This window comes from Arthrobacter sp. PsM3 (assembly GCF_030433895.1).
Classification (GTDB): Bacteria; Actinomycetota; Actinomycetes; order Actinomycetales; family Micrococcaceae; genus Arthrobacter.
Map to the genome: position 1 here is coordinate 1 of NZ_JARUXE010000034.1, position 49,386 is coordinate 49,386.

General features: G+C 65.6%; 39 protein-coding genes and 2 pseudogenes. 18 read left to right on the forward strand and 23 right to left on the reverse strand.

The features are described from left to right. Positions 1–77 precede the first annotated feature (77 nt). Positions 78–1,994, reverse strand: a complete 1,917-nt coding sequence (locus tag QCD75_RS16795; protein WP_301230461.1) for a primary-amine oxidase — start codon at positions 1,992–1,994, stop codon at positions 78–80. A 120-nt stretch (positions 1,995–2,114) separates the two neighbouring features. Here QCD75_RS16795 and QCD75_RS16800 point away from each other — a divergent pair, with 120 nt between their 5' ends. Both QCD75_RS16800 and QCD75_RS16805 read left to right on the forward strand, forming a co-directional pair. Continuing rightward, complete coding sequence (locus tag QCD75_RS16800) at positions 2,115–2,756, forward strand: TetR/AcrR family transcriptional regulator (protein ID WP_301230463.1); 642 nt, start codon at positions 2,115–2,117, stop codon at positions 2,754–2,756. Positions 2,757–2,868: 112 nt separating this feature from the next. After that, entirely contained in the window at positions 2,869–3,828 is a 960-nt protein-coding gene (locus QCD75_RS16805) for a helix-turn-helix domain-containing protein (RefSeq protein WP_301230465.1), read from the forward strand. Positions 3,829–3,942: 114 nt separating this feature from the next. Here QCD75_RS16805 and QCD75_RS16810 read toward each other — a convergent pair whose 3' ends face one another. Then, on the reverse strand, positions 3,943–5,424 hold the full coding sequence (locus QCD75_RS16810; RefSeq protein WP_301230467.1) for an APC family permease: 1,482 nt from the start codon (positions 5,422–5,424) through the stop codon (positions 3,943–3,945). A gap of 350 nt (positions 5,425–5,774) precedes the next feature. Between QCD75_RS16810 and QCD75_RS16815 the strand changes: the two genes are divergently transcribed. Further along, entirely contained in the window at positions 5,775–7,184 is a 1,410-nt protein-coding gene (locus tag QCD75_RS16815) for an aldehyde dehydrogenase family protein (protein WP_301230469.1), read from the forward strand. A 116-nt stretch (positions 7,185–7,300) separates the two neighbouring features. Further along, positions 7,301–7,579 carry a substrate-binding domain-containing protein gene (locus QCD75_RS16820; protein ID WP_301230533.1) on the forward strand — a complete coding sequence of 93 codons (279 nt, stop codon included), beginning with the start codon at positions 7,301–7,303 and terminating at the stop codon, positions 7,577–7,579. A 28-nt stretch (positions 7,580–7,607) separates the two neighbouring features. On the opposite strand, the gene QCD75_RS16825 is transcribed toward QCD75_RS16820, so the two are convergent. Beyond that, complete coding sequence (locus QCD75_RS16825) at positions 7,608–9,614, reverse strand: vWA domain-containing protein (protein WP_301230471.1); 2,007 nt, start codon at positions 9,612–9,614, stop codon at positions 7,608–7,610. Positions 9,615–9,656: 42 nt separating this feature from the next. Beyond that, a complete protein-coding gene (locus QCD75_RS16830) occupies positions 9,657–11,045 on the reverse strand; it encodes a sigma 54-interacting transcriptional regulator (protein WP_301230473.1) in 1,389 nt (462 codons plus the stop codon). Positions 11,046–11,137: 92 nt separating this feature from the next. Here QCD75_RS16830 and QCD75_RS16835 point away from each other — a divergent pair, with 92 nt between their 5' ends. The 4 genes from QCD75_RS16835 to QCD75_RS16850 all read left to right on the forward strand — a co-directional run bounded on the left by QCD75_RS16835 (position 11,138) and on the right by QCD75_RS16850 (position 16,101). Then, positions 11,138–11,809, forward strand: coding sequence for an MSMEG_4193 family putative phosphomutase (locus QCD75_RS16835; RefSeq protein WP_301230475.1), 672 nt, complete (start codon positions 11,138–11,140; stop codon positions 11,807–11,809). A 13-nt stretch (positions 11,810–11,822) separates the two neighbouring features. Beyond that, the gene (locus tag QCD75_RS16840; RefSeq protein WP_301230477.1) at positions 11,823–12,524 is read left to right on the forward strand and encodes an SCO1664 family protein; all 702 of its coding nucleotides are present in this window, start codon (positions 11,823–11,825) and stop codon (positions 12,522–12,524) included. A 137-nt stretch (positions 12,525–12,661) separates the two neighbouring features. After that, positions 12,662–13,084 carry an alternative ribosome rescue aminoacyl-tRNA hydrolase ArfB gene (gene arfB / locus QCD75_RS16845; protein WP_301230479.1) on the forward strand — a complete coding sequence of 141 codons (423 nt, stop codon included), beginning with the start codon at positions 12,662–12,664 and terminating at the stop codon, positions 13,082–13,084. Positions 13,085–13,287: 203 nt separating this feature from the next. Further along, positions 13,288–16,101, forward strand: a complete 2,814-nt coding sequence (locus QCD75_RS16850; RefSeq protein WP_301230481.1) for a LuxR C-terminal-related transcriptional regulator — start codon at positions 13,288–13,290, stop codon at positions 16,099–16,101. Between the two features lie 10 nt (positions 16,102–16,111). Here QCD75_RS16850 and QCD75_RS16855 read toward each other — a convergent pair whose 3' ends face one another. From QCD75_RS16855 to QCD75_RS16890, 8 genes are all read right to left on the reverse strand, one after another. Then, positions 16,112–16,933, reverse strand: a complete 822-nt coding sequence (locus tag QCD75_RS16855; RefSeq protein WP_301230483.1) for a hypothetical protein — start codon at positions 16,931–16,933, stop codon at positions 16,112–16,114. 123 nt (positions 16,934–17,056) lie between these two features. Then, a complete protein-coding gene (locus tag QCD75_RS16860) occupies positions 17,057–19,387 on the reverse strand; it encodes a hydantoinase B/oxoprolinase family protein (protein WP_301230485.1) in 2,331 nt (776 codons plus the stop codon). 62 nt (positions 19,388–19,449) lie between these two features. Next, positions 19,450–21,576, reverse strand: a complete 2,127-nt coding sequence (locus QCD75_RS16865) for a hydantoinase/oxoprolinase family protein (protein ID WP_301230487.1) — start codon at positions 21,574–21,576, stop codon at positions 19,450–19,452. A gap of 27 nt (positions 21,577–21,603) precedes the next feature. Then, positions 21,604–22,056 (reverse strand): acetone carboxylase subunit gamma, encoded by a 453-nt coding sequence (locus QCD75_RS16870; RefSeq protein WP_301230489.1) that lies wholly within the window; start codon positions 22,054–22,056, stop codon positions 21,604–21,606. A 38-nt stretch (positions 22,057–22,094) separates the two neighbouring features. Continuing rightward, positions 22,095–24,023, reverse strand: a complete 1,929-nt coding sequence (locus tag QCD75_RS16875) for a hydantoinase/oxoprolinase family protein (protein WP_301230491.1) — start codon at positions 24,021–24,023, stop codon at positions 22,095–22,097. A gap of 334 nt (positions 24,024–24,357) precedes the next feature. Then, the gene (locus QCD75_RS16880) at positions 24,358–25,878 is read right to left on the reverse strand and encodes an FAD-dependent oxidoreductase (RefSeq protein WP_301230493.1); all 1,521 of its coding nucleotides are present in this window, start codon (positions 25,876–25,878) and stop codon (positions 24,358–24,360) included. A 314-nt stretch (positions 25,879–26,192) separates the two neighbouring features. After that, on the reverse strand, positions 26,193–27,482 hold the full coding sequence (locus QCD75_RS16885; RefSeq protein ID WP_441005507.1) for an FAD-binding oxidoreductase: 1,290 nt from the start codon (positions 27,480–27,482) through the stop codon (positions 26,193–26,195). 193 nt (positions 27,483–27,675) lie between these two features. Further along, a complete protein-coding gene (locus tag QCD75_RS16890) occupies positions 27,676–29,361 on the reverse strand; it encodes an L-lactate permease (RefSeq protein WP_301230535.1) in 1,686 nt (561 codons plus the stop codon). Positions 29,362–29,706: 345 nt separating this feature from the next. On the opposite strand from QCD75_RS16890, the gene QCD75_RS16895 reads away from it, so the two are divergent. From QCD75_RS16895 to ligD, 3 genes are all read left to right on the forward strand, one after another. Next, positions 29,707–31,893, forward strand: a complete 2,187-nt coding sequence (locus tag QCD75_RS16895; RefSeq protein WP_301230496.1) for a malate synthase G — start codon at positions 29,707–29,709, stop codon at positions 31,891–31,893. Then, a complete protein-coding gene (locus QCD75_RS16900) occupies positions 31,890–32,318 on the forward strand; it encodes a GlcG/HbpS family heme-binding protein (RefSeq protein ID WP_301230498.1) in 429 nt (142 codons plus the stop codon). The genes QCD75_RS16895 and QCD75_RS16900 overlap by 4 nt, the downstream gene beginning before the upstream one ends. A 169-nt stretch (positions 32,319–32,487) precedes the next feature. Continuing rightward, positions 32,488–33,732 (forward strand): non-homologous end-joining DNA ligase, encoded by a 1,245-nt coding sequence (ligD, locus tag QCD75_RS16905; RefSeq protein WP_301230500.1) that lies wholly within the window; start codon positions 32,488–32,490, stop codon positions 33,730–33,732. 7 nt (positions 33,733–33,739) lie between these two features. On the opposite strand, the gene QCD75_RS16910 is transcribed toward ligD, so the two are convergent. Then, a complete protein-coding gene (locus QCD75_RS16910; protein ID WP_301230502.1) occupies positions 33,740–34,204 on the reverse strand; it encodes a phage tail protein in 465 nt (154 codons plus the stop codon). A 138-nt stretch (positions 34,205–34,342) separates the two neighbouring features. Between QCD75_RS16910 and QCD75_RS16915 the strand changes: the two genes are divergently transcribed. Continuing rightward, the gene (locus QCD75_RS16915; RefSeq protein ID WP_301230504.1) at positions 34,343–35,140 is read left to right on the forward strand and encodes an isocitrate lyase/PEP mutase family protein; all 798 of its coding nucleotides are present in this window, start codon (positions 34,343–34,345) and stop codon (positions 35,138–35,140) included. A gap of 135 nt (positions 35,141–35,275) precedes the next feature. Beyond that, positions 35,276–36,067 (forward strand): alpha/beta fold hydrolase, encoded by a 792-nt coding sequence (locus QCD75_RS16920; RefSeq protein WP_301230506.1) that lies wholly within the window; start codon positions 35,276–35,278, stop codon positions 36,065–36,067. A gap of 133 nt (positions 36,068–36,200) precedes the next feature. Here QCD75_RS16920 and QCD75_RS16925 read toward each other — a convergent pair whose 3' ends face one another. The 4 genes and pseudogenes from QCD75_RS16925 to QCD75_RS16940 form a co-directional block, all read right to left on the reverse strand. Then, complete coding sequence (locus QCD75_RS16925; RefSeq protein WP_301230508.1) at positions 36,201–36,824, reverse strand: SRPBCC family protein; 624 nt, start codon at positions 36,822–36,824, stop codon at positions 36,201–36,203. 197 nt (positions 36,825–37,021) lie between these two features. Continuing rightward, a complete protein-coding gene (locus tag QCD75_RS16930) occupies positions 37,022–37,636 on the reverse strand; it encodes a maleylpyruvate isomerase N-terminal domain-containing protein (RefSeq protein WP_301230510.1) in 615 nt (204 codons plus the stop codon). A 146-nt stretch (positions 37,637–37,782) separates the two neighbouring features. After that, positions 37,783–38,538, reverse strand: coding sequence for a polysaccharide deacetylase family protein (locus QCD75_RS16935; protein ID WP_301230512.1), 756 nt, complete (start codon positions 38,536–38,538; stop codon positions 37,783–37,785). Between the two features lie 741 nt (positions 38,539–39,279). Next, positions 39,280–39,495, reverse strand: a pseudogene (locus tag QCD75_RS16940) (Y-family DNA polymerase); the annotation flags it as partial. Here QCD75_RS16940 and QCD75_RS16945 point away from each other — a divergent pair. Next, on the forward strand, positions 39,494–40,021 hold the full coding sequence (locus tag QCD75_RS16945; protein ID WP_301230514.1) for a DUF427 domain-containing protein: 528 nt from the start codon (positions 39,494–39,496) through the stop codon (positions 40,019–40,021). The pseudogene QCD75_RS16940 and the gene QCD75_RS16945 overlap by 2 nt on opposite strands. Positions 40,022–40,119: 98 nt before the next feature. Here the strand turns inward: QCD75_RS16945 and QCD75_RS16950 are convergent, their stop codons facing one another. The 3 genes from QCD75_RS16950 to QCD75_RS16960 all read right to left on the reverse strand — a co-directional run bounded on the left by QCD75_RS16950 (position 40,120) and on the right by QCD75_RS16960 (position 42,386). Then, on the reverse strand, positions 40,120–40,533 hold the full coding sequence (locus tag QCD75_RS16950) for a DUF7144 family membrane protein (RefSeq protein ID WP_301230516.1): 414 nt from the start codon (positions 40,531–40,533) through the stop codon (positions 40,120–40,122). 233 nt (positions 40,534–40,766) lie between these two features. Beyond that, positions 40,767–41,951 (reverse strand): cation:proton antiporter, encoded by a 1,185-nt coding sequence (locus QCD75_RS16955; RefSeq protein ID WP_301230518.1) that lies wholly within the window; start codon positions 41,949–41,951, stop codon positions 40,767–40,769. A 39-nt stretch (positions 41,952–41,990) separates the two neighbouring features. Beyond that, positions 41,991–42,386, reverse strand: a complete 396-nt coding sequence (locus QCD75_RS16960; RefSeq protein WP_301230520.1) for a hypothetical protein — start codon at positions 42,384–42,386, stop codon at positions 41,991–41,993. Positions 42,387–43,006: 620 nt separating this feature from the next. Here QCD75_RS16960 and QCD75_RS16965 point away from each other — a divergent pair. Continuing rightward, on the forward strand, positions 43,007–43,381 hold the full coding sequence (locus QCD75_RS16965; RefSeq protein WP_301230522.1) for a hypothetical protein: 375 nt from the start codon (positions 43,007–43,009) through the stop codon (positions 43,379–43,381). 271 nt (positions 43,382–43,652) lie between these two features. Here QCD75_RS16965 and QCD75_RS16970 read toward each other — a convergent pair whose 3' ends face one another. Both QCD75_RS16970 and QCD75_RS16975 read right to left on the reverse strand, forming a co-directional pair. Next, complete coding sequence (locus QCD75_RS16970) at positions 43,653–43,853, reverse strand: hypothetical protein (RefSeq protein ID WP_301230524.1); 201 nt, start codon at positions 43,851–43,853, stop codon at positions 43,653–43,655. Between the two features lie 408 nt (positions 43,854–44,261). Beyond that, positions 44,262–46,379: an FG-GAP-like repeat-containing protein gene (locus QCD75_RS16975; protein WP_301230526.1), complete on the reverse strand. Its 2,118-nt coding sequence runs from the start codon at positions 46,377–46,379 to the stop codon at positions 44,262–44,264. 337 nt (positions 46,380–46,716) lie between these two features. On the opposite strand from QCD75_RS16975, the pseudogene QCD75_RS22385 reads away from it, so the two are divergent. After that, positions 46,717–46,910: pseudogene (locus QCD75_RS22385) on the forward strand (IS110 family transposase); the annotation flags it as partial. 620 nt (positions 46,911–47,530) lie between these two features. Here the strand turns inward: QCD75_RS22385 and QCD75_RS16980 are convergent. Continuing rightward, the gene (locus tag QCD75_RS16980; protein ID WP_301230527.1) at positions 47,531–47,722 is read right to left on the reverse strand and encodes a hypothetical protein; all 192 of its coding nucleotides are present in this window, start codon (positions 47,720–47,722) and stop codon (positions 47,531–47,533) included. 9 nt (positions 47,723–47,731) lie between these two features. Here QCD75_RS16980 and QCD75_RS16985 point away from each other — a divergent pair, with 9 nt between their 5' ends. Next, a complete protein-coding gene (locus tag QCD75_RS16985; protein ID WP_301230529.1) occupies positions 47,732–48,781 on the forward strand; it encodes a phospholipase D-like domain-containing protein in 1,050 nt (349 codons plus the stop codon). 363 nt (positions 48,782–49,144) lie between these two features. Beyond that, positions 49,145–49,321 (forward strand): CsbD family protein, encoded by a 177-nt coding sequence (locus tag QCD75_RS16990; RefSeq protein ID WP_301230531.1) that lies wholly within the window; start codon positions 49,145–49,147, stop codon positions 49,319–49,321. The last annotated feature ends 65 nt before the right edge of the window (positions 49,322–49,386 follow it).

Genomic DNA, 49,386 nt, shown 5'->3' on the forward strand with positions numbered 1-49,386 from the left:
CCCCCCCCCCCCCCCCCCCCCCCCCCCCCCCCCCCCCCCCCCCCCCCCCCCCCCGGATCCGCGCCATGCCTTAGCTGCTACGCATGGCAGTGGCCGCCGGCCGCCTGGGCGGAGGCGGGGACGTCCAGGACTGGGCTGCGGTCAAAGAAGCCGTCCGGACGAAGCTTGAACCCCACGGTGTCCACCGGCATGATGGGCCAGTCCTCGGTCCGGGGGAAATGGGTCAGCCCGAAAGTGTGCCAGAGAACGATGTCCTGGCCGTCGATGTCCCGGTCCTGTGCGATGTAGGCCGGCAGTCCCGCTCCCCCGGCATGCTGGTTCACGAAATCGCCGGTCGGGTACCGTTCGTCGTCGGCAAAGCGGGTCACCCAAAGGTCCTTGGTGGCGAACGCGGCCCGGCGGGCAATGGAGGATTCCGGATCCGCCAGCAAGGTGGGCTGGCCCTGGGCGTGGAGTTTGTAGCCCACAGCCTCGCCCAGCCGGTTCCGTGACTCAGGGTTCGAGATGACCCAGGTCCGTCCGCTGCGGGCGTCGGCCTCGCGCACGCCGTCCGATTCGCGGGTGAGGACGGTACGCTTCCGGGAGAAGGCATTGCCGCGTTCGTTGCCTTCGCCCATCACCTGCCGGACCACATCCTCTTCTTCGACCCGGTTGGTGAAGCCGTCGATGGCCATGTCCAGCCGGGCGCTGAAGAGATGCTGGTGGAACGGGGCGCCCAGCCCCGGCGCCAGCTGGGATATGTTGTCCGAGCCACCTTCGGGATAGGCACTGGTGAAGACGACGCCAGTGGCCTTGGCCTCGAACTCGATGGTGCCGTCGAGGTAGAGGTACCAGTAGAAGCCGTAGTCGTAGTTCCCGATGGTGGTGAAGAACGAGATCACCAGGCGGCGGTTGCGCCGGGTGTACGTAATGCCGGACCAGAGGTCGCTGTGCTTGGCCAGGATGCCCCAGTCCTCCTCGTGCATGCAAATGCCGTTGCGGATCTCGCGGGGATTCCCGAAGGCATCACTGATGACGGGGCTGAGGTAGGTGATCTCCCCCAGGCAGTCGCATCCGAGTTCCAGGGAGTTGGCGTACTGGCCCACCAGGTACTCGCCGGTATCGAAGTAATTCTGCCAGGAGCGGATCGGCGACGGGTCACCATAGGGCACCACCATCTCTGCGATGGAGGCACGGTTGATGATCGGGCGCAGCCGGCCGCCGTCCTGGAAGGCGATGTTGTGCAGTACGACGCCTTCCCGGACGTCGAAGCCGACGTCGACGCTCCACTTTTCCCATTCCACGTGGTTCCCGTCGGTCACGGTGAAGCTGGGACCCTCGGGCTGGGTGATGCTGATGGGTTTCTGCGTGGTCCGCAGCGGCCCGGTGAGCTCAGGATCGGTGTAGTTGCCGTGCTCCGCGGGAACCGGCACCGCGCCGGTGTCCAGCACCTGCGTGACTTCCTTGCTGACGACGTCGACATAGGCCACGAGTCCGTCCACAGGGTGCGCCCAGGCGCTGTCCTCGGGGAAATCCTGCACGAACGCCAACCCGCGCAGGATCCGGCGGCCCCTTTCCTCGGGGTATTCGAAGACACCGGCAGACAGCGGGGCGACCCTGACCTTGCCGACGTCCAGGCCCCGGTCGGCCAGCGCCTTGAGCCAGCGCGCGTCCGAGGCCAGCAGTTCCTCAACCACCGCGAACTCTTCCTCCAGGACCGGAAGTTCGCCCGCAACCGCGGTGTCCAGTTCGACGGCGGAAACCACCGCCTGTGTTGTCACGGAGACCGTGACGTCCGCCGGGCGGCCGCCGTCGACGTCGTGAATGAACACCCGGAAACGGCGGTCTTCACGGTCCCTGGGGGCGTCGCGGGCCGGATCCAGCAGGCCCAGGTAGGCAATGCGCTTCCCCGGCCCAAAAAGGCCGGCGGCGAGCAGAACGCTCCGGACCTCGGCGATTTCGGCGCCGGTCGCCAGACGGTACGGCGCGGCGGTGTCGGTAATTGAGGGCATCATGGCGGCCTTCTGTCCGGGACCTTTGCGGGTCGGATTTTTATTTTCTATAGGTGTAGAGAATACCGATCCGTAAGATGTGGCACAAGAGTCGACCACGAAATATTTCCGGGGAGCAGTTCCGTGCCAAAGATTGTTGATCATGATGAGCGCCGCCTGGAACTCGTCGATGCGACGTGGCGGATCATTGCCCGGCTGGGCATCGAAGGCGCCACGATGCGCGAAATCGCCATTGAGGCAGGGTTCGCCAATGGAGCCCTCAAGCCATACTTCCCCACCAAGGACACTCTGCTGGCCTTTGCCTTCAGCCACGTCTTCAACAGGACAAACGCGCGGGTGGCCACGGTCACCACCGGAAAATCAGGGCTGCCGGCATTGCGGGACTTTTGCCGCGAGGTACTCCCGCTGGACGAGGAACGCGTCAATGAGGCGCGGATCGTAATCCCTTTCTGGCAGAAGGCGGTCAATGACGAGGAGAAAGCCGCAATCCACCGCGCCTCGATGGACCAGTGGCTCCACCTGGTCCTCGGGTACCTCGGCCAGGCCCGGAAGGACGGCGACGTCACCACCCCGGTTCCGGATGACGCCCTCGCCGGCCAGCTGCTGAACATGCTGCTGGGCGCACAGATTACCGCCGCCCTTGCACCCCAGGCTCCGACGCCGGAGCAGCCCGTGGCCGAGAGCCCCGCCCCCGGGCCGCTGCTCAATACGGCCCTCCTGGCGCAGCTGGAGGGTTTTCTCGGCCTGCTTCGCCCGGCCGGCTGATCTTTTTTCGCCGACTGTCGAAAAAAGATGACAGCTGCCGTTCCCGGCGCTAACCTGAAATGACTGTGTCCCATGACACACCCCCAGGATTATGACGGCGTCAGGATCTCCAATGGCCCCAGCTACAACCCACGGCACCTCCCAGGACGTCCGCACCAGCGTGGCAACCTCCTTTGACCACTGGAGGCATCTGGTCGCGGAGTCTTTTGTTCCCCTCATGGCGCAGACGGGCGATCCGGACGCGTTCAGCGGCCGCATGCGGTCCAGGCTGCTGGACCGCGTGTGCATCGTCGAGGTCACAGCATCCAGCCACGAGGTCCACCGCACGCCCGCCCTGATTGCGCACTCCGGCCAGCGCTACTTCAAACTCAATCTGCAGCTCGAGGGCACGGGACTGCTCATCCAGGACAACCGCGAAGCCGTGCTGCGCCCGGGGGACCTTGCGATCTATGACACCGACCGGCCCTACACCCTGGCGTTCGAAGAGCAGGCCCGGATGATGGTGGTGATGTTTCCCTACGATGCCCTGTCCCTGCCGCCGGAATGCGTGGGGCAGCTCTCGGCAGTGCGGATGGCCGCCGGCGGCGGCCTGACCAGCATCGTCGGGCCGTTCATTTCCAGGCTCGCGGAAAACCTGGACGTCCTGAACGGCCCCAGCGGTTCCCGGCTGACCACCAACGCGCTCGACCTCGTCTCCACGATGCTGCACGCGGAGCTGTCCATGACTCCGGACACGATGAAGCCGCAGGCGCTCCTGGCCACCTCCGTCCGCGAATACATCGAGGCGAACCTCTCCGACCCTGCGCTCTCCCCCGCCACAATTGCCGCGGCCCATTTCATCTCCACCCGCCATCTGCACAACGTCTTTCACGAATCAGGGGCCACCGTTGCCGGCTGGATCCGGAGCCAGCGGCTGGAACGAACCCGGCGGGACCTGAGGGATCCGCTGCATGCGGGGGCCTCCGTGGGCACCGTGGCGGCCCGCTGGGGATTCCTGGATGCGGCGCATTTCAGCCGCACCTTCCGGGATGCCTTCGGCCAGTCCCCCACCGACTGGCGCCGCGGCGCCTGAGATTTCCCCTGCAAAGACCGCTGCAACGACGGGAGGGTGCGGTACCGGATAGCCCGGAACCGCACTCTTCCGACGTCGTCGGGCTCTGCGCGTGGCGCCCTGCGCAGTGGCGGCCTACGCTGCGAACTCCGCCACGGCGGCCCGGCTTCCGCCCCGGCTGAGGACCCGGACCTCCACCAGCAGGCCGGCCACAAACACCGCGGGGACGGCCACCAGGAGCGCCACGGCGGTTTCCGCGCTGCCCCCGATGAGGGATGTGAAGTTGCTGACCACGAGGTAGAGCACCCAGGCAAGGAGGACGGTGGCCAGCACGGGCGCCACGAGCGTCTGCCAGTGCTGCCCGGCGACCCGTTCGCGCCGGAAATATACGACGACGGCCAGGGAGGACAGCATGTACAGCACCAGCAGTGCCGCGACAGCCAGCCCGCTGAACCAGGAGAACAGCGTCAAGACCGGGTCCATCGCCAGCAGCGCGAAGGGTGACACCAGCAGCAGGGCGATGCCCGTCTGGATCCGGGCGGCCACCGCCGGGGCGCGGTGTGAGTTGGTCCGCGCGACGACGGCGGGCAGGGAACCGCGGAGCGCCAGCGAATGCAGGTAGCGGTTGATGCCGTTGTGGAAGGCGATGATGCCGGCCAGGAGGGACGTCACGAGCAGGATGCCGGTGGTGACCCCCGCCCACGGCCCGAACAGCTCCACCATGGGCGTGAGTACGAATGCCGTGGAGTCACCGGATTCCAGGGCGGCCCCGGCAGCGCCGACGACCTGCGAAGGGCCGTAATAGCTGACCAGCATCCAGGAGATGAAGGAGAAGAAAACTGAGATGACGCCCACGGACAGATAGGTGGCCCGGGCCACGGTCCGCTGCGCGTCCTTGGCCTCAGCCGAGTAGATGGCAGTGGATTCGAATCCGAACATGGAGGCCACCGCGAACATGATGGCCACGCCGGGGGCGCCGCTGGCGATCGCCTCGGGTGAGAAGGACGCGGCAATGCTGAGCCCTTCCGGTCCCCCGCCCCGGAACAGCACCGTCAACCCGAACATCAGCAGGATTGCGACCTCCAGGCCCACGAGAAGCGCAAGGACCCGGGCACCGAGTTCGATGTTCAGTGAGCCCAGGACCTGCACGCCCGCCATGGTGACCACCGCCAGCACCCACCAGGGGACGCTGATGCCGGCACTGTCGAGGAGGCCGGAAAAGGCCGCGCCGTACAGGCCGTACATGGCGGCCTGCACGGTGCTGTAGGCCAGCAGCGCCAGCCAGGCGGCGCCGGCGCCGATCTTCCGCCCGAACGCCGCCGTGACGTACGCGTAGAACGCGCCGTTGGCCTGGATCTTCCGGCTCATGGCGACGAATCCCACCGCGAAGATCACGATGACAATGCCAACCACCAGATAGGCGCCGGGCGCTCCAGGGCCATTGCCGAGCGCTGCGGCCAGCGGGGAGGCCCCGACGATTCCGGTGAGCGGCGCCTGGGCGGAAAGGACAAAGAACAAAATGCCCATGACACCGACGCTGCCGGCGCGCAGGGCAGTGGAGTGCTCGTGCCGGGGAGTTTTTTCTGCGGTCCGGGACTCGGAATTTGAAATACTCATTGGATCCTTCTTAACGGTCATGAGTGCTGGGTCTGTGGTGTCTGGCACCGTGCAAACCAGCATGGCAGCCGCCCCCTGTCCGGCTTTTGTCGATCAGTGACCGGTTGTTGTAGCTGAGCGCAGCGACGCCTTTTCCGCACCGATCCTGGTCTTCCCGTTGAACCTTGGTTTCCCCTTTGAACCTTGTTTCCCCTTTGAACCTTGCCGCCATCGTTCGCTGGTCGTCAAGAGTCGTTCCCGGAGAGACAAGCCGCGGAGCTCCCGCCGGAGGACCCTTGAAGCAGCGGCTTCTGGCCGCAGGGCCCGGACGGATCACCAGCTGCGCCTTAACTACTCGAAGTGGAGTACCGATGGAAACCTACGATGCCCTTCTCGCCGCAATCACGCCGTCGTCCGGTCTGACCCGCACGATTCTCGACCCGGCCACGGGCGAGCCCGTGGGGGAAGCACCGGTTCATGACGTGGCGGATCTGGAGCGCGCCATCACCGCCGCCGCCGCCGCGCAGCCGGCCTGGGCCGCGCTGGGCCATGACGCCCGCAGCGCTGCCCTGCTCAGGGCCGCCGACGCCGTCGAACGCTCCGCCGAGGAACTTGCCCGGCTCCTTTCCCGCGAGCAGGGCAAGCCGCTGAACGGCCCCAACGCCCGCTTCGAAGTGGGCGCTTGCTCGGCCTGGCTCCGTGCCACGGCCACCACCGGGCTGGAGCCGGAAACCGTGGTGGACGACGGCGAGACCCACGCCGTCGTCAACTACCGCCCGATCGGCGTCGTCGGCGCGATCGGGCCATGGAACTGGCCCATGATGATCAGCGTCTGGCAAATTGCGCCCGCCCTGCGGATGGGCAACGCCGTCGTCGTGAAGCCCTCCGAATACACCCCGCTCAGCGTCCTGGCGCTGGTCAGCGTCCTGAACGAGGAACTGCCGGAGGGCATTTTGTCCGTCGTGTCCGGCGGCCGCGAGGTCGGGGCGCGGCTGGCCGAGCACCCCGCAGTCGGAAAGATCATGTTCACCGGTTCCACCACCACCGGCAAGGCGATCATCAAGTCCTCCGCCGGCACCGTCAAACGCCTCACCCTGGAACTCGGCGGCAACGACGCCGGCATTGTCCTTCCCGACGCCGATCCCAAGGCGATCGCAGAAGGCCTGTTCTGGGGTGCCTTCATCAACACCGGCCAGACCTGCGCGGCGCTCAAGCGGCTGTATGTCCACGACGGCATCTACGATGCGGTCTGCACGGAACTCGCCGCAGTCGCTGCCGCAATGCCGATGGGCGTCGGCCTCGACGAGGCGAACGTCCTGGGCCCGCTGCAGAACAAGCAGCAGCTCGACGTCGTGGCCCGGCTCGTGGATGCGGCCCGTGCCTCCGGAGCCAGGATCCTGCTGGGCGGCAACCCGGATGCGGACCAGCCGGGCTTCTTCTACCCCACCACGCTTGTGGCCGACATTGACAACGACAACCCCCTCGTCGCCGAGGAGCAGTTCGGGCCAGCCCTGCCGATCATCCGCTACAGCACCGTCGATGAGGCCGTGGCCATGGCCAACGCCCTTGACGTCGGCCTGGGCGCCTCGGTCTGGTCCTCAGACCCGGTCCGTGCCCGTGACGTGGCGGCCCGGATCGAGGCCGGAACGGTGTGGATCAACAAACACGGGGCCGTTGACCCGCGCGTTCCCTTCGGCGGGGCCAAGCAGTCCGGCTACGGCCTCGAGTTCGGCGTCGAAGGCCTCAAAGCCCTCGGGGTGCCGCAGGTAATCAACGGCTGACGATTCAGCACTGCCGCACGACTGTTTGAGGGCCGGCGCCCGGGGCGGGGCGCCGGCCCTCAGCCATGGGCCGCCCGCTCCACGCACCAACCGTGGTGCCGTGAACTCTGGCAGGCATAAGCTATCGGCTTGCGGTTGGCGCTCTCTCGGCTGCCGACGACCACGGCATTGGCGTCCCTTCGCAGCTCACCCTCATCGGATATGACAACACCTACCTGGCCGGCATCCGGCGCCTTTCACTGACCGGCGTGGATCCCGTGAGCCGGGACGTCGGCGTCCGCGTCGCCGGGCTGCTCCTTGAACGCATGGCGGACCCCTCCCTGCCGCAGCGCACCGTGGTGCTGACCCCGCGGATGGTCATTCGCAGCAGCACCGACCCGGCCCCGACGGCCTGATCCGCGGAACGGCTCACACCGGCAGGCGCTACGAAACCCAGTCGGCCTCGTCGTAGGGGCGTCCTCGGAAGTGGGCGCGGAGGTACTCCCCCACCACGGCAGCCCCGAGGTCTCCAACGTCAGGCGCCACGACCCGGCCGTCGATCCGGCGGGCCATCGTCTGGACGAACCGTTCCAGGCCCGGGTCGTCGCCGAGCCGGAAGAACGTGGCCTGCGTGCCGGCACGCCCGAGGCGGTCCAGCTCGGCGACCGTCACGCGGATGGTCTCCGGGTCAGGCGGCCACGAAAACCACGACTCGCCGTCGGCCAGCAGGTGCGCGGTGGGTTCCCCGTCGGTCACCACGAGGAGGACGGGCTGCATCGACGGGTGCTGGCGGAAGAAACGACCGGCCAGCAGCAGACCGTGATGCAGGTTGGTTCCCTGCTCCCGCAAAGCGTGCAGGGCGGTGAGCTCGCCGATGTCCATGGACTGCGCGTACCGGCCGAACGTGATCAGCTGCAGCCGGTCCCCGCGGAACCGGGTTGAGACGAGGTGGTGCAGGGCGAGTGCGGTGCGTTTCATCGGCACCCACCGCCCCTCGGCGGCCATCGAGAACGACACGTCGACGAGCAGGGCGACGGCGGCCTGGGTGCGCGCCTCCGTCTCCGTCACCTCAATGTCGGCTACCCCCAGGCGCAATCCGCGGCCCGGATCACCGCCGTCGGCAATCGTGCGGCGGATCGCGTTGGTGATGGTGCGTGTGACGTCCCATGGTTCGGCATCCCCGAACTCCCACTGGCGGCTGGAGCCGGTCTGCTCGCCGGCCGCTCCGGCGGCCCGGGTGTCGCGGCGCCCCTGCCGGCCGGACAACTGCTTCGCGGTGTCCCGCAGCAGTGACCTGCCGAGCCGCCGCATCGCCTGCGGCGACAGCTTGAGGGTGCCGTCGGCCCCGCGGCGCAGGTAGCCGCCGTCCTGCATCGCCCGTTCGATCTCCGCTAGCGTACGTCCCGTCACGGCGGCATTCTGCCCAAGCTGGCGGGCAAGGGCGTCCAGGTCCAGATCGTCGAGGCTCGATCCATTATGGGACTGGGACAGCTGTTCGGCCAGCTCGTCGAGTTCGGCGATGTCCTGGAGCACGCCGGTGCCGTCGCCCAGCCCCAGACCTTCCTGACCCTCGAAGCGTTCGGAGCCGGTCCAGTCCTCCCCGGGGCGGAGGGCGCGCAGGCTCGAGTCGAGCTGATCGAGCTGGGCCATGAGTTCGGGCGATCCGAAGGCCTGGGCCGACAGGCGCATCAGCTCATCCCGCTGCTCGGGGGACATGGATTGCAGGAGCCGCTGGGCCGCCGCCGCGCGCTGGGCGAGGGCGTCGACCAGCTCCTCGACTGACTGCGGGTTTTCCGGAAAGAACTGGCCGTGCTGCGACATGAACTCCTGAAAGTCCGCGTCGGTGTCTTCGCCGCGCCGGTGCTTGTCCAGCAGCTCGTTGAGGTCGCGCAGCATCCCGTTCACGGCTTCGCGGTCCTCATCCGTGGCGCTCTCGAGTGCTTCCTTCATGCCGGCGAACCGCTGGTCAAGGACCTCGCGGCCCAGCAGATCCTTGATCCGGTCGAAGGCTTCGCGGGCGGTGCTCGACTGCCAGTCGTAGGAGGCCAGTTCGTTGACCGCGGCTGCGGTGGACCGGGGCAGGTTCTGCAGCTGCATCGCCCGGAACGCCCGGTCGGTGTTGTCCATCATGGCGTCCCGGGCGAGCTGCTTGCGCTCCTCCAGCACCGCGGTGTCGAGCAGCTTCTGGACCTCGGTGAGGGTGCCGTCCAGCCGGTGGCGGCCCAGCAGTTCGTTCCGGCGCTGTTGAACGCGGCCGGCGAGGTCGTCGAGCCCTTCCCGGTTGCGGCCGCCGCGGCGCAGGAACTCCTGCAGGGCGCGCCGGGGCGAGTAGCCCGCCATGACATCCTCGGCGATCGCGTCGAGCGCCTCGGCCAGGTCCACCGGCGGGGCGAGGGGATCCGGTCCTCCCGTGTACCGGCCGTACCTGGAGGACCGCTTGTGAACGCCCATGATGCTGCCTCCCTGTCCCTGCTTCAAGCCTGGGCCCGACTGCTAGCCGTAGATGGTTTCCTCGTCGTCGGACTCCTTGGCGATCCGCCGGGCGAGGAAGAGACCCTCCAGTGCAAGTTCGATTGCGGCGGCGCGCTGGCCGTCGTTCCTGGCGCCCAGGCGCCCGCTGATTTCGTCGTAAAGCCCGGAGCCGTCAAGTGCCGGAAGATCTTCGAGGAACTCCCGCGCGGTGATCTGGTCGCCGGTGGTCACGGTCCTGTGCCCGTCGAGCGCCGCCACGAGTGCACCCATATCGATGCCGTGGAAGTGCGCCCGGACGGCTTCCGCGGTGGCCATGCGCAGGAGGTGGTCCAGGATGTCCTGTTCCCGCCCTTCCTCTCCGGATTCGAACTCAATTTTGCCGGTGAGGACTTCGACGGCCGCCTCCAGGTCGACAATCCGTGCCACTGCCTCGTCCTCCCCCCGCACACTGGCCCGTCGCAACGCCGCCGCGGCGACTGTTTCGGCGCCCGCGATGGCGAACCGCGCCGAAACTCCGGAGGTCTGGTTGATGGCCGGGGACTGCCGCAGCGCGCGGGTGTAGCGGGCCAGGATCTCCAGGATGACGTGCGGGACATCGGCCACCAGCCGCCCCTCCTGCCGGATGACGGCCACCTCATCCTCAAGCTCGATCGGGTAGTGGGTGCGGATCTCGGCGCCGAAGCGGTCCTTCAGGGGCGTGATGATCCGGCCCCGGTTGGTGTAGTCCTCCGGGTTGGCAGACGCGACAACAAGCACGTCCAGCGGCAGCCGCAGCACGTAGCCGCGGATCTGGATATCGCGCTCCTCCATCACGTTGAGCATCGCGACCTGGATCCGTTCGGCGAGGTCGGGCAGTTCATTGATGGCGATGATGCCGCGGTTGGAACGCGGGACCAGGCCGTAGTGGATGGTTTCCGGGTCCCCGAGCCGGCGTCCCTCAGCCACCCGCATCGGATCGACGTCGCCGATGAGGTCGGCAACGGAGGTGTCCGGTGTGGCGAGCTTCTCGACGTACCGTTCCGAGCGGTGGCGCCACGCCACGCGCAGCCGGTCGCCTTCGGTCAGTGCACGGGCGCGGGAGTGCTCCGTGATGGGTTCGTAGGGGTGCTCGTTCAGTTCCGATCCCTCGATCACCGGCGACCACTCGTCAAGCAGCCCGACCAGGGTGCGGAGGAGCCGTGTCTTGCCCTGCCCCCGCTCGCCGAGCAGGACGACGTCGTGCCCCGCGATCAAGGCACGCTCAAGCTGGGGAATGACGGTGCGGCTGAAGCCGTACATCCCGGGCCACGGATCACGGCCGACGGCGAGCGCGGCAAGCAGGTTGCTGCGGATCTCGTGGCGCAGGTCCTTGTGGACATGCCCGGCTGCACGCAATTCACCAACGGTGAAGATATCGGGGCGATCACTCACCTCTCTAAGGTAGCCTCCAACCTGGGGCGAATCGAGGGAATTTCCCAAAATTCCAGCGCGCGGGCACCCGGAACGGCTTACGCTGGGTGCTGATGAGTGCAACACCGCCGTCGGGACCCCCGACACCACATTCAACACCTGAGGGCACGCTCCTCCTCCTGGTGCGCCACGGGGAGACGCCCACCACGGGAAAGGTGCTGCCCGGACGCGCCCCGGGACTGCACCTGTCCGAGCGGGGCCAGGGCCAGGCGGCACGCGTCGCGGAACGGCTCGCAGGCCTTCGCATCGATGGCGTCTACTCCTCGCCGCTGGAACGCACCCTCGAGACTGCCGAACCCACGGCGGCCTCCACCGGGCTCGGGGTGAACGAGGATGCCGGCCTGATCGAGTGCGACTTCGGCGAATGGACCGGCGCCGAGCTTGCCGGGCTGGCAGGCTTGCCCGAGTGGCAGACCGTACAGCACAGCCCGTCGGGCTTCCGCTTCCCGAACGGGGAGAGCTTCGCGGAGATGCAAGCCCGGATCGTCGGAGCGCTCGAGGCGCTGCGCACGGCACACAACGGGGGCGTCGTTGTGTGCTTCTCCCACGCCGACCCGATCAAGGCCGCCGTAGCCCACGCCCTCGGCACGCATCTGGACCACTTCCAGCGGATCATCATCAACCCGGGTTCGGTCTCGGTCATCTCGTATGTGGAAGGTCAGGCGCCCGCCGTGCTGACGGTTAATTCCACCCTAGAGCCATTGAGCGGTCTGAGGGCGCCGTGAAAAGGGACAGCCGGTGTCCGGACGGGAGCTGACACTGCTCGGCGAGGGCGGCGTGGAACTGCTGGGGCGCATCCCGCGCGGCAGCAACGCGGCGTTCCTCGTCCTGGTCTCGTGCGGAGACGATTCGGCGTACGCAGTCTACAAACCGGAGTCCGGGGAACGGCCGCTCTTGGATTTCGAGCCAGGGCTCTACCGGCGGGAACGTGCCGCGTATCTGCTGAGCGAGCACCTGGGGTGGGGCATAGTGCCGCCCACGGTGATCCGCGCGGACGCCCCCCTCGGGATTGGGTCGCTCCAGTGGTTCGTCGACTGCGACGTCAGTGAGCACTACTTCACCCTGTACGCGGACTCACCCGCGACCCACCGCGTCCTGCTGCAGATCGCCCTGTTCGATTGCATCGCCAACAACACTGACCGCAAGAGCGGACATGTGCTGCGCGGCCACGACGGGCTCGTGTGGGGCATCGATCACGGGCTGTGCTTCTCGGCCGGCTTCAAACTCCGCACCGTGATCTGGGACTTCGCCGGTGCACCCATCCCCGCTGCCCTGCTCGAGGACATCACCCCGCTCGCAGAGGCCGTGCCGCCCGAAGTGGCCGGGCTCCTCGACGACGCGGAAGTCACCGCCCTGCAGCGCCGGGTGCAGCGCCTGCTGCTCAGCGGGATGCTGCCGGTTGACCGCACCGGCATGCGGTACCCGTGGCCGCTGGTGTAACGACGCGGCCCCCACGACGACTTCTACCCCGGGCTGGCTGGGTATGTGCAGCCGTCCGTCGGCCTGGCTGCTGCGGTTTTGAGCCTGCGCGGGGACGGGGTGCCTTGATCGCGCCCATACTGTGCGACGCTGGTTGCATGGATCTGGAGGTGTCGCCCGCGCTGACGATTCCCGCATCGGAACTGGGCTGGAGGTTCTCACGTTCGTCCGGGCCAGGCGGTCAACACGTCAACACCTCGGACAGCCGCGTGGAGCTTTCATGGAACATCGCAGACTCTGCGGTGCTTTCAGACGACCAGCGGCTGATGCTGCTCTCGCGTCTCGGACGACGCCTCATCGCCGGGGTGGTCACCGTGACCGCCTCCGAGCGGCGCTCCCAGCTGCGCAACCGCGAGATCGCCCTGGCCAAGCTCGCCGACCTCGTGGCAGTGGGTCTTGCCCCCGAGGCTGCGCCCCGCCGGGCTACCAAACCCACCCGGGGTTCGAACCGTCGGCGCCTCGCCGCCAAGGAACAGCGGTCAGCAACGAAACGGCAGCGGCAGCGGCCCTCCGCCGAGTAGCCCCGTCCTGCGCCCGACCACCCGGGTAGTCGACCACGCGTGACCGAAACTACCCGGCAGGGTGGTTGCGGGCCACCCGGTCCGCTGACCAGACTGAATACAGGCCCCGGGCGGACCTGCGCTGTCTTTGTCCCCGCTGTTCCCATAGGATTTTAGAGGGCCGAATGCATTCCCGGCGGCCGCCGGACCACAAGGAGGTGGCGATGCCGACAGGACCACCCAGCGCGTCAAGCAAGTTCCGCGCGCCCGAGCCTGTTGGCCAGTGGGTTCGCCGCACGCGGCTGACCGACATGCTCCACGCGGACCGGAAACGGCGGCTTGCATTGATCCACGCCCCGGCCGGTTTTGGCAAGTCGACCCTTGCCGCGCAATGGATGGAAAACCTGGCGTCCCAGGGCCTCGTGACCGTCTGGTTGTCCTTGGACCGGGACGACAACAACACCATCTGGTTCCTCTCCCACCTCCTTCAGGCAATCCGGAAAGCCCGGCCCGGACTCGATGAGGAACTCCAGCAGTTGCTCGAAGAGCGGCCCGATGACGCTGAGCAATACGTGGTTCCCGCCCTCATCAACGCCATCGACGAGGGCGGCCAGGACATCGTCATAACCTTGGACGACTGGCACCTGGTCACGGAGCCCAGGACCATGGCGGTCGTGGAACGGCTGTTGGATGCCGGCGGCTCCCATCTGTCCTTCATCATCACCAGCCGCACCCGCTCGGGCCTGCCACTGGGCCGGCTTATGGTGCGGGACCAGCTACTCGAAGTGGATGCCGTCGCGCTGAGGTTCGACGCGGAGGAATCCGAGGACTTCCTGGTCGGCATCAACCGGCTGGATCTGGATGCGGGGGACGTGGCCAGCCTCCACCGGACGACTGAGGGCTGGATCGCTGCGCTCCAACTGGTGTCCCTGTCCCTCCGGGACCACCGTGAGGCCTCAGAACTGATCGAACGGCTCTCGGGCAGGCACGCGTCCATCGGCGAATATTTGGCCGAAAACGTCCTCGACACCCTCGACCCCGAAACGCTGAATTTCCTCCTGATGACCTCGGTTCCGGAACGGTTGTGCGCGGGGCTGGCCTCCGCCCTCTCGGGGGTGGAGCTGGGCCAGGCCATGCTGGAGAAAATCCAAGCACAGGATCTGTTCCTGCAGCCGCTTGACGAGGACGGCACGTGGTACCGCTATCACCACCTCTTTGAGGACTACCTGCGCCGCCGCCTGGAGCGCGACTACCCGGGCCGGACCAAGGAACTGCACCTGATCGCCGCCCGCTGGTATTCGGACAACGGATTCCCCAGCGACGCGGTTGACCACGCCCTCGCCGCCGGGGACGTCGAGCTCGCGGTGGAGATCGTCGAGTCCCGCGCCATGTGGCTGGTGGAACACTCCAGCATGTCGACCCTGCTGGCTCTCGTCGGCAAGATCCCGGCCGGCCACGTGGCCGGGCAGGCGCGGCTCCAGACAGCCGTCGCCTGGGCCCATACGCTGCTGCACCAATCGGCAGCGGCGCAAAGTGCCCTGGACCTGGCCGAAGCCGTGATGCCCGCGGATGCGACCCTCACCGAACACGACCGCTTTGAACTCGGCGTCGAAGGGCTCGTTGTGCAGAGCTGCATCGACATGTACAGCGACAGAGTGAACCACGTGGATGAACTGGACGGGAAGTGCTTCGCCCAGGCGGACCTGCTCCGGCCCTGGATCGTCTCCGTGGCAGCGAACGTCTCCACGTTCAAGAAGATCCACGACGGCGACTACCTTCCCGCCCTGGAACAACAGCGGTGGGCCGCAAAGTTCCACGGCCTCACTTCTGGCCCCTTCAGTGGTGTGTACGGACAGTGTTTTGCGGGACTTGCCGCCTACGCCCTGCTCGATCTGGACCGCGTGGACCAGCACTTCACCGCGGCCGTGGAACTCGGCCGGCGCAAGGCAGGGCGATACTCTCATGCGGCGCGGCTCGCGGGGGCGATGATGGGCCAGCTCCTCTATGAACGCGGCGAACTCGACAAAGCGGAGAAATTGCTGGAAGAAACCCGCGAGCTGGGTTCCGAAGGCGGGGTGGTGGACTTCATGGTGTCCACGTACGCCACGCTCGCAAGAATCAAGGCACTCCGGGGGGACACCCCGCGGGCCCGGGAAATACTCGACGAAGGCGATCTGGTGGCCGACAGCCTGGGCCTGGACCGGCTCAAACTGGTCATGAACTTCGAGCGCGTGCAGTTGGGCATCAGCCCCAGGACCATCGACGGGCCACCCCACGGTGACGTACCGGGCGCGGCAGGTGCCCTGAAAGCGGCGGACAGCACCGGCCCACGGCTGGATGGCCTGGCCGAAACCAGGTACCAGATCCAGCTGGCCACGCAGCTGCGGTCCGCCATGGCTGACGCGGGGCACGGGGGCACGGACTCCCCCGGCAGCCTGGACACGGTGCAAGCCGCCCGCCACTTGCTGTCGCGGGCAGCAGCCTATTTGGGTCCGAGGGCAGAACTTAATGCCCGGATCCTGCTGGCGGGCGCGCTCGAACAGGCGGGAAACCGTGCGGAAGCCGAAACGACGCTCTGGCCGGCCCTGGAGACGTGTTCGCGGCTGGGCCTGGTCCGGCCCGTGCTCGACGGCGGCGCGAGCTGCCTGGAGCTGGTGCGCGCCGTCTCGGCCAGGCTGCGGCGCGAACCCGCCCCGGAGGGGGTAAGCCACGAGCTGCCGCGGTTCCTCAGTATCCTGATCCGGCTGGACTCCCAGGCCAGGACCAACCGCGATGCCGGGTGGCCTGCGGAGCCGGCCACCCCCGCCACCCGCCCGGCCACTTTGTCCGTTCCGGAACCGGGCTTGTCGCCACGCGAACAGATGATCCTGCGTCTTGTCGAAAAGGAACGGTCCAACCGCGAAATCGCCCAGGAGCTGCATCTGGGCATCGACACCGTCAAGTGGTATCTCAAAAGCCTGTTCAACACTCTCGGCGTCAGCGACCGAAGGGCTTGTGTTATTGAGGCCCGACGGCGGCACCTGCTCCCGTCGAAGTGACCAGCGGCGGCTACCCCAGGGTTTCCAGCCTTGCCAGTACGCCTTCCGGCGAAGCGGCGCTGGGAATCTCGCCCAGGTAGAAGTCCCCGGCAGGCAGTGCCACGTCCGGTTCCAGCCAGAACTCTGCAGGGATATAGGCGCCCGCTGCGGCGTCCCCCTGCAGGCGGGCCCGGTCGTCGTCGAGCTGTCCCAGTGTCCAACGGTAGTTGCCGGCCAGATTGGCAATCGGCGTGTAGGCCTCCAGGGGAACGTGCACGCCGCGGGAGGCGCCGGCAGGGGTCCGGTTGTCCAACAGGAGGCCGGCGATGGGGAGTCCCGCGAAGGCCCGCAGCCAGTCACTGACATACATGGAGGCGTTCTCGGCGTTGTCGGCGTCGAGGCCGTCCGTGTTGTCGGCGCCCGAGAAGTGGTGTGTTGCGATGAGCCACGCCATCGGCGACGGGAAGCGCAGCACCACAGGCTGGCGGGCTGTCTTGGTGAACACGGTAACGAAGTCCAGCACCGCCCGGTTGAGGTCGTCGTCGCCCAGCAAAGTCCTCAGCGCGAAACCCGTCCGGGATCTGGCCGCCATGGCGGTCTCGAGCCCGGTGTTGCCGGTGGTCAAATGACCGTACAGCCGGTTCAGGTCCAGGAGCGCCACGTCCGGCCGGAGGAGCCCCTGTGCCTGGGCGAAGAAAGCCGCGTATGCGGTGGCGTTGTCCCAGGGGACGGGGCGGCCGCGAAGAATCACGGACGCTGCGTACTCGTGGTGGTCGAACACCACAGCTTTCGGCCGGCCCGACGGAGGGGAGGCAACAACGTTGGCGAGTGTGGTGGCAGTGGAAGTGGTCATGACGTCTTTCTCCAAACTTTGGCGGATAGCGGCCTTCAGCGCCGCACCGTCCTGAAGTCGGAGGATGCGGCGCTGAAGGCTTCTTGTGTTGCTGCGTCCCGGGCCGGGACGTGCCGTATCGGGCTAGGACTTGCGGTGGACGACTTCCCCGTGCTTGAGTTCGAGCTCGCGGATCCGGTCCTCCAGTGCACTGATCTTGACTTCCCTGCGGTCCGGGAGCATGATCAGCGGCAGCTTGTCGATGGTCGCTTTGACCCGTTCCGGCCCGTTGTTGGTGAAGTGGGTGGCGGTGAGCTCCTCCGTGTCGTCGCCCCAGGACCCGTAGTAGAGCAGATCCTTCGGGGGCTCGGTCTTTACGTAGCCCTCGAGGAACTCCTTGTACGGCTTGCCGCGGGCGATCCGGGCCTGCCGCGAGTCATGGCGCAACTGGGTGGTTGCCTCCTGGTCCACCACGAAGGTTTCCGGGTCCCAGACGACGCCGTAGATGCTGGTGGCGACCTTCGGCGAAATACGGCCGAGTTCCAGATCCTTGGCCACGGCTTCCGGATCACGTTCCAGAACATCGCCGTACCCGCCGCCGGAGCCCTGCGCGATCATGTACATCTCGCCATCCTTGGCGACGTCGAACTGCAGCCCCATATGGGCAGTGGTGTATTTACCGCCCTCGTAGGGCTGCTCGTTCATGATCCGTTCCATGGACAAATCGAATTTGCTGGAGTCCTTGCGGATGATGTCGTAGATGTTGATGCCCTTGACCATGGCCAGCGGGGTCGTGCTGCAGCCGTAGCCGCCGAACATTCCCGTGACGGACGAGAACTTGGACCCCGAGGTAACGGTCATGAAGCCCCACATCGGCGTTCCCTCGGCGGCAACGATCATCTCGTAGCCCATGCCGCCGCTGTTCTTGCCGAAGCCCTGGTTGTCGCGGACGATCCGCTTGCTGACCAGCTGCATGAAAGGAACTTCCTCTTCCATGACTTCCTGTTCCGCCGTGTCGGCCATGGCGCAGAACAGCGGCGAGACGGCGTCTTCACCGTCGCGGAATGCCTTGGCGCCGCCGCCCATGCCATTGAGGTCGGCACACAGGTTACCCACCTGGTCCCCATGCTGGGTCAGGCCTCCCCACAGGAAGGTGTTGATCTGGTTGAACCACGGGGCCAGGACATTGGAGAACTTCTCCGGGTTGGAGAACTGCATCTTGGCAAAGGCGGTCTGCAGGGCTGAGAATCCCCGGAACGACGCCTGCAGCGACTGCCCCATCGGTGCATCGTAACCAGCGTCGGCCCAGGTGTGTTCATCCGAGATGATGTCGATGGGCGACATCGCCGAGGTGCAGCGGGGCAGGTCAGGCCACCAGAACGCCAGGATCGCCTGCATCATCATCGACTTGACCGAGCACAACGGGGAGTTGATGGCCCGGTTGAGGATTTCCGGGCCCGTTCCCCTGAGGTCCACCGTCATCTTCTCACCCTTGACCGTCACCTTGCAGGCGAACTTGATCAGGATGTTCTCCTTGAGCGTGGAGTCCATGAACTGGTTGAAGGACACGGTCCCGTCCGGGAGTTCACTGATGCGGCGCTTGACTTCCTGCTCCACGTCTTCGACGGTGACCCGCAGCGCGGCGACGAAGGTCTCCACTCCCACTTCGTCGATGATGCTGTCGACGCGTTCCTGGATGCGCTGGACGGCACCGATCTTGACCTTCAGGTCAGCCAGTTGCAGCTTGGGATCGCGGACCGAGTGCTGCAGGAACGTCAGCAGGTCCCGCCGCAGCTCGCCCTTCTCGACAATCTTGAATGGGGACATCCGGAGTCCGTCGTCGAACGGGGTCTCGGAGCCTGACGGCATTCCGCCGGGCTCGCAGGCCCCGTTCTCGCCTTCGTGGATGGTCGCGGCGACCCAGGCGATGATCTTTCCCTCGCGGAAGATCGGCATGATCATGGACTGGTCCGTGTTGTGGACGTTTCCGTACCGGGCATCGTTGTGGATGAATCCGTCGCCGGGGTTGATCCCGACCGTCGGCTCGTCCTTCCAGTACTTCATGATGTAGCGGATCGGGTGATGCAGGATCGCCGAGAACGCGATCACGCCGTGGCAGGACAGGTAGGTGACGTCCCCTTCCGCGGTGTAGATCGCCGTCGTCAGGTCCCCCCATTTGGCGCCGGGAGCGGCACCCATGGCCTCGCACATTTCGTAGCCCTCGTCCAGGGCGCCGGCCAGGCGCTTGCGGATGCGGTCCACCTTGATCGGGTCCACACCCTTGGAGATGCACTCATCCTCATAGGCGGACCGGGACGTGATCTGGTGGCTTCGCATGATGGCCGGGTCCGGGCCGAGGAAGAGGGTGGTTTCGTCCATGAACTGGTCCACCCACTGCTGCTCCTGGGCGGTCAGCGGCTGGGAGGTATCTCCGGCTGGGCCGGTCGTGCTGGGTTCATTTGCTGTAAGCGTCATTGCTGTCGAGCTCCTTCAATGGATTAGCTGGAAGGTCTGGATGGGATCCGCGAGGTGCGGGGTCAGTCTTTGAGGAACCACACGGCTCCCTGGGATGTCGGTTCCAGGCGCCAGGCCGGTTCGACCAGGTATGTGGTGTTTTCCGTGGTGACGATGGCCGGGCCGTGGATGACGTGCTGGTGGTGCAGGGCCTCGGCGTCGTAGACCGGGGTATCCACGGCTCCGTCGATCTTCACGAAGTGGACCTGCCGCGTGCCGACCGGGGTGGGCATGGTCCTGTCATGCCCGGTGTCGATCGAATCGAACTTGACCACGTCCCCGTCCACATAGGACGACACCCTCACGGTCTGGGCCCGGATGCCAGCCTCGGGAGCCTGGCTGCCGGCACCGTAGCGCTTGCCGTAGATATCCGAGAACGTCCGGATCAGGTGCAGGACGTCGGCGACACCGCTCACGCGGTTGATGTCGAACACGACGGCGGTGGTCACCAGCTGGTTGCCGTAGCGCATGTCCATCTCGAGGCTGTAGCGGATGTCGGCAGCGTCGTACCCCTGCCGGACCAGGTCTTCCTTGCCCTTGGCTTCGAGCTCCTGGATGACATTGTTCAGCTCGTCGTAGCTCTGGTAGAGGCTGCGGTCCGTGGGGTTGTACAGCACAACGTGGGAGCCGCGCTCGTGGATGTGGAGCGGTTTCATGTTCCCGGCGCCGCAGGCCGAGAATACCGAGGAAAACGGCGGCGCGAGGATCCTGCGGATGCCGGCGTGATCGGCGATGCCGCAGGCGTGCAGGGGTCCGTTGCCGCCGTAGGCCAGCATGGTGAAGTCTTCCGGGAGATATCCCCGGACCCGCAGCTCCTTTGCCATGCCGATCGCCATCTGCTCGTCGACGGCATTCTTGATGATCTTGGCGACCTGGATGGTATCCATATTCAGGTCATCAGCGAGAACCTCATCGATTGCGTAGACGGAACGCTTTTTGTTCAGCTTGATGTAGCCGTTGGCGTAGTTGTCCGGGTCCAGGTACCCCAGGACCAGGTCGGCGTCCGTGACCGTCGGGCGGAGGCCGCCGCGGTCGTAGCATGCAGGGCCCGGATCCGAGCCCGCCGATTCCGGCCCGATCTGCACTGCGTGGTGGATGCGGTCATAACTGGCGATCGAACCGCCGCCCGCACCCAGCGTCAGCAGGTGGATCATGGGAACCGAGACCAGCCACCGGCCGATGGTCGGCTGGAAGTCGTAGTGTTTGACTCCGCCTTCCGGGACCAGGCCGATGTCGAAGGACGTGCCGCCCATGTCAGTCGAAATCACGTTTCCCAGACCGGTGCTGTGGGCCAGGTGCTGGGCGGCGCCCACACCGGCGATGGGGCCGGAGTGGATGGTCTGCAGGGCATCCGTCGAGTTGGACTGGGCCATACCGCCCGAGTTGTGGATAACAAGCATGGGCTTGTCGTACCCGGACGTGCGCAGGTTGTTGGACAGCTGCCCCAGCGCGTGGAACATGATCTCGTGCAGGAACGCGTCCACGATCGTCGACGTCGCCCGGACGTACTCGCCTTTTCGGCCCGACACCTGGCTTCCCAGCAGGACGGGGATGGCCCCAAGCTCGTGGGCCGGGTACTCGTCGAGGATGATCTCCAGGATCTGCTGCTCATGGACCGGGTTCTCGGTCGAGTTGACCAGGGAGACCACGATCGCTTCCGCTCCGCCGTCCACGAGTTCGCGTACCTGGGTGCGGACATCGTCTTCCATGAGCGAAACGACCACTTTGCCGGCCGAGTTGATGCGTTCCTTCACCGACCGGATCAGGGCACGGGGCACGAGCGGATCAGGGCGGGTGGCATCGGGCATGTTCTGTTGCTTGGAAGGGTCCAGGCCCTCGCCGTAGCCACGGCCGCGGGACAGCGGGATGGTGTCCTCGAAGCCGTGGGTGACCAGTGCCCCCACACGCGGGCCTTTGCCTTCGATCAGGGCGTTGGTGCCGAGCGTGGTGGCATAACGGACGGAATCAACTTCCTTCAGGACGAGGTCCCGGTCCAGGCCGGCGCGTGAGCAGGCGAGGTCGAGCGCTTCGTTGAATCCTTGGGCCAGGTTGTGGTGCGTTGTGAGCGCCTTTGCTTCAACGTACTGGTCTTCCCAGGCAAAAAAGCAGTCGGTAAATGTGCCGCCGATGTCGACGGAAATTCGTTTCATGACCAGTGGTCTCCTTTATTCCAAGTACTAGCTGAACGAATGGGGGGAATGGTTGTGGGTGTTGTGGGAGCCGAGGGCCGGGGCGAAATCGGCAACTGCCTCTTCGCCGGGTCCGTAGTTAATGACGACCTCAGGCTTGGTACCGCGCTTGGCCCATGTTTCGCGGAGCGAGTCGATGTCCCACAGCATGTCCACCGTGGGCGGGTGTCCCGGCGGTACGTACTCCGTTTCCAGCTGCGTCCCGCAGCCCGGGCAGTAGAACTCGAGAATCCGGCAGAAGGTGGGGTCCGGAGCGAACGTGAATTCGTACTTCTCCGGGTCCAGAATGGACTGGTGGATTTCCGTGGGGTCCCGGTCGTAGACCAGCGTCCCCTCCTTGTAGTTGCCGCGGGCCTCGCCGAGGTCCTGGTTGCATACCCTGCAGTTCCACCGCTCGGTATCGAGGTCGATGATCAGATATTCCGTCATTGGAATTCGCATAGCGTGTTTCACCTGTTTTTCTTGCTGGTTGTGTGGGGTCACTTCTGGAGGGTGTCTGTAAGCATGAGGTCGCCGGAGACCGTCACGTCGAAGACCCAGCCATGCGGCACTCGGGCCGTGAAGTAGGGGCCTTCGACGATTGCGGGGCCCGACGCCGATGCCCCGGCGGTTTGGCTGTCCAGGTCGAAGACCTGCACCTCGTCCACCTTGTCCACGGCGGAGCGGACCTTGCGGGTGGAAGCGGCGACGGCGGGCGTCTTCGCCACCGATTCGGCCCGCCTGATCGATGCGTGCGGCAGCTCGTACCGGGCAGTCAGGGTCAGCATGGTGTTGTGTTCGCTGGTGCCGGGCTGCGGATCGGAAGCCAGGTACGGCAGTTCGGAAACCAGCTGGCCGTCGGCGTCTTCCAGCACCACGTTCCATTCGAGCCGGCATTCGTCAATTTCGTGTCCCTCCTGGAACATGTCCCGCGTAGCCCGGGCCAGCAGCGTCGACTTGGTGGCGCCGAAGTCCTGCGCGTCCATTCCGGCGACATTGGCCTCGTAAGTCTGCGCAATGTCAGAAAAGCCGATTCCGAAGGCTGAGAAGACCGCGGCCATCTTGGGTACCAGGACACGGCGGACGCCGGCGATCCGCGCGGCACCGCAGGCGCTCATGGGTCCGGCACCTCCGAACGCGGCAACTGTTGTGGCCGCCGCGTCCTCGACGTCGGCGGCGAAGGACTGCGCCATGCGATGGAAGTAGGCGGCCTCCATCCGGATGAGGGCGTCGTTGAGGGTGATCCCCAACGGTTCTGCGATGACCTCGGTGATGACGGCGCGGGAGCGTTCCGCGTCAAGGCTGAAACCTCCGTCGAGGTAGGTGTCCGGATCGAGCACGCCGAGCAGGAGATTTACGTCCGTGATAGTGGCCTGCTTGCCCCCAAAACCAAAACAAGCAGGACCCGGTGCAGCTCCGACGCTCTCGGGGCCGACGGTGATGACGCCGTCGCGCAGGGCGATGACGGAGCTGCCTCCCACACCGCTGGAGTGGACGTTGCTCATTTCGAATGAGACCGGCACTCCCTGGATGGTGCCCCGGCGGTCCGTCGAGATGGTGGAGTTCTTTACCGAGCCGACGTCCGTGGTGGTGCCGCCGACGTCGATCATGAGTACGTGCGCGAGCCCGTAGGCCGCCGAGAGGGCCTTGGTCCCTTCCAGGCCGCCGCGGGGGCCGGACGAGTACGTCTTCAGCGCGACGGACTTGGCCACCCGTGACGAGGCGCCGTCATTGCGGTAGATGAGGAGCGGGTTCTTGACCTTATGGTCCCGCAGCCGGTGCTCGGTGCTGTACAGGAACCGCTCCATGGTCGGATGCAGGAAGGAGTTGATGATTCCGGACCACACCCGGCGGGCCCGGACTATGTCGGGCGTGAATTCCCAGGAGAACAACATGGGAACTGAGCCCAGCAGGTGGCGGGGGAACTTCCGGAGCAGAACGCCTTTGACGGCCTTCTCCTTGTCGCGGTCCCCCATGGCGATGACAAGCCGTGCGGCGCCGTCGGTCGTCAGCCGGTTGACGTGCTTGACGATTTCCTGGGCGAGCTCCTCCACGTCCTGTTCGGCGTTGATGACTGCCACCCGCGTGCCGACGAGGTCTTCAAACAGCTCAGCTGCCGCCGCCCCGTCGCGGAGTTCGCCGGCCAGCGTGGGGCTGTCCGTGAGGATGCCAATCCGTGGACCCTTGCGCTCGACGAGGGCATTCGTGCCCTGGGTGGTGGAATACCGGATGTGACGGGTGGAGTGCAGAAGCCCGGGGAGATCCTCTTCGCCGAAGATCTCCTTGGAAGCTTTGGCCATGCCGTCGAAGAGACACTGGGAGAGGTCAAAGGGCGTCGTGAGGGTCTTCGTAAACGAGAAATTCTCACCGTCCCAGACACAAATATCGGTCAGCGTCCCACCGTTGTCGATGTTAATGAGCCGTTCCATTGATACTCCTTTGTATGTTGAGGTGCGGTGAAACCAGCGGCGTATTCCTCGACTTGAGACTGTGATCCAAGCCACATTGAGGACTGGTTTCAGTGTGGCTCAGCAGCCGGAGTGGCCCGCTACTACCTTCCCGGGTGGACTATTCGCGGCCCTGGGCGGCTACCCGGGTGGTCCCCCGTCAGCCGGCCATGAATTCCGGCGCCGGGGGCGGACAGCGGCTTACCGAAAATGCAGAAATGGCACTGCGCCAGCCCGCCATCGAATACGGCGCAGCAACGGTCAGCTACTTGCTGGGAATGCTGTTCGGAACCCTGTGAGTCGGGATCAGGCTCGATCAGGGGGTTGCGGGCCGGGAGGCGAGGTTGATACTGGCGGGACCCTGGATGACTGTGCCGTCGGTGGCAAACCGGGAGCCGTGGCAGGGGCAGTCCCAGGTCACATCCGCCGCGTTGAACTCGACAGTGCAGCCCAAGTGCGTGCAGATCGCCGAGACCGACCGTAAATTGCCGGCCGGATCAGCGTAGACGGCGATCTTTTCGCTGTCTTTTTCGATGACTACCCCCTCCCCCGGGGCTGGAACTACGGGAGCATCCTTGTCTTCCTGGCGGGGCGCCGCCTGCTGCGGCCGGGGCGGAGTTGAAACGCTCTGGCCAGCCGCCGCTGTGCCCCCTCCCCGGGGCTCCCGGTTGCTGTCGAATACACGCGCCCAGGGGTTGGGCCGGCCGCACAGGGTGTCGGCAAGGATCAGGGCCGCGGCGGTGCCGTTGGTCAGGCCCCATTTCCGCAAACCGGTGATCACATGCACGTGGGCGGAGTCCGGGGACATCAGTCCGACATACGGCAGCCCGTCAATGGGGATGCCATCCTGGGTGGACCAGCGGAATGCCGACTCACCGGTGCCGAGGCGGTCACGGCTGAAAGCGGCCAGGCGTCGGTAGCGCTCTGCCGTGTCGCCGGAGTCCTCCGCCCGGTGGCCTTCGCCTCCGGCGAGCACGTAACCGGTGCCATCGATGTCAACGGCCAGAATCGAACGCATCGGCTCGTCGACACTGATGTACGTCCCCTCCAGCGGCGCGGATCCCGCCCGGCTGGCGACGAGGTAGGAGCGGTGCAGGATGTTCCGTGCAGCGAAGCTTCCCTGGTCGCCGAAAGGGACATTGGTGGCCACAATGACATCCCGCGCACGGACGGATCCCCGCGCCGTTTCCACGACAACCGGGGAACCGTCCCGGAGCGTCAGCGCCCGGGAATCCTCAAATACAAAGCTGCCCGCGCCGTCGACCGCGCGGGCAAGGCCCTGCAGGTATCTCACAGCGTGGAGCTGCGCCTGATTATCAAAGCGGATGGCGCCCTTGACCGCGAAGGGCAGCGGCACATCGGCGGTAAAGATGGAAGGAAGGCCGAGCCTGGCGGCCAAAGCGGCTTCGTTCCGGACGAGGCTCAGGGCCTCGTCGGTTTCGGCGTAGGTGAAGTTGGGTACCCGGTGGAAACCGCAGTCGATGCCCTCATCAGAAACGACGCGCGCGATGTGTTCGACGGCGGCCTGGTTCGCCTGCCCATAGCTGCCCGCAGCGTCAGTGCCGTGGCGCCCGGCAAGCTCGGTGTACACCAGGCGGTGCAGCGAGGTCACCTTACCGGTGGTGTGCCCCGTGACACCTGTACCCACACGCGCCGCCTCAATCACCGCGACCGATTGGCCGGCCCGTTTCAGCGCCAGCGCTGCAGTCAGGCCCGCAACGCCCCCGCCGATCACTGCGGTGTCGACATCGATGTCGGTGCCGAGCGAGGCATAACCCGTGCCCTCCGCAGTGGCGATCCACAGGGAAATGGCCTGCCCTTGCGACTTCTCACTCATACCCATGCCCTCCTACGAGCACACCATACTGCCGCGAACAGCGTGTTGTCCCGCGATGCCGCCATACCCTGCGAGCAGGTCAGCAATCAGGCAATGACACCACGGCAGAAATGGGGCCGGGTCGCGGGCCGGTGTGGACGCAATCGCCATGGGCAGGGTGGGAGGAGAGGGCCTCCTGGCCTCGAGATGGGCAGGATAACCCAAATCGATTCCGGAGGCCCTCGCCTTTTACGTCACGCCGCGCTGTTCACGGGCCCACATCGGGGTGTGGGTCTGCGGAGCGGCTGCCCCGTGTTAGCCGCAGTTCGAAACCCCTAGATTGCCTTGCCCGGGTTGAGGATGCCGAGCGGGTCAAATACCTTCTTGATGGCGTGCTGCAGTTCGAGGGAATCGGTCCCCAGTTCGTCGCGCAGCCAGTCGCGCTTGAGGATTCCAACTCCATGTTCCCCGGTGAGTGTGCCGCCCAGGTTCCGGGCTAAATGAAACATCTGACCAAGCGCAGCTTTCGCTGGTCCGTCCGTGGCGGATTGGTTTGCGTCGAGGACAATCATCGGGTGCAGGTTGCCGTCGGCGGCGTGGGCAACGGTAAAGATCCTGACTCCAGTGCGGTGTGAAATTTCCTCGATCCCGATGACCATCTCGGCGAGGCGTCCGCGCGGAACACCGACGTCACCTATGCAGACGTTGCCCAACAATTCGAGGGAAGGAATGGCCTCTCGACGCACTCTCAACAGTTCGGCGGTTCTATCCGGGTCCGTGGCTTTTTCGTAGGACAACGCGAGCGGTGCAATGGCTTGAATGAGCACCTCCTGTTCAAGGAAGGCCCCGTACCCGTCAGTTTGAGCGAGGAGGAAGGCACCCCCGCGGCTTCGATAGTCGGTCCCCAGTGCGGCATCAACGGCCGACAGCGTCCCGCCGTCCATCAGCTCCAGCACGGAGGGCGTGATACGTGCAGCAATGATGGCCGAGGCGGCTTGGGCGGCGGTAACGATGTCCGGGAAGAATGCCGCGACGGTTGCCGTCGCCACGGGGAGCGGCCGTAGACGCAACGTCGCTTCAACGACGATCCCGAGGGTCCCTTCGGATCCAATCATGAGGGCGTTGAGGTCATACCCCGTGACGCCCTTGATCGTTTCCCGGCCTGTTACCAGGAGCCGCCCGTCGGGCAGCACAACCTTCAGCGCAAGGACGGACTCACGCGTGACGCCGTACTTGGCGCACCGCATGCCGCCGGCGTTGGTGGCAATGTTTCCGCCGATGGAGCAGATGGCGGTGCTGGCAGGATCCGGGGCGTAAAAGAGACCGTGTTCGCCGGCGGCGGCGTTGACCTCTGCGTTGAGGATGCCGGGCTCGACGACGATGATCTGCTCCAACGGATCCAGGCGCAGGATTCGGTTCATACCTGACAGATCAAGGACAATCTCGCCTGCCCTGGCAGCCGAACCGGCAGCCAGGCCGGTACCGGCACCCCTGGCGACGATGGGAACGCTCCCCGCCGTCGCGCGGACCATGGTCTCAACGACGTCGTTGATGCTGGTCGCGTACACGACACCGTCCGGCAGTGTATCGGGCGTGTACCCGGACCGGTCGGTATTGACGTTCATGCGGTCGGCCTCGGCAGTCGAACCGTGCCGGGCCGCGGCGACGAGCCTCGCTCCGGCCTCTGAATTGATCTCGCTAACGTGAGTGCTCACAAGGCCTGCTCTCTATGGGTTTTTTTGATTTTTCTCGATCGGGCAAGGGCCCCGTGCACGTGTCGCCGGGCGCCAGACTGGCGCCCGGGACGCCGGTCGTTGTCTAGGGAACCATCCATCCCAAAACCGGGGTGGACTGCAGGACAATAAGGATGGTGATGAACGCCAGGAGGGCCAGGCTCCAGCCGATGAGCTTCCGGAAGAGAACACTCTCCGCCCCGTCCAGCCCAACAGCGGCGGAGGCGACGGCCAGGTTCTGCAGGGAAAGCATTTTCCCCAACACCCCTGCTGAGGAATTGGACGCCGCCATCAGCGTTGGCGAGAGGCCCGTCTGCTGCGCGGCGGTGACCTGCAGCTGCCCGAACAGTGAGTTGGACGAGGTGTCCGAGCCGGTGAGTGCAACGCCGATCCATCCGAGCAGCGGGGATAAAAAGGCGAAGAAGCCCCCGGCGGACGCCAGGGCGATTCCCAGTGAGTTGGTCTGCCCGGAGACGTTCATGACAAACGCCAGCGCAAGAACCGAGGTGACGGTCACGATAGTCCACCGCAGCTGGGACAGCGTGTCGCGATAGATCCGGATACCCCGAAGGGGTGCAAGCCTGTACAGCGCCATAGTGATCATTCCCGAGATCAGCAGCAGCGTCCCGGTGGCCTTGAGATGGTCAAGTTTGAACTTGTGGGCGGAGACCGGGTGCCCGTCAGGATCCACGGCGTCCAGCCCGGGCCATTCGAACGTGACTGACCCGACGGACGTGAGCCAGGATTTCACAACCGGGATTTGTGCGATGGAGAACACGGCCATAATGATCAGATATGGGGCAACAGCCATCCACACCTCGCCGTTGGCCGGCCTCACAGCGGCGCCACCGGTTTTTTCGGGCGTGCCGGCCGGTGCGGCCGCACCGCCCCGGCTCACGCCGCCCAGACCGGAGGACGTTCCATATCCGGTGCGGGTCTGCTTGCCAGCGCTGACAAGCGGGACGTCGGCAGCGTCGCTGCCCGCGACGTCGTTCATTCCGATAATCTCGGCCGGCTGCCAGAACCTCAGCATGAGCAGGACCGCCGCAACGGTCACAATTGCGGCCACGACGTCGGTGAGTTCAACCACGAAGAAGTTCGAGGCAAGGAATTGCGCCAGGCCGAAGACAATGCCTGAGACCAGGGCCACCGGCCAGGTTTGCCGGATGCCCCGCTTGCCATCAACGATGAAGACCAGGATGAGCGGGACGAGGACCGCGACGAAGGGTGTCTGGCGGCCCGCCATGGAACTCAGGTCATGAAGCGGGATGCCGGTAACCCCGTTGAGGGCGATGATCGGAGCGGCCATCGCTCCGAAAGCCACGGGGGCGGTATTGGCCAGCAGCGCAACGATGGCTGACTTCAATGGTTTCATACCGGCAGCCATGAGCATCGCCGCCGAAATCGCAACAGGCGCGCCGAAGCCCGCCAACGCCTCAAGCAGCGCACCGAAACAGAAGGCGACCAGGATCGCCAGAATACGCAGGTCATTGGAAATGGAGCGGATGGTCCGGCCTAAAACCTCAAACCAGGGCGTGTCCACCGTGAGCTTGTATACCCACAGGGCGTTGACGAGGATCCACAGGATCGGAAAAAGGGCATAGAAGGCACCCTGGGCGCCGGCGCTGAGCACCTGGCCGAACGGCATACGCCAGCCCACGATGGCAAGCACGATGGATAGCAACAGGCTCGCGATGGCTGCCTTGGGCGCCCTGACCCGAAAAACCCCGAGAAGAACAAAAAGCAACAGCAGCGGAAGTGCAGCCACCATGGCTGAGATGGCGAGGGAACCCGCTATCGGATCGATGATTTGCTGAAAAGGCTCAAATCTTGGACTCACAAAAACTCCTTTGTTTTCTCCGAGCAATCATCTGGGGTCTGCGATAGCCCTGTGGCCAGGAATCCACTCAGGCTCTTGAATTCCGCATTGTGAAAGAATTCTTTCAGTTGATCGAGGGTACGTGCGATTCAAATCACAGTCAACAGCTGGTCTCCGGCGCGGCGCTGCATCCTGCCGCGCCGGGCAGGATGCGTTGACAGGCGGGCCTGCGCTGGCTAGGTTCTATATATTGATAGTTTTTTTCCACATTACGAAAACTGTAGAAGGATGGTCGGTATGCCAAATCACTTGGAGACCAACGGGCTCCGCGTCGCCGAAGAGCTCTACTCCTTCGTCCGGGACGAAGCGCTACCTGGGACCGGGCTTGAGATGGAGACATTCTGGGCTGGCGCCGCCGGGCTGATCGCGGAGTTCTCGCCGCGGGTGCGGGAACTGCTGGACACCCGTGACCGGATGCAGCAGCAGATCGACGAGTACCACCGTTCACATGGCGCAACGCCCGTGGATCCGGATGACTACGAGGACTTCCTCCGCTCGATCGGCTACCTGGTCGAGGAGCCCGGCGCCTTCACCATCACGACCGACCGGGTTGACCCCGAGATCGCGACGGTCTCCGGTCCCCAATTGGTGGTCCCGCTGCTGAATGCCCGGTTCGCGGCCAACGCGGCCAATGCCCGCTGGGGGTCGCTGTACGATGCGCTGTACGGCACCGACGTCATCGACGACGCGGAGGGACGCGAGCACACGGGCGGTTACAACCCCGTCCGCGGTGCCGCCGTCGTCGCACACGGGCGGCAGTTTCTGGATGAGTACACCAGCCTGGCGGGCGCATCTCACGCCGATGTCACCGCCTACCGGATCGCAGACGGCGCCCTCGTCGCCGAGACGCCCGACGGTCCACGGGGGCTGGCAGATCCGCGGCAGCTCGCGGGCTACCGGGGAGCAGCCGACGAGCCCGAGGCCGTGCTGCTCGTGCACCACGGACTGCACGTGGAAATCCAGATCGACCGCGGCCACTCCATCGGCTCGGGCGACCCGGCCGGTGTTAAGGACATTGTGCTGGAGTCCGCGACCACGACCATTATGGACCTTGAGGACTCTGTGGCGGCGGTCGACGCCGAGGACAAGGTGGCCGGCTACCGCAACTGGCTGCAGCTGATGCAGGGTACCCTGACGGCCGAGGTCGCCAAGGGCGGACGTACCCGGACCCGGCGGCTCAACCCCGACCGCGCCTACACTGCACCCGACGGCTCCGAGCTGACCCTGCCGGGCCGCTCGCTGCTGCTGATCCGCCAGGTAGGCCACCTGATGACCAGCGACGCCGTGCTCGACGCTGCCGGCGCTCCGGTCCCCGAGGAGATCCTCGACGCCCTGTTCACAGGCCTCGGCTCCGTGCACGACCTGCGCGGGCCGCACGCCGGCCACAACTCCCGGGCCGGGTCGATGTACATCGTGAAGCCGAAGATGCACGGACCGGCTGAGGTCGCCGTTGCCTGTGCCCTGCTGGCTGGCACCGAGGCAGTGCTGGGCCTAGAACCCCTCACCCTGAAGATCGGCATTATGGACGAAGAGCGCCGCACATCGGCCAACCTGAAGGCGTGCATCTGGGAGGTACGGGACCGGGTCGCGTTTATCAACACCGGATTCCTGGACCGCACCGGCGACGAGATCCACACCTCAATGCTCGCCGGCCCCATGGTCCGCAAAGCCGACATGCGTAACTCCAGCTGGATCGCGGCCTATGAGGACGCCAACGTCGACATCGGGCTGGAGTGCGGTTTCAGCGGTCGGGCCCAGATCGGCAAGGGCATGTGGGCGGCTCCGGACAACTTGGCGGACATGCTCGCCCAGAAGGTCGCGCACCCGCTCGCCGGCGCCGACTGTGCCTGGGTCCCCTCGCCGACCGCCGCGACCCTGCACGCCATCCACTACCACCAGGTCGACGTTGACGCCCGGCAGGCCGAACTCGCCGGGAAGCGGCGCTCGACCCTGCGGCAGCTGCTCACCATCCCTCTCGGTGACCCCGCCGAGTGGTCCGCCGATGACCGGCGCAACGAGCTGGACAACAACATCCAAAGCACGCTGGGATATGTAGTCCGCTGGGTGAACGACGGCGTCGGGTGCTCCAAGGTCCCCGACATCCACGGCACAGCACTGATGGAAGACCGCGCCACCTGCCGCATCAGCTCACAGCACGTCTCCAACTGGCTTCTGCACGGCATCGTCACCAGGGAAGAGGTGGAAGCGTCACTGCGGCGAATGGCCGCGGTGGTCGACGAACAGAACACTTCGGACCCTGGCTACACGCCCCTGTCCCCGGCGTTCGATACGGAGGCATTCCTCGCGGCCCGCGAACTCGTCCTCGACGGCGCCGCACAACCGTCGGGCTACACCGAGCCTGTCCTGCACCGGCGCCGTGCGGCGCACAAGCACACCGAAGATCTGGCGAGGAACGCATCATGAGCATGACATTGGAAACAGCAAACTCCATCATCGCCGACGCCCTCGCGGCGGCCCAGCAGCACGGGTTCAAACCGCTGACCGTCGTCGTGCTCGACGCCGGCGGCCACGTCATCGCCGCCGCGCGCCAGGACGGCGCCTCGAATAACCGATTTGAGATCGCACAGGGCAAGGCGTACGGGGCGTTGGCTCTGGGGATGGGCTCGCGTGCCATCATGGAGCGCGCCGAGCAGCAGGCTTACTTCATCGCGGCGGTGACCGCCACTCTGGGTGGCCGGCTCATCCCGGTACCCGGTGGCGTACTGGTACGCGATAACGACGGCACGATCCAGGGTGCCGTCGGCATCAGCGGCGACAGCTCCGACAACGACGAGACCGCGGCCTCGACGGCGATCGAGGCCGCCGGTCTGACGGCACAGGTGGACTGACAAGGCGACAGCTGAGGCCCATGCCCCGACGGCGTGTCGGCCTCAGCTGCTGCGGGGATCAGGTCCGCATGCAGCGGCGCAAGGGCCAGGCCCGGGCATTTACCGGGACAAATTCCCCTGCCGCGCAGCTGGTCTGGCCGGGACATCCGATCATTGCTAGCGTGGCGGCATGCCCCTGTCCAAGACCCCGGCCGAGATCCTCAACATTGCCGGCACCGAGGTTCGCATCTCGAGTCCGGACAAGGTGGTGTTCCCCGAGCCCGGGCTGACGAAGCTCGACTTGGTTCGCTACTACCTCGCCGTCGCGGATGGCGCGCTGCGGGGCGCCGGCGGACGGCCCATGGTGCTCAAGCGCTTCCCGAAGGGGATCGGCGCTGAGCCGTTCTTCCAGAAGCGCGTGCCTGAAAACCACCCCGATTTCATCGACACGGTGACGCTGCACTACGCATCGGGGACCTCAGCCCAAGAGGCCGTCATCCGGGATGCTGCGGGCCTGGCGTGGGTCGTGAATCTCGGATGCCTGGACCTTAACCCGCACCCCGTGCGGGCCGAGGACCTCGAGCACCCCGACGAGCTCCGGGTCGACCTCGACCCGATGCCGGGCGTCGACTGGTCGCAGATCGTTGACGTCGCCTATGTCGCACGGGAGGTGCTCGACGACGTCGGCCTGGTGGGGTGGCCGAAAACGAGCGGTTCGCGGGGACTCCACATCCTGGTCCGCATTGCGCCCCGGTGGTCGTACCGCGACGTGCGGCTCGCCTCCGAGGCCCTCGCCCGCGAGGTCGAGAACCGCGCCCCGGGCCTCGCCACCGCCCGGTGGTGGAAGGAGGAGCGCGGCGAGAGTGTGTTCGTCGACTTCAACCAGAACGCCAAGGACCGCACGGTGGCGTCGGCGTACTCGATCCGGCCCCTGCCCGACGCCCGGGTCTCGACTCCGCTCACCTGGGCCGAGGTTTCCTCCACCCGGCCGGAACAATTCACGGTGCCCACGGTGCTGGAACGCTTCGCAGCGGCGGGCGATCCCCACGCCGGACTCGACGACGCGGTCGGGACTCTCGACGGACTCCTCGCCCTGGCTGCCCAGCTCGGCCCCGCCGAAAAGCCGCCGCGCGGCAGCGACGGCTCGGGCCGGCGGCAGTCGGCGATGCCGCTAATCGAGGTGGCCCGGACCAAGTCCAAACCCGAGGCGCTCGCGGCGCTCGAGGAATGGAAGGGCCGGCACGCGAACCTCGTCCCGGCCCTGCGCCCCGCCGACGTCCTCGTCGACGGGATGCGCGGATCGAGTTCGCTCTGGTACCGGGTGCGGGTGAACCTGCAGCACGTACCCGAGAATGAGCGGCCGCCGCAGGAGGAGCTCATCGCCGACTACGACCCGTGGGCCGGCAAACAGTGGCCGGGGCGCCCTGGGTCCTGACACCTGATCAGTACTCGCCCTTGATTACGAAATAGGGGCCGCGGACAACCCCGGCCAGTTTCGACTTCTGGCGGGCGAACTTGAAGCGTGATGCCAGTTCCTGCGGAATCTCCATGCCTTCCGCCAGTTTGAATCCCACGGCTCGCTTCCCGCCATCTTCGATGCTGTACATGATGTTGATCGACAGCCCGGACTCGTAGAACACGTATTCCATCCGCAAACCGTCCACCTCGAAGGCGGTCGCTTCGAGCGGGCGCGACCCGATGACGATGTCACGCTCTTCCTTGAGGATGCGGCTCACCCGGTCGACCACCTCCGGAACCTCGCTTGCAGGGCTCACGGTGAAAACATGGCCATACTTGTTGCGGTAGTAGCGCCCCTCATTGGCGCGCAACCCAGCGAGCGCCCCGGCGACCGGAGACGATTCCAGACCGACAATAGAAACGTTCTCGAAGTCAACAACGTAAGGCATGGCGCCTCCTGATTAGATGTGCTGGACCAACGATAACGTGGCCCCAGCGACCGGATGAATGGATCCCTTGCACCGCCCGGACGATTTTGTAGACTGAACACGCATTCACCATGCGGTAGGCAGAGGATGGCAATGAAAATGGCGACCTTTCGGGAACTCCACCACACTGCTACGCCACTCCTGCTGCCCAATGCCTGGGACATCGGATCCGCCTTGGCATTTGCCACAGCAGGATTCCCGGCCGTCGGCACCACCAGCTTTGGCATAGCGGCAAGTGCCGGCCTGCCGGACGGAGGCCGGTCCAGCAAGGCGGCAACCGCCGCACTGGTGGCCCAGATGTGCCGCCTGCCTGTCCACGTCACGGCGGACATCGAAGACGGCTACTCCGAGGACCCCGCCGAGGTTGCGGAACTTGTGGCCCAACTGGCTGCCCTTGGCGTGGCCGGGGTAAACCTGGAGGACAGCACGGGCGGGCACCTGGTCGATCCGGCAGCCTTCGCCGACAAAGTTGCCGCCGTCAAGCGACGCAGCCCGGCTATGTTCATCAACGCCCGGGTGGACAACATATGGTTCGGTGAACAGGCCACTGTGGATGCCGTCCTGCGGCGGGCCTCGGCCTACGCCGGTGCCGGGGCGGACGGCATCTTTGTCCCCGGACTTGTGGTCCCGGAAGACATCCAGATCATCACCGCCGGCATCGGGCTGCCGGTCAACGTGCTGGCACATCCCTCGCTGACGGTTGCCGAGCTGGGTGAACTTGGGGTCCGGCGTGTGAGTTCCGGCTCCCTGCCGTACCGCGCAGCAGTTGACGCGGCGGTGAACCTGGTCAACGCCCTACGTGACGGCAAGCCGTTGCCAGCCGCCACTCCGTACTGGGAAATGCAGACGCGTCTCGTGTCATTCCGTCAGGGCCTGGCAGAGGGCGTCGGAGACTGAAGCTGGAGCGAGACGCGCCAGATATCCCCGCAAGACCGCGACGGGGCGCCGACAAGATTCTCGGCCGGCGGGCACCGGGAGGCCACTTACTTTGGGGTGGTGTTACTGTCACGCATCAATCAATACGATGTTGACATGCAGCGACGAATCAACGACGTCTTGATTCATTACGTCGAGCACGGTCGGGGCGTGCCCCTTATTGCGCTTCACGGCGCCGGTGTTGATCACCGCGAGATTGAGGCCGCCATCGAGGCCGTCGTCCCCGGCTATGGATACCGGCGGATCTATCCGGATCTGCCAGGAATGGGACGCTCCACGACCGGCCACTTGGGCTGCAACGACGATGTGGTCGCGCTCATCGCCGGATTCATTGATCGTCTGGGGGCCGGACCGGTGATGCTGCTTGGGCATTCCTACGGCGCGTACCTTGCGCGCGGGGTCGCCGCACAGCGGCCGGACATCGTGCGCGCTCTGGCCTTGCTGTGCCCCGTCGCCGAGCGCTCACAAAATGTGCCAGCCCATGAGGTCGTTTGTCAGGACGCCAACGCGTACGACGAACTCGAACCTGAGCAACGGCACGGTTTCGATGAATACTTCGTCGTGCGCACACCGGCCACCGCACGCCGTTACCGCGGCCATGTCGTTCCGGGCACGACGCTCGTCGACGCGACTGGGCTGGGCCGGATCTTCGCCGGATGGGCTGTCGACGTCGGATCGGGCACCTTCCCGGCGCAGACGCTGATCGCGGCCGGACGACAGGATTCGATCGTTGGGTACACCGATGCAATGGACTTACTCCAGCACTATCCACACGCCACCCTGTTGGTAGCCGACGGCGCCGGCCACGCCCTCATGCACGAGCGACCCGAGCTCCTCGCCGCATTGCTCGGTGACTGGCTTCACCGGGCCCGCCCAGACGACAAGTGACCACCTACGCCCCGAGACTCGGGCCGATCACAAGGATCCGAGGTTAGTTGGTTCGCTTCCTCTGCCGGTTAACCGGCACCCGACGGTTCTGCCGGCCTGCCGTCACTATCCAAGCAGGCATAAGGAAATGCTTCTACTGGTTGCCCTCCGCGCGGCTCCTGATCCCCTGGAGCATCCGCCGGGACATGATAAAACTGGCAACCTCCACCGCCTCGACCAGGCACCGGGCCCACCACTGCCGGTAGGCATAGCGCTCCCGCCCCAGAAGCCGCGTGGTTCCGTCGGACTGTGCCTGCAGGACAAATGCCCAGGAAAAATCGAACGGCCCGGGCGGGGAACCGGGAGGAACGCGCAGCACGAGGGCGTTTCCCTGGTCCACCAGGCCGACTTCGAGGTCTGCGGAAGCAGCCGGGGCCAGGTGAAAGCGGTCGCCGGCCTTGATGTCCTGCCACTCCGGGTGGATACGGTCAGCACTGTGGATGTCCAGGCCGGCGAGGTTTTCAAGGAAGTCGTAGCTGTAGAGTCCGCCACGTCCCTGACCCATCTGTACCAACCAGGGCCACACTGCATCTGCTGAGGCCTCGATACTGATCGCCCGCGTTGACTGCAGATCGGCAACGGACAGGAATTCGTCGCCCGGAAGTCCGCCGCCGGCTTCGGCGGCGGTAGCACCCCAGCGCAACTGAAAGCGCCGGAACAGGAAGCCCAATGCCACCAGCCCAGCGAACACTATGGCCGGGTTGGAAGGGTGTCTCATGTTTTGCGACTTCATCATCGGGCAATCCTCCAGACTGCCGAGTCCGCTGTCACGGGCCATAAGTCCCAGCGCCGACCCACTCCGGGATACATTTCCGCGGCCACCGCAGTCCCCTACGCTCCCTGCCGCTGACGTCCACCACTTCCGGCGCTGCCGCCGTCCGTGCGCTCACGCCGCCTCTAGGTCACCGCACCGCGTCAAAGCACCGAGAAGCCCGGCGGAAGGCCCGGCCGGCCGGTGGCGGCGAGCAGGAGCGATCCGGCAACACCCCCGGCTACAGCGAGGTCGGCGACTATTTCAAGTGCCTGCAAAGCAGCTGTGTCTGGGACGTCAGCCGGCAATCCGAGCGCTTTGGCGAGGTCCGCGGTGTGGACGGCCAACTCGAACGTGCGGGTGGGCAGGTAGTCCCTAAGCCGCATGCCGCCCGCGACCGTCGTCACCAGCTCGGAACCGTGGTGGGCATCGACAACCGGAATCACGCGTGCGGCGATCTCCGCTACGACGCCTGCGGGTTCGGTGCCTAAAGCGGTTCCGGCGTCGCGTCCGCGCGCCGCGACAGCCGGGCTGGCGGCGGCGGCCCTCGTCGCGCGGAAGTATTCCGCAGCGGAGGCGACTTCGACGGCCGCAGCAGGACGGGCAAGGTACGTCTCGACTGTCAGAAGGGAGCGGCTGGTGTGGCCGACGAGGGCGCGAACATCCCATTCGCCTAGGCCTGGCCTGTCCCACCGGTCACCGACGAGGGCGGACGTGTGCACAAACCACTCCGCCGCGTCGGTGAACGCCCGTCGCGATTCGTCCCAGGGAAAGTCCATACGCCCAAGTCCAGTTCTGCCCAGGATTTGTTAAGGAATATCAGGTTCGGATTCTCGGCTGGGAACAGAACCCGTTCGCGGCTCCGGCATTCCCCAGGACGCCGGAGCCGCCTCAGCCGCGCGGCCCGTCAGGTTCAGCGTGCGGACTACGCTGGCGGCTGGGCTCCGGCGGGCGCGACCACGACGGCCGGCGAGCCCTGGTTGACCGGATTGGCCGTCGCGGAGGAGGCGACCACCCCGAACTCGTACCCCTCGGCCCGCAGTGCGTCGATGGTGGCGGCCAAGTACGTCCACTGCGTCGAGGGGCAGGACAAGACATCCTCAGCGTCGTGGAGCAGGATGATCGCGCCGGGTGCAGCCTCCGCCATCACATACTTCTGGACTCCCGCCGCACCGGGGCACTCGAAGTCGCCGGGGTTGCCGACGTCCCAGTGCCAGAGAACCCCGCCGCTCATACCAATGGTCTTGAGGTAGCCCGCCGCATAAGGGGTGCTGTTGCCGAACGGGAAGCGCATGAGCTTGGGCGCCTCACCGGTGACGGCCTTGATGGCGTCGTTGGTGCGGTCGATCTGCTGCTTCTGCTCCGCCTGGCTTATGTCGGGGAAATTGGCGTGGTCCCACGAGTGGTTGCCGATCACGTGCCCCTCAGCCTTGATCCGGCGGACGAGGTCGGGGTACTGCTGGGCGTGGGAGCCTTCAAGGAAGAACGTTGCCTTGACGCCCTTCTGCTTGAGGACGTCGAGGACGAACGCGGTGCGCTGGGGGGAGGGCCCGTCGTCAAAAGTCAGGCCGATCAGCGGCTTTTCGGCGGCCTGGGCCGCCACGGTGGGGCCGCCGGCCAGCAAGGCCACGACCAAGCTCGCGACGGCCAGGGCCGTCACGGCAATCTTGTTCTTGTTCATGGTGCTCGTCTTCCGTTCTCAAGGTTGTGTTAAACCTTGCTAGATGAGCACCATACGGCGCCGATGAGGGGCTGTAAACAGGTTCCCGCTAGGCATGGCTCCTCGGGGGATCGGCGTCGAGCATCACCATGGCGCAGCGGCTCGAAGTTGGCCTCGGCGTTCCGCAGAGGGAGCGTGGCCTGTGTTTCCTCACGCCGGCCCGGCGCCGCACCCATCGGCCCCTCCCCCGCAGCCGCCTCAGCTCCACGATTCCGATTCCTGGGCGCACCGGACTACCCAGCAAATACCCGCAGCCTGGCAGGGCCACCACCGCGGGCCGCCCCGACTGACGCCGCGGCATACGAACCCACGCCTCAGGGGCAGGCCCTCTCGAAGCGCTCAACCGGACCCTGCGCGAAGTCCCCACCAACCATGGCACCCGTATTCCGTCCGGGAACCCGGCTGGCTTCCCGGCGAACCGGCCGACGAGCGTACCGGCACCGTGCACAGCAACCTCACGCTGTTAGACCTGTGGGGCCACGGACTTCCCGCTCTGGACGCTTTTAGACCAACCGGTGAGTCCCGCCGGCTAACGACCCCGGGCGGCACAGATTCCCCTGGCTCGGCGGCCTGCCGGTGCGGACGTACAAGACTGTATTCAACCGCGGATGAAGGCGAACCGGGCACAAAGCTGTTATCCCCGCAGCAGGCCTGGGAACAAAGTTCCTGCCTGCAACGAAGGAAATGCGGAATTCGTCAGGACATTCCAGATCCCACGCCGAAGGCTCTGGCTTCGTAGGATGCGGTCGACACCACAGTTCGTTCCGTGGGGTCGCCCAGACAGCCGAAATGATCGGCTTGCCAGCAAGGCCGCCGGAGCACTTCGACCGCCGCGATGAACCGGCCGAAACCTTCTGTCACTCTTCCTGCTCTTGGGCTATGGTGGCATTCCAGCAAAAGATGGCAGCATGGGGACATGAGTCCTGCTCAAGGTTCTTCCGGCTTCTTCCGGCGTCCACAGCCCATCAAACCCAAGGCCGGTCAAGAATCGGTATGGGAGTACCCGCGGCCGCCAAGGATCGAGCCGCGAACCGAACGGGTTATCGTCCGGCTTGGCGGGCAGGTGATTGCCGACACCACCGATGCTGTGCGCGTCCTGGAGACGAGTCATCCCCCTGTCTACTACTTGCCCTCGGACTCATTCACTGCCGGTGTACTCGTCCCGGCAGAGGGCACCAGCTTCTGCGAGTTCAAGGGGGAAGCGCACTACTTCGACGTCGTTGCCGGCGGAGTCGTTGTTCCTCGCGGCGGGTGGACCTACCCGGAACCCGCCCGGGGCTTCGAGGCGCTCAATACACGGGTGGCCCTCTACCCGGCCCACATGGACTCCTGCGAAGTCAACGGCGAGCAGGTGACCTTCCAGGAAGGTGACTTCTACGGCGGCTGGATCACCACGCAAATCGTTGGTCCGTTCAAGGGCGGCCCGGGCACGGCCGGGTGGTGAGCACATTGCCATTGCTTTTAAGACTTGCCCGGGCTGCTCCGTAAATGCAAGACGGTGAACGTGCGGTGTTCCGACCCCGCTGCGAGGCGGTTCGGCGGCTATTCTCCGGTCCGTAACTCGTCGCCGTGGGCGATGATCGCGTAGATGATCAGCACGTCGATGGCGATGACGATCAACGACCACCAGGGCTGCGCCGGAATGAGCATCAGTTGAACGACCGCGCTGACGCCCGCAACGACGACAGCAACGACTCGGGCCCACGTTGCACCAGAGAAGAGCGCGACAGCGGTGAGGATCAAAAGCACCCCGAGAGCCAAATTCCACCAGCCCCACCCCTTCGCATCGAAGATGAAAAGCGCGCCCGGGGTCGACAAATAGTAGGTATCGGGCCCGGTGAGCGCGACGAGACCTTGAAGGCCGCTGAAAACGCCGTTGATGACCAGAATGACTCCGGCGAACCTGACCCAACCGGTCCAGCCAGTTGAAGCGACAGGATGATGGGCAGTACTCATTTTGTCGACCTCTTTCCGTTGAATGCTCTGCCGTCGGCCTCATAGCCGGCGCAGTCGTGTCGTGAAGCTGGTACCGATTCCACTGATGTTCCTCACAGTCCGGGCCGGTCAATCGAGATCCGACAGACCGCCGCAGTTCCATCCTGTGCCCCCAGTGAAGTACGGCACCTCATCCGCGCCGGGTGACCTCACGCACCGGGGTAGAGCGGAGATAGCGCTGCAGCTTAGGCGAACTACGCAGCCACGGTCGGGCCGCCCTCAAATGGCTTGCCCGCCGGCGCCGCGGCGCCCCGCGAAAACGTGCGGGCCGCCCGCGAGCCTGCGACGGTGCTTGCCGCCGTGCTGATGAGCGCCCCGAGGATAATGGCCGCGGATTCTCCCGGTTCCAGCAAATGCAATTGGGAGCCGATAGTGGCAGCGGCAACCGGCACTCCCAATTGGGACGCTGCGAGCACCGCAAGCGGCAGAGGCTGGCCGACTAGCCGCAGGCTTCCATGGACCAGCAGGGTTCCCAAGCCAAGGCAAATCCCGAGGAGAATCATTCTGGGGCTTCCCGCAAGGATTCGCAGATCCAGCGACGCGCCCAACCAGACAAAGAAAACCGGTCCAAGAAAGCCATCACTGACGGCGAAGAGTTGATGAGCCAGCCGCCGGGGTTCGCCCACCGCTGCGACCACCAGGCCGAAGGAGAACCCGGCCAGCATGATGGACACGTGGCCCGCGACGGCAAGCCCGGAGAGCGCGAAAAGCAGAGCAAGTTGGATCCTCAACTCCAGGGCGAACTTCCGGCCCTCGGACACGTCATGCACCCGCCCGCGCGTGCCGCTGCGCTCCAGCCAGCGAAGCACAAAGAACAAAACCGCAGCGCACCCCGCGACGAGCCCTGCCCCGAGGGCCGCCCTCGGCGCATTGGATGGGTCAACAGCAAGTGGAAGCGCCACAATGCAGGCGATGTCCGCTACCGCAACCTGTGCCGTCGTCATCAGGACCTTTGGTCCCGTCAGCCGCAGCGAATCGACGATCGGCAGGACCAGGGCTGCCGAAGAGGAAGCGAGCAGAACGATGTAAAGGGGAGCATGCCCGGTGCCAAAGGCAAAGGCAATGACGATTCCGACGACGCCCGCGAGCACCGCAGCGATGCCGGCTCGCAGGGCGCCACCACCCAGTGCAGGGCGGATGGCTGCGTCCCGCACTGGGACATGCGTCCCGGCGACGAACATGATGAGGGCGAACCCGACGTCGGCCACCAAGGTGAACGTGGGATCCGAGGAGTCCACCATGTCCAGACCCGAGCGCCCGATGGCGATACCAGCCAGCAACTCCCCCACCACCACAGGAAGATGCCATTTCTCGGGGAGCGCCAGCAGCGGCCCGAGGAGAGCGACCGCGGCGATCAGCGAAAGCTGAAAGAATGACAAGTTCCTCCTTTTGCCGGCATTGCGGTTGGCTTGCGGAGGTTACCGGGGCGCGTCAGCCAGTTTGAGTGGAATGTCGGTGTTTTCGTCCGTGTAGTAGCTTGCGCACACCCGGTGGTAGCCATCGGCCACGTGCGCGGGAATGCCCCGCGCCAGGTCGCCCGTCACCATCAGGATGGGCGAGAGCTTCTTGCCTTCCTTGATCTTCTTCAGGTCCGAGGCCACGTGGGCGTTGTCCTCGGGAAGCAGCGCCAGCCTGGCGGCCCGCAGAATGTCCTTCGCCTTGCGATGCTGGATTGGGGCGACCATGAGGGCCGCAACAATGGAGGCTACGACATCGTCGGATTCAAGTAAGGAAAGATAAGCTGCCGCGCCCGGATAATCTTGTTCCTCTGGCTGCAGCAACCAGCGGACCTCGCCCTTATTTTCATCAGGCATGCTCTTTACTCCTTGGCCAGCGGAATCGGCCCGCCAAGGTCGGCGGCGCCGGCCGGAAGACCTTGTACCCGCCAGTGGGTTTTGACTTCGGAATCAGTGCTGCTCTTGGAATTGCAGACCATTGCTGCCTCCACGGCGCGGATGGATAGTTGACTCACAGTACTCACGCCGTTGCACGCGGTCAACGGCGGCCCCTCTGTAGCGTGTCGACGTCCTGAAACCGCCGGTCACTGAGAATAAAACAGACATGCCAGGAGGCCCCGATATGAAGTCGGCCGGCTCAAACTCCGCCGCCTGTCTTCCGCCGAAATGCCGGCCATCCCATCGTTTCGGAATCGACGCTGGCCGGTCCTGAGCCGGTCAACGTTGCCGCGTCCCGGAGAGGCACTGAGCTTGCCACCAAGGTGCAGCGGCGTTGTCTCGGCCGTGTGACCAACGGCCCGAAAGGTCCTCGGGAGGGACTAAAGTCCCTACCCGGTGCGCGGCCATTGGCGTGAACTGGATAGGCGCCCCGGGTTGCAGGATTGCCTCAGCACTCCGGGTTCGCGGCTCTCCCCGCAGCATGCCTGCCTGGTGACGCTTCGGTGACCGGGAGATAAGGTTCGTAAAGGATTGAGCTCATGAACAAGGCTATTCGCGTCATCGGAACAACGGCCGTAACGGCGGCTTTGGGCTTGGGCGTCAGCGCGCTGCCCGCCAGCGCCGCCGCCACTTCCTCAACCAGCTCCTGGAACCAGTCTTCGTTCGAGAACCGCCACCAGATGCGCGACAACAACCGCCACGACACTTCACACGGCCGGTGGGACAGCGAGGGCCGATGGCACAGCAACTCCGACGGGTGGGGTTGGCGCGACGACAACGGCAATTGGCGTGACGACAACGACCACAACGGTTCCTGGACGGGTCCGGACGGCTGCCGGCACGACAAAGACGGCTACTGGGACCACCACGGAAATCGGCACGACAACAATAAGGGCCACCACCGCTCCTGGTGACCCGGCCTCGCTAAGCGGGTGAAGGGCAGAAATGAACGGGCGGTGTGTGTGGATTTCACACGGCCCCTAACACGCCGTCCCAGGCTCCCAGTCTCTTGGGGCTGCCCTGACAGGGAATGGACGGCACCCCGAGGACACACTGGCCTCGGGAGGAAGGGCATTCATGACCCAGCTCCTAAAAGCGCTGATAACACCGTGGTGCTGGCGCGCAGTGGCCGGTCCCGGGCCACGGCTCGCTCCCGACGACGGGCGCCGGTACCGGCACAGCAGTTTAGCCGGGGCTGCGATAGCCGGCACTCTTGCCCTGCTCACAATTGCGGCGCCGGCAAAAGCCGACGGCGAAGAGTCGCTGCGCAGGGTTAGCGGAACGCTCCATGGCCACGGCGCCGAGGCTCAGGTCCGCATTAGCTACCGATGCGAGGAAGGCCGGACCGCCGGCGTGGGGATACTCCTCACCCAAGCCAACCGCCACGGACCAACAGTCGATGGCGGCGCCGGGTCCGGGCAACGGCCATGTACGGGTGAGACCGAAACCGTGACATTGACCGTCTCCGCCGGGAGCGTCCACTACAGGCGAGGCCCTGCCTCCATAACGGTGTCCCTGTTTACCAGCGGCCCCGGGACCTCCTATGAGACCGTGCAGCTCACGGAGAACATCCGCCTGGACTACCCACGATAGGTGGACGGATCTGGAGTGGCGTGGTCGACAGGGGCGTCCACAACAAGAAACCTCAATCTGTGAATGAGCGAGCTGTCCCCGGTCCTTGGCCCTCGTCAGTGCGCTGGTCGTTAAAGAGCCCGGGTGATCTGCAGGATCCTGCAGGTCACCCGGGCTCTTGCTACGCCGCGGCTGCGCGGGTCTTCGTTTTGGTGTTGCTGGCTAGAGGATGGCAGTCATCGGGCCCCAGCCTGAACCCAGGTCGATGCGTTTGAACCAGTCTCCGGTCCCGTTGTTCGGGTACAGCCACAGCTCGCCGGTGCTGTCGCGGGCGATCACGTCGGGACGTCCGTCGCTGTTCATGTCCCCCGGTGCGGTGATTGCGTTCATCGTGTTCCAGCCCGCGCCGAGGTCGACGCGTTTGAGCCACTCGTTCTTGCCGTTACCGGGATAGAGCCAGAATTCACCGCTGGTGTCGCGGGCCACGAGGTCCACGTTCCCGTCGTTGTTGAAGTCCCCCGGGGCAGCGATCGAGCTCATGATGTTCCACCCGGACCCCAGGTCGACGCGTTTGAACCAGTCGCCGGCCCCGTTGTTCGGATACAGCCAGAGTTCACCCGAGGAATCCCGGGCGATGACGTCCGGCTTGCCGTCACCGTTGAAGTCCCCCGGAGCGACAATCGAAGTCATCACATTCCACCCGGCCCCCAGGTTCTGGCGCGTTGACCAGTCTCCGGTCCCGGTCCCCGGGTAGAACCACAGTTCCCCGGACTTATCCCGGGCGATCACGTCGGCCTTGCCGTCGGCGTTGAAATCCCCGGCACTGACAATCGTGGACATGACATTCCACCCGGCCCCCAGATCAATCCGCTTGAGCCAGTCCCCGGTACCCGTGCCCGGATACAGCCAGAGTTCCCCCGAGGCGTCCCGTGCGATCAGATCAGTCTTCGCGTCACCGTTGAAATCATTCAACCGTTTCGACGCACCTGGCGCCGGCGGCGGCGTCGTCTCTGCGCCGAGCGCCAGCATCTGCGCGTTGTCCACGTAGGCCGTGATGCCGGTGCCGGTCACCGAGATCTGCAGGCTGGCCGAGGCCACATTGGCCGAGCTCGGCGTGTAGGTGAAGTTCATCGACTCCACCCACCGCGTGTTCTCGCGCAGGCGGAACTGCCCGGAGATCCACTGTCCGGCCGCGTTGTACTCGTCGACGTAGAACCCGACCTCACCGGTTGTGATCGCGGCCACGTTGAGGAAGGTCTTGTACACGTAGCTCGTCGTCGGCGAGACGGGAACCGTCGGCGAGAACAGGTGACCCGCCGTGGCACCCGAGACCATTTTCACCGACTTGGCGGAGTCGGGGTAGCTCCCATTGTTGGCGGCGTCCGCGGTGATCGTCGACGGGGAGTCGGTGCGCCATCCGTCGCCGATGCCGTTGTTGAAGGTCGGATTCGCGAGTTTGTTGGGGCTGCCGTTCACCAGGCCCTTGCTGATGTTGACGTTCTTGATCTGGCCGGCCGCCACCTTGGTCTGCACGTACGCGGCCAGCTGGTCCAGCTCCGCCGTGCCGTACTGGTAGTCGTCCGGGACCTGGCTCGGCGCCGGCCTGATGTCGTGGAAGGTGAACACGGCCCACGTCTTGTTCGCGATCGCCTCGTCGACCTTCGCCTTCAGGGTCGCGACCGGGGTGGTGACCTCTTGGACGGGGACGTCGCGGAGCAGCAAGTCGCCGAGCGGCCAGATGTTGTTGCCCGTGTCGGCAAAGCCGCGCATCGAGCTGTAGTACTTGGCCACCTGGGCGAGCGCCGACGGGTCATAGTCGCCGTACGGCGGGGCGAAGGCGGTCGCGTTGAAGCCGTGCGCCGCCAGCGCGGCCTTGCTGTCGGCCAACTCGGCATCCACCTGAGCGGCCGTCAGCTTGGCGGCCTGGCAGTCGTTTCCGACGCTCACCAGGCACTGGTGGTCGACGGTGTGCGACCCGATCTCCCAACCGTAGGTGTTCTGCAGCTGAGTGATCTGGTCCCACGTCATGTACGGGACATCCGTATTGGACCGGCAGGTGTTCGGCACTGTCGTCATGCCGACGCAGTTGCTGATGACGTAGCTGGTTCCGGTGAGCCCGTACTTCTGCAGCACCGGCGCGGCCTGCGTCAGCGCGCTCAGCTGGCTGTCGTCGAAGGTGAAGGATACGAGCGGGGTTGCGACGGGGTTGTCCACGGCGGCGTACGCGGCCGTCGGGGACAGCAGCGCGGCGGCCATGGCCCCCACCGCCACCAAGGTGGTCACGAGCTTGGTGCGCCCCAACGCGAAGCTGGTTCTGGATCTAGTTCTGATTCTGGTCATGAGACTCTCCGTTCTTTCGGGTGGCCGACGACGCCGGCCTTCACCACCGATTGGTGGTGATCACGAAGCAACCCCGCAATGCAAAGCCTCAGGAACCGGTTCATGTGTCAGCCCTCCCCCACCAGTGGTCAATTCACGACGTCGCCCCCTCGGTGGTCCGGTTTTCACATGTGGACCGGGTGGTGGCGGCGCGCAATCACACGGTACTGCCCGGGACCTTGAGAAAACCTTGAAAAGAGTCCCTGGGCGGAGGGCTCCGTGAAGTATTCGGCCATTGCGATTCAGATTTTGACCGGACGGCGACCCAGGCTACCTGCACGTGGACCTCGTCGCCTTCGCTGCCCCGTCAAAACTCCAGCGGCCCTCAGGTGACCGGGAAAAACAGGCCGGAACGATGCCCTCCACGTGGCCAGGCTGCTGAAACTGGACCAAATCACCGAGGTCATCGTGCCGGATCCCGGGCAGGACGCGGCCCGGGATCTGGTCCGGGCCTGGCACCGGGTCTCGAAGCTGCTGCTGCGCCACGACATCCACCTTCATGCTCCGGTCGACCGAAAACCGCGCGACCGCCGACACATGCCGGGAACGCGTTGGCCTTGGCATCGGCCCCGCCCTGTCGCACACGGCGTCCGCATTCCGGTCATCGACCCGAGGACCGGCCAAGTCATCAGGTATTCCGCGAATGCCTGGGGCTATGACCCGGTCGGTGACGCTGGTCGGCACAGTCGTAGGCTATTTTGGAGACCGGATACGAGCGGCTTGGCCGCGGGCCCCGAAAGAAGGATCGAGTGGACAGTGATGCTGGTACATGGTTCCTGAGTCGCGCTGAGCGGGGGAATCTGGCCACTGAGGTGCATGCGGGCGGTGCCGGATCGCCGTCCTGGTCGGAGGGCAACCTTGTGCGGCCGCTGATTCATGGCGCGACCTACTTCGCCCGACTGCATGAGGAGCTGACGTCTCTGCGGCCGGGAGACCGGGTGTGGTTCACTGACTGGCGCGGCGACGCCGACGAGCGCCTGCTGGCGGACGGACCGTCAATCGGGGATCTGCTAGCGGGGTTGGCCCGCACGGGAGTGGAAGTGCGGGGCCTTGTCTGGAGATCCCACGGAGAGCGTGTATCGGCCCCGATCAGCGGCCGATCCAACGAGCTGCTAAGTCGTCAGATCAACGACGCCGGCGGAGAAGTCCTGCTGGATCAGCGTGTACGCCTGTTCGGTTCCCATCACCAAAAACTCTTCGTCATCCGCCATCGTGACAATCCGTCGCGGGACGTCGCGTTCGTTGGCGGGCTCGACCTTTCCCACAGCCGCCGAGATGATGCCGACCACGCGGGAGACCCGCAAGCAGTGACCATGGATTCCCGGTACGGGAAACGACCCCCATGGCACGACGCGACCCTCGAACTGCGTGGCCCCGTTGTGGCAGATGTGCTGGCCGTGTTCGCTGAACGGTGGAACGACCCCCATCCCCTGGACCGACGTACCCCCTACCGGATGCTGCTGCAACGTCTGGCCCGAATGCCCCGGCACCCAGAACCGCTCCCGGCCACTGCACCGCCGCCACCACCGGCGGGCCCTCACGCCGTGCAACTGCTGCGCACCTACGGGGTGAAACGTCCCCCCTTCCCGTTCGCCCCCGAAGGGGAACGCAGCATTGCCCGCGGCTACGCCAAAGCCTTCGCCCGCGCCCGCTCGCTGATCTACATCGAGGACCAGTACCTGTGGTCAACAGAGGTCGCAGCGGGAATTGCGGAGGCCCTCGAACGGAACCCCGGCTTGAAGGTGATCGCCGTCGTGCCCCGCTACCCGGACTCCGACGGTCCTCTCGCAGGCCCGGCGATAAGGATCGGGCAACTGCGTGCCATCAGGATGCTGCGCCGGGTCGCGCCGGACAGGGTCGGCGTGTTCGACCTGGAGAACAGCACCGGAACTCCGATCTACGTCCACGCCAAGATCTGCATCATCGATGACATCTGGATGACCTGCGGCTCGGACAACTTTAACCGCCGGTCCTGGACCACCGACAGCGAGCTCACCTGCGCCGTACTCGACACCACTTCGGACAACGGGGATCCGCCCGGCACAAACACCGGCCACAGTACGTCCCGGCCGTTGGTCCACGCGCTCCGCCTCCAACTCTGGGCCGAACACCTGGGCCTGGACCAGGACGATCCCCAACTCCACGACCCGGCGGTTGGGCTCAAGCTTTGGAACACCACCGCAGACGCTCTCGACCAATGGCATGAAACCGGGCACCGCTCCCCTCGCCCCACCGGACACGTGCGCCACCACAATCCAGAGCCGGTGTCGCCCCGCCAACGTCTCTGGGCGGTTCCGATGAGCCGCCTCGTCGTGGACCCGGATGGCCGCCCCCGGCGGCTGCGCGGCACTACACAGTTCTAGCAAGCAAGTCTGGTGCGGAGAGCCGTTCTTCCCTCCCCCAATGCGGCGCGCGCTACGAAGATCGCTGCCGTCGCCCTCGTGATGCTGGTCCGCAGGGAGGGACGTGCCGGCGTCACGTCGACGTCGACGTCGACGGCTGCGGCGTTCGTAATGCCAGTGTTCTGGAATTCGATTCTGAGCTGGACCGGGGCGATGGGATTGTTTGTCCCATGACCTGCCGTTTCCGCCGTTTCCGATGAGCTGGCCGCGCTGGTCGTCGACGTTTACCTCTACTGAGCCCGAAGCTGTTCTGCCGGTGTGGTTAGGATGGAATGGATCCGCCGGCAGCCCCGCCGGCGGGCAGCGGACCGAGGGAGTGACACCATGGGTTTGGACGACAAGATCGGCAATGCCGCCGAAAAGCTGGGCGGCAAGGGCAAGGAAGCCGCCGGCGAAGCGACCGGTGACGAAAGCCTCAAGGCCGAAGGCAGGGGCGAGCAGGTCAAAGCTGATCTCAAGCAGGCAGGCGAGAAAATCAAGGACGCGTTCAAGAAGGACTGATCCCGGACAGACACCGGATCAACAAATAGGGAAGGGTGGGGGGGGGGGGGGGGGGGGGGGGGGGG

Excerpts from the sequence above, each read along its gene's own strand:
- QCD75_RS16795 (WP_301230461.1), bottom strand. The coding sequence starts at position 1,994 with ATGATGCCCTCAATTACCGACACCGCCGCGCCGTACCGTCTGGCGACC.
- QCD75_RS16805 (WP_301230465.1), top strand. The coding sequence starts at position 2,869 with ATGGCCCCAGCTACAACCCACGGCACCTCCCAGGACGTCCGCACCAGC.
- QCD75_RS16810 (WP_301230467.1), bottom strand. The coding sequence starts at position 5,424 with ATGAGTATTTCAAATTCCGAGTCCCGGACCGCAGAAAAAACTCCCCGG.
- QCD75_RS16815 (WP_301230469.1), top strand. The coding sequence starts at position 5,775 with ATGGAAACCTACGATGCCCTTCTCGCCGCAATCACGCCGTCGTCCGGT.
- QCD75_RS16825 (WP_301230471.1), bottom strand. The coding sequence starts at position 9,614 with ATGGGCGTTCACAAGCGGTCCTCCAGGTACGGCCGGTACACGGGAGGA.
- QCD75_RS16835 (WP_301230475.1), top strand. The coding sequence starts at position 11,138 with ATGAGTGCAACACCGCCGTCGGGACCCCCGACACCACATTCAACACCT.
- arfB (WP_301230479.1), top strand. The coding sequence starts at position 12,662 with ATGGATCTGGAGGTGTCGCCCGCGCTGACGATTCCCGCATCGGAACTG.
- QCD75_RS16850 (WP_301230481.1), top strand. The coding sequence starts at position 13,288 with ATGCCGACAGGACCACCCAGCGCGTCAAGCAAGTTCCGCGCGCCCGAG.
- QCD75_RS16855 (WP_301230483.1), bottom strand. The coding sequence starts at position 16,933 with ATGACCACTTCCACTGCCACCACACTCGCCAACGTTGTTGCCTCCCCT.
- QCD75_RS16860 (WP_301230485.1), bottom strand. The coding sequence starts at position 19,387 with ATGACGCTTACAGCAAATGAACCCAGCACGACCGGCCCAGCCGGAGAT.
- QCD75_RS16865 (WP_301230487.1), bottom strand. The coding sequence starts at position 21,576 with ATGAAACGAATTTCCGTCGACATCGGCGGCACATTTACCGACTGCTTT.
- QCD75_RS16870 (WP_301230489.1), bottom strand. The coding sequence starts at position 22,056 with ATGCGAATTCCAATGACGGAATATCTGATCATCGACCTCGATACCGAG.
- QCD75_RS16875 (WP_301230491.1), bottom strand. The coding sequence starts at position 24,023 with ATGGAACGGCTCATTAACATCGACAACGGTGGGACGCTGACCGATATT.
- QCD75_RS16880 (WP_301230493.1), bottom strand. The coding sequence starts at position 25,878 with ATGAGTGAGAAGTCGCAAGGGCAGGCCATTTCCCTGTGGATCGCCACT.
- QCD75_RS16885 (WP_441005507.1), bottom strand. The coding sequence starts at position 27,482 with ATGAACGTCAATACCGACCGGTCCGGGTACACGCCCGATACACTGCCG.
- QCD75_RS16890 (WP_301230535.1), bottom strand. The coding sequence starts at position 29,361 with ATGGTGGCTGCACTTCCGCTGCTGTTGCTTTTTGTTCTTCTCGGGGTT.
- QCD75_RS16895 (WP_301230496.1), top strand. The coding sequence starts at position 29,707 with ATGCCAAATCACTTGGAGACCAACGGGCTCCGCGTCGCCGAAGAGCTC.
- QCD75_RS16900 (WP_301230498.1), top strand. The coding sequence starts at position 31,890 with ATGAGCATGACATTGGAAACAGCAAACTCCATCATCGCCGACGCCCTC.
- ligD (WP_301230500.1), top strand. The coding sequence starts at position 32,488 with ATGCCCCTGTCCAAGACCCCGGCCGAGATCCTCAACATTGCCGGCACC.
- QCD75_RS16910 (WP_301230502.1), bottom strand. The coding sequence starts at position 34,204 with ATGCCTTACGTTGTTGACTTCGAGAACGTTTCTATTGTCGGTCTGGAA.
- QCD75_RS16915 (WP_301230504.1), top strand. The coding sequence starts at position 34,343 with ATGGCGACCTTTCGGGAACTCCACCACACTGCTACGCCACTCCTGCTG.
- QCD75_RS16920 (WP_301230506.1), top strand. The coding sequence starts at position 35,276 with ATGCAGCGACGAATCAACGACGTCTTGATTCATTACGTCGAGCACGGT.
- QCD75_RS16925 (WP_301230508.1), bottom strand. The coding sequence starts at position 36,824 with ATGAGACACCCTTCCAACCCGGCCATAGTGTTCGCTGGGCTGGTGGCA.
- QCD75_RS16930 (WP_301230510.1), bottom strand. The coding sequence starts at position 37,636 with ATGGACTTTCCCTGGGACGAATCGCGACGGGCGTTCACCGACGCGGCG.
- QCD75_RS16935 (WP_301230512.1), bottom strand. The coding sequence starts at position 38,538 with ATGAACAAGAACAAGATTGCCGTGACGGCCCTGGCCGTCGCGAGCTTG.
- QCD75_RS16945 (WP_301230514.1), top strand. The coding sequence starts at position 39,494 with ATGAGTCCTGCTCAAGGTTCTTCCGGCTTCTTCCGGCGTCCACAGCCC.
- QCD75_RS16950 (WP_301230516.1), bottom strand. The coding sequence starts at position 40,533 with ATGAGTACTGCCCATCATCCTGTCGCTTCAACTGGCTGGACCGGTTGG.
- QCD75_RS16960 (WP_301230520.1), bottom strand. The coding sequence starts at position 42,386 with ATGCCTGATGAAAATAAGGGCGAGGTCCGCTGGTTGCTGCAGCCAGAG.
- QCD75_RS16965 (WP_301230522.1), top strand. The coding sequence starts at position 43,007 with ATGAACAAGGCTATTCGCGTCATCGGAACAACGGCCGTAACGGCGGCT.
- QCD75_RS16975 (WP_301230526.1), bottom strand. The coding sequence starts at position 46,379 with ATGACCAGAATCAGAACTAGATCCAGAACCAGCTTCGCGTTGGGGCGC.
- QCD75_RS16985 (WP_301230529.1), top strand. The coding sequence starts at position 47,732 with ATGGATTCCCGGTACGGGAAACGACCCCCATGGCACGACGCGACCCTC.
- QCD75_RS16990 (WP_301230531.1), top strand. The coding sequence starts at position 49,145 with ATGGGTTTGGACGACAAGATCGGCAATGCCGCCGAAAAGCTGGGCGGC.